Source organism: Nitratireductor pacificus pht-3B, assembly GCF_000300335.1.
Taxonomy (GTDB): domain Bacteria; phylum Pseudomonadota; class Alphaproteobacteria; order Rhizobiales; family Rhizobiaceae; genus Nitratireductor; species Nitratireductor pacificus.
On the sequence record NZ_AMRM01000016.1, the window covers coordinates 1 to 55,925 of the forward strand.

Annotated in this window: 54 protein-coding genes and 1 pseudogene (1 of these 55 running past the window's edge); 29 read left to right on the forward strand and 26 right to left on the reverse strand. The window is 66.5% G+C overall.

Annotation, left to right across the window (positions count from 1 at the left end):
* The 3 genes and pseudogenes from fliI to NA2_RS14255 form a co-directional block, all read right to left on the reverse strand.
* A pseudogene (gene fliI, locus NA2_RS14245) lies at positions 1-377 on the reverse strand (flagellum-specific ATP synthase FliI); the annotation flags it as partial.
* An 8-nt stretch (positions 378-385) separates the two neighbouring features.
* Positions 386-1,102, reverse strand: a complete 717-nt coding sequence (flgF, locus tag NA2_RS14250) for a flagellar basal-body rod protein FlgF (RefSeq protein ID WP_008597687.1) — start codon at positions 1,100-1,102, stop codon at positions 386-388.
* Positions 1,103-1,111: 9 nt separating this feature from the next.
* Positions 1,112-2,233 (reverse strand): DUF1217 domain-containing protein, encoded by a 1,122-nt coding sequence (locus tag NA2_RS14255; RefSeq protein WP_008597688.1) that lies wholly within the window; start codon positions 2,231-2,233, stop codon positions 1,112-1,114.
* 144 nt (positions 2,234-2,377) lie between these two features.
* On the opposite strand from NA2_RS14255, the gene motA reads away from it, so the two are divergent.
* The 6 genes from motA to NA2_RS14285 all read left to right on the forward strand — a co-directional run bounded on the left by motA (position 2,378) and on the right by NA2_RS14285 (position 7,336).
* Entirely contained in the window at positions 2,378-3,253 is an 876-nt protein-coding gene (gene motA / locus NA2_RS14260; RefSeq protein ID WP_008597689.1) for a flagellar motor stator protein MotA, read from the forward strand.
* Between the two features lie 31 nt (positions 3,254-3,284).
* The gene (locus NA2_RS14265) at positions 3,285-4,223 is read left to right on the forward strand and encodes a FliM/FliN family flagellar motor switch protein (RefSeq protein WP_008597690.1); all 939 of its coding nucleotides are present in this window, start codon (positions 3,285-3,287) and stop codon (positions 4,221-4,223) included.
* Positions 4,224-4,265: 42 nt separating this feature from the next.
* On the forward strand, positions 4,266-4,643 hold the full coding sequence (fliN, locus tag NA2_RS14270; RefSeq protein WP_008597691.1) for a flagellar motor switch protein FliN: 378 nt from the start codon (positions 4,266-4,268) through the stop codon (positions 4,641-4,643).
* Between the two features lie 40 nt (positions 4,644-4,683).
* Positions 4,684-5,691, forward strand: a complete 1,008-nt coding sequence (locus NA2_RS14275; RefSeq protein WP_008597692.1) for a FliG C-terminal domain-containing protein — start codon at positions 4,684-4,686, stop codon at positions 5,689-5,691.
* Positions 5,692-5,808: 117 nt separating this feature from the next.
* Positions 5,809-6,903: a flagellar biosynthesis protein FlhB gene (gene flhB, locus NA2_RS14280; protein ID WP_008597693.1), complete on the forward strand. Its 1,095-nt coding sequence runs from the start codon at positions 5,809-5,811 to the stop codon at positions 6,901-6,903.
* The gene (locus NA2_RS14285; RefSeq protein WP_040678016.1) at positions 6,896-7,336 is read left to right on the forward strand and encodes a hypothetical protein; all 441 of its coding nucleotides are present in this window, start codon (positions 6,896-6,898) and stop codon (positions 7,334-7,336) included. The genes flhB and NA2_RS14285 overlap by 8 nt, the downstream gene beginning before the upstream one ends.
* 33 nt (positions 7,337-7,369) lie before the next feature.
* On the opposite strand, the gene NA2_RS22310 is transcribed toward NA2_RS14285, so the two are convergent.
* From NA2_RS22310 to NA2_RS14320, 7 genes are all read right to left on the reverse strand, one after another.
* A complete protein-coding gene (locus tag NA2_RS22310; protein WP_008597695.1) occupies positions 7,370-8,074 on the reverse strand; it encodes a helix-turn-helix transcriptional regulator in 705 nt (234 codons plus the stop codon).
* Positions 8,075-8,767, reverse strand: a complete 693-nt coding sequence (locus tag NA2_RS14295; RefSeq protein WP_040678018.1) for a helix-turn-helix transcriptional regulator — start codon at positions 8,765-8,767, stop codon at positions 8,075-8,077.
* 277 nt (positions 8,768-9,044) lie between these two features.
* The gene (locus NA2_RS14300; RefSeq protein ID WP_008597697.1) at positions 9,045-10,133 is read right to left on the reverse strand and encodes an ABC transporter ATP-binding protein; all 1,089 of its coding nucleotides are present in this window, start codon (positions 10,131-10,133) and stop codon (positions 9,045-9,047) included.
* Between the two features lie 12 nt (positions 10,134-10,145).
* Entirely contained in the window at positions 10,146-11,828 is a 1,683-nt protein-coding gene (bglA, locus tag NA2_RS14305; RefSeq protein WP_008597698.1) for a beta-galactosidase BglA, read from the reverse strand.
* Between the two features lie 8 nt (positions 11,829-11,836).
* Complete coding sequence (locus NA2_RS14310; protein ID WP_008597699.1) at positions 11,837-12,973, reverse strand: carbohydrate ABC transporter permease; 1,137 nt, start codon at positions 12,971-12,973, stop codon at positions 11,837-11,839.
* Complete coding sequence (locus tag NA2_RS14315; protein WP_040678051.1) at positions 12,970-13,932, reverse strand: carbohydrate ABC transporter permease; 963 nt, start codon at positions 13,930-13,932, stop codon at positions 12,970-12,972. Before NA2_RS14315 ends, NA2_RS14310 begins: the two co-directional genes overlap by 4 nt.
* A gap of 298 nt (positions 13,933-14,230) precedes the next feature.
* Entirely contained in the window at positions 14,231-15,586 is a 1,356-nt protein-coding gene (locus NA2_RS14320; RefSeq protein WP_008597701.1) for an ABC transporter substrate-binding protein, read from the reverse strand.
* A 277-nt stretch (positions 15,587-15,863) separates the two neighbouring features.
* Between NA2_RS14320 and NA2_RS14325 the strand changes: the two genes are divergently transcribed.
* Both NA2_RS14325 and NA2_RS14330 read left to right on the forward strand, forming a co-directional pair.
* Entirely contained in the window at positions 15,864-16,919 is a 1,056-nt protein-coding gene (locus tag NA2_RS14325) for a LacI family DNA-binding transcriptional regulator (protein WP_008597702.1), read from the forward strand.
* Between the two features lie 26 nt (positions 16,920-16,945).
* Positions 16,946-18,307, forward strand: a complete 1,362-nt coding sequence (locus tag NA2_RS14330) for a GH1 family beta-glucosidase (RefSeq protein ID WP_008597703.1) — start codon at positions 16,946-16,948, stop codon at positions 18,305-18,307.
* On the opposite strand, the gene NA2_RS14335 is transcribed toward NA2_RS14330, so the two are convergent.
* The gene (locus NA2_RS14335; protein ID WP_008597704.1) at positions 18,304-19,086 is read right to left on the reverse strand and encodes an SDR family oxidoreductase; all 783 of its coding nucleotides are present in this window, start codon (positions 19,084-19,086) and stop codon (positions 18,304-18,306) included. The genes NA2_RS14330 and NA2_RS14335 overlap by 4 nt on opposite strands.
* Positions 19,087-19,330: 244 nt before the next feature.
* Here NA2_RS14335 and NA2_RS21985 point away from each other — a divergent pair, with 244 nt between their 5' ends.
* The 7 genes from NA2_RS21985 (at position 19,331) to NA2_RS14360 (ending at position 26,369) form a co-directional block, all read left to right on the forward strand.
* On the forward strand, positions 19,331-19,489 hold the full coding sequence (locus NA2_RS21985) for a hypothetical protein (protein WP_157188241.1): 159 nt from the start codon (positions 19,331-19,333) through the stop codon (positions 19,487-19,489).
* Between the two features lie 158 nt (positions 19,490-19,647).
* Positions 19,648-21,255 (forward strand): OpgD/OpgG family glucan biosynthesis protein, encoded by a 1,608-nt coding sequence (locus tag NA2_RS14340; RefSeq protein WP_040678020.1) that lies wholly within the window; start codon positions 19,648-19,650, stop codon positions 21,253-21,255.
* A complete protein-coding gene (locus NA2_RS21990) occupies positions 21,239-21,394 on the forward strand; it encodes a hypothetical protein (RefSeq protein WP_157188242.1) in 156 nt (51 codons plus the stop codon). The genes NA2_RS14340 and NA2_RS21990 overlap by 17 nt, the downstream gene beginning before the upstream one ends.
* Positions 21,395-21,470: 76 nt before the next feature.
* Positions 21,471-23,288 (forward strand): glucans biosynthesis glucosyltransferase MdoH, encoded by a 1,818-nt coding sequence (mdoH, locus tag NA2_RS14345; RefSeq protein WP_008597706.1) that lies wholly within the window; start codon positions 21,471-21,473, stop codon positions 23,286-23,288.
* A 7-nt stretch (positions 23,289-23,295) separates the two neighbouring features.
* Positions 23,296-24,480, forward strand: a complete 1,185-nt coding sequence (locus tag NA2_RS14350) for an OpgC family protein (RefSeq protein WP_040678057.1) — start codon at positions 23,296-23,298, stop codon at positions 24,478-24,480.
* A 118-nt stretch (positions 24,481-24,598) separates the two neighbouring features.
* On the forward strand, positions 24,599-25,054 hold the full coding sequence (locus NA2_RS14355; protein WP_008597708.1) for a TRAP transporter small permease: 456 nt from the start codon (positions 24,599-24,601) through the stop codon (positions 25,052-25,054).
* Between the two features lie 13 nt (positions 25,055-25,067).
* Positions 25,068-26,369 (forward strand): TRAP transporter large permease, encoded by a 1,302-nt coding sequence (locus tag NA2_RS14360; RefSeq protein ID WP_008597709.1) that lies wholly within the window; start codon positions 25,068-25,070, stop codon positions 26,367-26,369.
* Between the two features lie 32 nt (positions 26,370-26,401).
* Here the strand turns inward: NA2_RS14360 and NA2_RS14365 are convergent, their stop codons facing one another.
* Positions 26,402-27,913, reverse strand: a complete 1,512-nt coding sequence (locus NA2_RS14365) for a fumarate hydratase (protein WP_008597710.1) — start codon at positions 27,911-27,913, stop codon at positions 26,402-26,404.
* 6 nt (positions 27,914-27,919) lie between these two features.
* The gene (gene maiA, locus NA2_RS14370) at positions 27,920-28,567 is read right to left on the reverse strand and encodes a maleylacetoacetate isomerase (protein WP_040678060.1); all 648 of its coding nucleotides are present in this window, start codon (positions 28,565-28,567) and stop codon (positions 27,920-27,922) included.
* 131 nt (positions 28,568-28,698) lie between these two features.
* On the opposite strand from maiA, the gene NA2_RS14375 reads away from it, so the two are divergent.
* From NA2_RS14375 to NA2_RS14415, 9 genes are all read left to right on the forward strand, one after another.
* Positions 28,699-29,235, forward strand: coding sequence for a VOC family protein (locus NA2_RS14375; protein WP_040678021.1), 537 nt, complete (start codon positions 28,699-28,701; stop codon positions 29,233-29,235).
* A gap of 4 nt (positions 29,236-29,239) precedes the next feature.
* Positions 29,240-30,211, forward strand: a complete 972-nt coding sequence (locus NA2_RS14380; protein WP_008597713.1) for a ketopantoate reductase family protein — start codon at positions 29,240-29,242, stop codon at positions 30,209-30,211.
* On the forward strand, positions 30,208-30,996 hold the full coding sequence (locus NA2_RS14385) for a class II aldolase/adducin family protein (protein ID WP_008597714.1): 789 nt from the start codon (positions 30,208-30,210) through the stop codon (positions 30,994-30,996). The genes NA2_RS14380 and NA2_RS14385 overlap by 4 nt, the downstream gene beginning before the upstream one ends.
* Before the next feature lie 12 nt (positions 30,997-31,008).
* A complete protein-coding gene (locus tag NA2_RS14390; RefSeq protein ID WP_008597715.1) occupies positions 31,009-32,694 on the forward strand; it encodes an FAD-dependent oxidoreductase in 1,686 nt (561 codons plus the stop codon).
* Positions 32,691-32,894 carry a DUF2783 domain-containing protein gene (locus NA2_RS14395; protein ID WP_008597716.1) on the forward strand — a complete coding sequence of 68 codons (204 nt, stop codon included), beginning with the start codon at positions 32,691-32,693 and terminating at the stop codon, positions 32,892-32,894. The genes NA2_RS14390 and NA2_RS14395 overlap by 4 nt, the downstream gene beginning before the upstream one ends.
* Positions 32,891-33,841 (forward strand): MBL fold metallo-hydrolase, encoded by a 951-nt coding sequence (locus tag NA2_RS14400; protein WP_008597717.1) that lies wholly within the window; start codon positions 32,891-32,893, stop codon positions 33,839-33,841. Before NA2_RS14395 ends, NA2_RS14400 begins: the two co-directional genes overlap by 4 nt.
* A gap of 50 nt (positions 33,842-33,891) precedes the next feature.
* Entirely contained in the window at positions 33,892-34,920 is a 1,029-nt protein-coding gene (locus NA2_RS14405; protein WP_040678024.1) for a TRAP transporter substrate-binding protein, read from the forward strand.
* 84 nt (positions 34,921-35,004) lie between these two features.
* A complete protein-coding gene (locus tag NA2_RS14410; protein WP_008597719.1) occupies positions 35,005-35,979 on the forward strand; it encodes a fumarylacetoacetate hydrolase family protein in 975 nt (324 codons plus the stop codon).
* A gap of 98 nt (positions 35,980-36,077) precedes the next feature.
* The gene (locus NA2_RS14415) at positions 36,078-36,863 is read left to right on the forward strand and encodes a helix-turn-helix transcriptional regulator (RefSeq protein WP_157188243.1); all 786 of its coding nucleotides are present in this window, start codon (positions 36,078-36,080) and stop codon (positions 36,861-36,863) included.
* On the opposite strand, the gene NA2_RS14420 is transcribed toward NA2_RS14415, so the two are convergent.
* Complete coding sequence (locus NA2_RS14420) at positions 36,851-37,789, reverse strand: LysR family transcriptional regulator (RefSeq protein WP_008597721.1); 939 nt, start codon at positions 37,787-37,789, stop codon at positions 36,851-36,853. The genes NA2_RS14415 and NA2_RS14420 overlap by 13 nt on opposite strands.
* 114 nt (positions 37,790-37,903) lie before the next feature.
* Between NA2_RS14420 and NA2_RS14425 the strand changes: the two genes are divergently transcribed.
* From NA2_RS14425 to fdxA, 4 genes are read left to right on the forward strand one after another with little or no spacing between them, the layout of a single operon-like run.
* Positions 37,904-40,000 carry a 4Fe-4S dicluster domain-containing protein gene (locus NA2_RS14425; RefSeq protein WP_008597722.1) on the forward strand — a complete coding sequence of 699 codons (2,097 nt, stop codon included), beginning with the start codon at positions 37,904-37,906 and terminating at the stop codon, positions 39,998-40,000.
* A 25-nt stretch (positions 40,001-40,025) separates the two neighbouring features.
* A complete protein-coding gene (locus tag NA2_RS14430; RefSeq protein ID WP_008597723.1) occupies positions 40,026-41,057 on the forward strand; it encodes an NAD(P)/FAD-dependent oxidoreductase in 1,032 nt (343 codons plus the stop codon).
* Positions 41,054-41,365, forward strand: a complete 312-nt coding sequence (locus tag NA2_RS14435; RefSeq protein ID WP_008597724.1) for a 2Fe-2S iron-sulfur cluster-binding protein — start codon at positions 41,054-41,056, stop codon at positions 41,363-41,365. Before NA2_RS14430 ends, NA2_RS14435 begins: the two co-directional genes overlap by 4 nt.
* A 9-nt stretch (positions 41,366-41,374) precedes the next feature.
* The gene (gene fdxA / locus NA2_RS14440; RefSeq protein ID WP_008597725.1) at positions 41,375-41,698 is read left to right on the forward strand and encodes a ferredoxin FdxA; all 324 of its coding nucleotides are present in this window, start codon (positions 41,375-41,377) and stop codon (positions 41,696-41,698) included.
* Between the two features lie 266 nt (positions 41,699-41,964).
* On the opposite strand, the gene NA2_RS14445 is transcribed toward fdxA, so the two are convergent.
* The 4 genes from NA2_RS14445 to NA2_RS14460 form a co-directional block, all read right to left on the reverse strand.
* Complete coding sequence (locus tag NA2_RS14445) at positions 41,965-43,953, reverse strand: copper amine oxidase (protein ID WP_008597726.1); 1,989 nt, start codon at positions 43,951-43,953, stop codon at positions 41,965-41,967.
* A gap of 28 nt (positions 43,954-43,981) precedes the next feature.
* Positions 43,982-45,400, reverse strand: coding sequence for an aldehyde dehydrogenase family protein (locus NA2_RS14450; protein ID WP_008597727.1), 1,419 nt, complete (start codon positions 45,398-45,400; stop codon positions 43,982-43,984).
* A gap of 81 nt (positions 45,401-45,481) precedes the next feature.
* Positions 45,482-46,447, reverse strand: coding sequence for a helix-turn-helix domain-containing protein (locus NA2_RS14455; RefSeq protein WP_008597728.1), 966 nt, complete (start codon positions 46,445-46,447; stop codon positions 45,482-45,484).
* Positions 46,448-46,574: 127 nt separating this feature from the next.
* Entirely contained in the window at positions 46,575-47,483 is a 909-nt protein-coding gene (locus NA2_RS14460) for a LysR family transcriptional regulator (RefSeq protein ID WP_244423653.1), read from the reverse strand.
* A gap of 91 nt (positions 47,484-47,574) precedes the next feature.
* Here NA2_RS14460 and NA2_RS14465 point away from each other — a divergent pair, with 91 nt between their 5' ends.
* Entirely contained in the window at positions 47,575-48,003 is a 429-nt protein-coding gene (locus NA2_RS14465) for a VOC family protein (RefSeq protein ID WP_008597730.1), read from the forward strand.
* A 7-nt stretch (positions 48,004-48,010) separates the two neighbouring features.
* Here NA2_RS14465 and NA2_RS14470 read toward each other — a convergent pair whose 3' ends face one another.
* The 8 genes in view from NA2_RS14470 to NA2_RS14505 are tightly spaced (at most 37 nt apart) and all read right to left on the reverse strand, a layout consistent with a single transcriptional unit that may run on beyond the window.
* Entirely contained in the window at positions 48,011-48,739 is a 729-nt protein-coding gene (locus NA2_RS14470) for an SDR family NAD(P)-dependent oxidoreductase (protein WP_008597731.1), read from the reverse strand.
* The gene (locus NA2_RS14475; RefSeq protein WP_008597732.1) at positions 48,739-49,563 is read right to left on the reverse strand and encodes a cyclase family protein; all 825 of its coding nucleotides are present in this window, start codon (positions 49,561-49,563) and stop codon (positions 48,739-48,741) included. The genes NA2_RS14470 and NA2_RS14475 overlap by 1 nt, the downstream gene beginning before the upstream one ends.
* Entirely contained in the window at positions 49,560-50,819 is a 1,260-nt protein-coding gene (locus NA2_RS14480; RefSeq protein WP_008597733.1) for an SDR family NAD(P)-dependent oxidoreductase, read from the reverse strand. Before NA2_RS14480 ends, NA2_RS14475 begins: the two co-directional genes overlap by 4 nt.
* The gene (locus NA2_RS14485; protein WP_008597734.1) at positions 50,816-52,000 is read right to left on the reverse strand and encodes a thiolase family protein; all 1,185 of its coding nucleotides are present in this window, start codon (positions 51,998-52,000) and stop codon (positions 50,816-50,818) included. Before NA2_RS14485 ends, NA2_RS14480 begins: the two co-directional genes overlap by 4 nt.
* Entirely contained in the window at positions 52,000-53,637 is a 1,638-nt protein-coding gene (locus NA2_RS14490) for an AMP-binding protein (RefSeq protein WP_008597735.1), read from the reverse strand. Before NA2_RS14490 ends, NA2_RS14485 begins: the two co-directional genes overlap by 1 nt.
* A gap of 13 nt (positions 53,638-53,650) precedes the next feature.
* On the reverse strand, positions 53,651-54,133 hold the full coding sequence (locus NA2_RS14495; protein ID WP_008597736.1) for an aromatic-ring-hydroxylating dioxygenase subunit beta: 483 nt from the start codon (positions 54,131-54,133) through the stop codon (positions 53,651-53,653).
* Positions 54,130-55,464, reverse strand: coding sequence for an aromatic ring-hydroxylating dioxygenase subunit alpha (locus tag NA2_RS14500; protein ID WP_008597737.1), 1,335 nt, complete (start codon positions 55,462-55,464; stop codon positions 54,130-54,132). Before NA2_RS14500 ends, NA2_RS14495 begins: the two co-directional genes overlap by 4 nt.
* Before the next feature lie 37 nt (positions 55,465-55,501).
* On the reverse strand, positions 55,502-55,925 hold the 3' portion of the coding sequence (locus NA2_RS14505) for a PDR/VanB family oxidoreductase (protein ID WP_008597738.1). The gene runs 542 nt beyond the window's last position; only the last 424 of its 966 coding nucleotides appear in the window; its start codon lies beyond the right edge, outside the window; its stop codon occupies positions 55,502-55,504.

The following is a 55,925-nucleotide window of genomic DNA, read 5'->3' on the forward strand; positions in this document are numbered from 1 at the left end:
GGGCGGCCGAGCGCATCGATCACGCGGCCGCGCCAGGCCGGCCCTGGCGCAAGGCCAAGCGGTCCGCGGTTGAAGACCGGTTCCCCCATGCCCACTGCGCCCGATTTCTCGAACGGCGCGACCAGCACGCCATCGGCGCTGATGCGCACCACTTCGCCCGCGCCGGCGCCGCGCCGTCCGCGGCGCGAGACCAGATCGCCGAGGCGCGCGGTCTGCGAAAGGCCGCTGACGCTGTAGTGGGTCGGCGTAACCTCGGTTACCCGTCCGCCATGGCTGACCATGAAGCGGTCGTTGTCGGCGATCCCGCGAAACGCGTGTTCCAGAGCGGCGAGCATAGTTTCGCCATGCTGTGCCTGTGGGGAGGTGGATTGTGTCATGTCGGGGTTCATGCGCCGAGCAGCTTGATGGCGTCCTGCAGGGCGGAGTCGCTGTCACCCATAAGCTTGCTGACCTGCTCGAAGGTCCGCTGCACCTCGATCAGGTGCATCATCTCGCGCATGGCGTTGACGTTGGATTCCTCGATGAAGCCCTGCGCCACGCCGACATCGGGATTGTCGACCACGGGCTGGGCGTCGCCGGCCAGGAAGCCGGAGTTTCCGTAGCGCGCGTAGTTCTGCGCGGGTGCGAACGCGAAAAGGCCGATGGCTCCAACGAGGCGCCCGTCCTGGCGCAGCATGCCGTCGGCGCTGACTTCGGGCGGGCCGCCGAGGGGATCGAGCAGCAGCGGCGCGCCGCCCGCGTCGAGAACGGGGTGACCCTCGATGCTGACCAGTTCGCCCGTCTCGCGCATGCTGAAGCGCCCGTCGCGGGTGACGACCGTGCCGGCCGGCGTCTCGACGGCGAACCAGGCATCGCCCTGGACCGCGAAGTCGAACGGGTTCCGGGTTTCCCGAAGGCCGCCCGGATTGACGTCGATGGAGGGATTGCCGGGGGCCGTGAAGGCGACGGAATCCGGGCCCAGCCCGTTGACCATGTCCTGAAAGTTGACGGATGTGGCGCGGAAGCCGACCGTGCCGGCATTGGCGACGTTGTCGGCAAGGGTTCCCAGCCGCCGCTCGAGCGCGACCTGGGAGGACAGGGCCACATAAAGTCCGGTCTGCATGGGTCGTCGTTACCTCTTCAACTGGGCGATGGTGAAAAGCACATCCGTGGAGATGCCGAATTCAGCCGGCTGGCTGTAGAGCGCGGCGATCGAGGAAAGCTGGTTGCCGGAGGGGTTGGCCAGCTCCCACATGTTGGTGAAGCGCGTCAGGAACTCGTCGAGCTTCTCGGGATCCTTGAAATCCTCGAGATCGATGCGGTCCTTGATCAGGTCGACCTGCTTGTCGATATTGGCCTGCGCCAGGGCCTCGGGAAAGCCGAGCGCGGTGCGCACCACCTTGGCAAGAGCCGGCTCCGCCAGGAACTCATAGTAGGAACGGATGCTCGATGCCTTGCGCTGGAAGTAGAGCGCCAGGCGGACGCCTTCGTTCTGCTTTCCGGCATCCTCCTCCAGCGTCTGGCGCAGATATTTGTCGATCGCCGGAGCCTGCGTCGCGTTGTGGGTGGTGGTGTCCTCGCCGTAACGCTCGAAGTTGAAGGTCGTCGCCAGTGCGAGAAAGCGCTTGTCCGACTGCTGATTGGCCGGGCTCTTGGGATCGTCCACGCCTCCCTCGAGCAGAGCCTTCAGGGCGCGCTTGTCGATCACCTCGTCGGTGAACCCGTGCGCCACCATCGCAAAGGTCAGCAGCTTGTCATCTGCAAGCAGGTGGTCGGCGGATTTCACCTGGCTGATGTTCTGCAGATAGTAGTTGATGTCCTTCAGCAGCGCCTCGCTGCCGGGGTCGACGCCGTTCCTGATGGCCAGCGAGACATACTTGTCCACCGTGCCCTTCTGGGTCGGGTTGTAGGTGGTGGTGTTGGCGCCGCCGGCGGCGAAATTGTAGGTGCGGGCGAAGTCGGCGTAGCGCTTGTCGGTCAGCTTGTTGGCGAAGCTTTCGGGATCGCTGATGCCTTCCTCCAGGACCTTGACCATGAAGGCCTTGGCATAGGCCATGTCCTCCAGTCCGTGCGCTTTCATGGCGTAGCGGAAGAGACGATCGTCGTTGACGAACTCGTCGATCGAGGTCACCCGGCCGATATTGGCCTGATAGTACGCGGTCTCGCGCTGCACGGCGGGCTGCGACTGGACGCGCTCCATGGACCGCGCGATGTCGCGGTTGATCAGATGAAAGCTCGTGAACGTGTTGATCAAGGCGCACCCTCCGCCATCATTCGTGGCCGGAAGGTAGAGCCTGTTTCTTGCGCGAGGCTTTCCGTCCCGCCGACCGCCGTTCAAGCCTCACGCAAGCCACGGGCGATAGGAAAGGCAAAACGCCAATGGGAAGTGACGGTGTAAATGGGCATTCTTGTCGGACTGGTGGTAACGCTCGGCTGCGTGATCGGCGGCTTCATGGCGATGGGCGGGCACATCGACGTGCTGATTCAGCCGTGGGAAGTCGTCATCATCTGCGGCGCGGCATTCGGCACATTCCTGGTCGCCAACCCCATGGCGACGGTCAAGGACACGGGCAAGGCATGCCTCGAAGCGTTCAAGGGCTCGGTTCCCAAGGAAACCGAGTATCTGGAAACGCTCGGCGTCCTGCACAGCCTGATGCGCGAGCTGCGTACCAAGTCGCGCAGCGAGGTCGAGGCGCATATCGATAATCCGGAAGAGTCGGCCATCTTCCAGACCTATCCGAGCGTCCTCAAGAACCACGACCTGACGCATTTCATCTGCGACTATTGCCGCATCATCATCATCGGCAACGCCCGGCCTTTCGAGATCGAGGCGCTGATGGACGAGGAAATCCAGACCATCCGGCGCGACAAGCTGAAATCCTATCACGCGCTGGTCGCGGTCTCCGAAGGCCTGCCGGCGCTGGGCATCGTGGCCGCCGTGCTCGGCGTGATCAAGGCGATGGGCGCGCTCGACCAGTCGCCGGAAATCCTCGGCGCGCTGGTGGGCGCGGCGCTGGTCGGCACCTTCCTCGGCATCTTCATGTCCTATGCGGTGGTCGGCCCGATCGCCACCAAGATCAAGATCGTCCGCGAGAAGAAGAACCGGCTCTACGTGATCGTCAAGCAGACGCTCCTTGCCTACATGAACGGGTCGCTGCCGCAGGTGGCGCTCGAGTTCGGACGCAAGACGATCTCGGCCTATGACCGGCCTTCGATCGACGCGGTCGAGCAGAGCACCATGAACCCCGGCGCCGCGGAGAAGCAGGCAGCATGACGAACCGACCTCACGGAAAAGGCGGCGAACCATGGCGCTGACGGACAATCCCGAGCTGATGCGCAGCCTCGTCGTCGAGCGGCTGGTCGGCGCGACCGGCGATCCCCGGCGGGTGACCGAGGCCGCGCGCGCCTGCGCCCTGCGCGCCCTGCCGAATGTGGTCAGCGCCTTCCAGGAGAAGTTTCCGACGGCGGTCGCGCTCGATCTGCTCGACATCGAGATCGTCCGGCTGGCGGAGCTGAAGCCGCGGGAGGATTCCTGCGACGCGCTGGTGGTCGTTCCTTCCGAAGCATCGGGCGACGCGCTGACGATGCGGCTCGACCCGCAGGGCATTTCGCTCCTGGTGAGCGCGCTGTTCGGCGGCGATCCCGACCTGCCGGTGCCGCCGATCGACCGGCCGCCATCGGCCATCGAGCGGGATGTCGCCGCACTCGCCTTCGAGGCCTTCGCCAAGGCTCTGAACGGCACCGGTGCGCGGGCGCTGGGGCTTCGGCTGCCGCTGCAGCCGCTCCTCTCCGGCGGCGACTTCCGCCGCCTGGTGGTGCGCGACGGCCCGGGCGTGCGCATCCGCTTCTCGCTTGGCGGCGAGGAAGGCGGCGGCGTGCTGACCGCATGGATGCCGCAGCGGCTCATTCTGGAAATGCGCGATACGAGCAAGCCGGACCAGCGCGTCGAGCGCGCGCAGGCGGCGGACTGGCGGCACCGGTTCTCCGACGAGGTGCTGCGCTCGACGGTCAGGATCAAGGCGACCATTCCGCTGACCAGCATGCCGCTCGGCGATCTGGCGAAGCTCAGTGCCGGGCAGGTGATCGAATTCGGCGAGGGCACCCAGTCCGAGGCGCGCCTGTCGGTGCGCGACAAGACGGTTTTCGTGTGTGATTTCGGCAAGTCGGGAAATCACTACACGGTGAGGATCAAACAGCCATTCGACGCCCGCCAGGATGCGGTCGACGGGCTTCTCTCGCGCTAGGGCCAGCCCCGGACGCGATCAATGCGGTGAAGGAGAATGACAATGAGCAAGGCCGTGCCCGAGCCGCAGCCAGACGGCGAGGAAGAGCTGAACAAGGCCATCGAGGAGCTGAAGGGCGTGCTGCACGAGGATGCGCCAGGCGAGGCGGCGGCCGGCATCTCCGGCGACAATCGCGACTTCGTCATGAGCATTCCCGTCGAGGTGCAGATCGTCCTCGGTACGGCGGAGATGCCCGTCTCGCAGCTCATGGCGCTGAAAAAGGGATCGACCGTCTCGCTGAACCGGCGCATCGGCGAACCGGTGGAGATCGTCGTCAACGGTCGGCGCATCGCGCGGGGCGAGATCACGCTGGTCGATGACGATCCGTCCCGCTTCGGCGTCAAGCTGACGGAAGTCGCCGGCAGCGCCGGCGGCGCCTGAGTTCGGTCTTACAGGTTCGCGACAGGGAGAATTAGTGGCGATGACGGAAATGGTGGCACTGACACAGGCCCAGAAGGCGGCGGCCATTCTCGTGGCGATGGGCAAGCCCTCGGCCGGGCGCCTGCTAAAATTCTTCAAGCAGGAAGAGCTGAAGGCGCTGATCGACGGCGCGCGCCTGCTGCGCACCATTCCGCAGGCCCAGCTCGAGCAGGTCGTGGCCGAGTTCGAGAGCGAGTTCACCGAGGGCGCGGGCCTGCTCGATTCCGCCGACAGCATGGACACGATCCTGACCGAGACCCTGTCCGAGGAAGAGATCAACCTTTTGATGGGGCGCGGCACCACCGCCTCGCCGGAGGCCGAGGAGGTGTGGACGGAGCTGGAGAAGCTGGAGCCGCCGCGGCTCCTGGAAATCCTGTCCGGTGAACATCCCCAGGTCATCGCCGTCATTCTTGCGGGCATTACCCCGGGCGCCGCGGCAAAGGTGCTCGTGACGCTCGACAAATCGCTGCGCGGCGCGGTCCTCAGCCGCATCGCGACGACCGGCAGCATGCCGGCCCCGGCCAAGAAGCTGATCGAGAAGCGGCTCGGCGAACTGCTCGGCTCGATGCGCAGCGGCAAGGATGCCGCCGCCGGCCTGTCGCGCGTCGCCAACATGCTGAACGAGCTCGACAAGGCGCAGGCCGACGAGGTCATCCACGAGCTGGAAATGTCCGGCTCGAGCGACGTCGATGCGATCCGCTCGCAGCTCTTCAGCTTCGAGGAGATCGTGCTCCTGTCGCAGAAGGCGCGCGTCGCGCTGTTCGACGGCCTGTCCAGCGACCTCGTGACGCTCGCGCTCCGCAACGCGCCGTCCGATACGGTTGAAGCCGTCCTGTCGGCGCTTGGCCAGCGCACGCGGCGCATGATCGAGGCGGAACTGGCGGGCGGTGGCGAGGACGTGCCGGCCGAGGAGATCCAGCAGGCGCGCAAGCGCATTTCGGCAACGGCGGTCCAGCTGTCCCAGAAAGGCGGCTTCGAGCTGCCGGGCATGCAAAAAGCCGCGGCCTGATGATGCCTCCGGCATTGTGCAGCCGGCCGCCGCTGCCCGGCATCCGCGGGATGCGGAAAGGCAGCGGGATGAAGCCGTTCCCGCGGCGCGGGGACGCCGTATCGAGGTTCAGCGCCGATGTCTGAGGGTGCCGACAAGGAAAGCAAAACCGAGGAAGCGACGGAGAAGAAGATCCGCGATTCCATCGACAAGGGACAATTGCCCTTCTCGAAGGAACTCCCGGTCTTCGCGTCCTTCCTGGCGATCCTGGCCTTCACGATTTTCTTCGCGCAGGACAGCGCCATCCGGCTCGGCAACTTCCTGTCGATCTTCCTCGAGCGCGCCGACGGATGGAAGCTCGAGACGCAGGCGGACGCCATCGCCATCTACGAGCTGGTGTTCATCGAGATCGGCAGGGCGGTCGGCGTCGTCATGCTGCTGCTCGTCGTTGCCGGCATCGCGGCGTCGGTGCTGCAGAACGTGCCGCGCTTCGTGCTGGACCGCGTTCAGCCGAAGCTGTCGCGCATATCGCTGAAACAGGGCTGGAGCCGGATTTTCGGCGCCAAGGGCATGGTCGAGTTCGCCAAGTCCCTCGGCAAGCTGCTGGTGGCCGGCGGTTTTCTCGTCCTGGCCATGCGCGAGGCCGAGACGCGGCTTCTGGCGGGCATGATCACCAACCCGGTGGAGTTCACCAGCATCATCCGCGACATCGCTGTGGAGAGCCTGGTGGTGGTGACCCTGGTGGTCGCGGTGATCGCCGTGGCCGACCTGTTCTGGTCGCGCCACCAGTGGCGGCAGGACCTGCGCATGACGCGGCAGGAGGTGAAGGACGAGTTCAAGCAGAGCGAGGGCGACCCCATCGTCAAGGCGCGCCTGCGCTCGCTCGCGCGGGACCGCGCGCGGCAGCGGATGATCAGCGCCGTCCCGCAAGCAACGCTTGTGATCGCCAACCCGACCCATTTCGCCATCGCCATGCGCTACCGGCGCGATGAGGATGCGGCCCCCGTCGTCGTGGCCAAGGGCCAGGACCTTATCGCCCTTAAAATCAAAGAGATAGCGATCGAGCACAACATCCCGGTCTTCGAAGAACCGGCGCTCGCCCGCTCCATGTACAAACAAGTTTCGGTTGATAACCTCATTCCATCCCAGTTCTACAAGGCTGTGGCGGAGCTGATCCGTCGCATCTATCGGACCGGGGAGCGACCGCATTCAGCAGGGATACATCATGAATAGGCAGCCACATTCTCCAGGGCGCGAAGTCATCGTTGGCAATGCCATCCGGTCGGTGGCCAACGAGCTCAGGCTCGTCGATGTGGCGGACTATGTGGCTTTCATCCGGCTGGAGAGCATGGCGAGCATCGCCGACATCGTGGAGTCGGCAGCGGAGCTGTATTTCATGCCGGGAACGCTGCGGCTCGGGCATGGCTGCGAGGCGCATGTGGCCTGGACGGAAAGCCCGCGCATCGTGCTCGATCTGGAACTGCGTCCGCGCGGCGCGACGGTCTATTTCACGCTGGAGCTCAGTGCGCTGAATGCGGCCGTCGAAGTCAATTACGTGGCTTTCGAGGACCCTGCCGAGGACCCCGAGGAGAACTCGCGCTATCTGGAGCAGGCGCTGAGCGCGGCCCGGATCGTCCGCTCCGAGCGCCCGCTGATCAACGGCTGAGGCACCCCGCCGTTTCTTCCATACGAGGCGATCTCAGTCGATCAGGCCGATCCGCAGGGCCTTGGCCACGGCATGAACGCGGTTGACCGCGTTCAGCTTCTGCGTGGTGCTGGCGAGATACTGGTTCGCTGTGTGCACCGAAAGGCCGAGGCGCTTGGCGATATCCTCGCTGGTCAGGCCGTTGGCCGTTAGCTTCAGGCATTGCAGTTCGCGCTTGGAGATGGCCGGCATGGGCGTTTCGTCGGCGCTCGGAAAGAGCTCCGCGAGCGCTGCGAAGGACGCGTGGCATTCATTGTGGATGTCGAACAGCGCCTGCGGCGTGAGGCGCATCGCCGATCCCAGGAAGAAGACAACGCCCAGCCGGCGATGCTCCGTGCAGAGCGGCAGGACGAGACCGGCGCCGTCCTCGATGGCCGGCACACGCTCGCTGAAGAAATCGGAGAAATCGCCGGGCGCTTCCTCGCCCCACCAGAGGGGGTGCGAGGCTTCGGCGACGATATCGGCGAAGCGCCAGGGTAATCGGCCGGGCAGGCGTTCAGTCTCCGGATGCGTGCCGGGAAAGGCGCTGTCAAGGCAGGGGACAAGACGGCGCGCGGACACCCCGTCGAGGAGGTACAGATGAAAGCTGTCCGCGCCGATGCCGGCCGAGAGCGTGCGCAGGCTTTCCGTGATCTCGGCGGGGGAATCCGGCGCGTCGTCTGTGTCCGTCTGGCGCGGCTGTTTTCCCGTCGCGGCCACTCAGATGATTCCGCGTCTGATCGCCGTGGCGATCGCCATGGCGCGGTTTTTCGCCGACAGCTTGTGGATCGCGTGCGCGACGTAGCTGTTCACGGTGTTGGAGGAGACGTTGAGGATCAGCGAGACCTCGTCCGCCGTCTTGCCTTCAGATACCCATAACAGGCATTCGCGCTCGCGCTCGGAGAGCAGTTCGCCCGACGCCGCCTTTTCGTTCTCCAGTCCGGACAGCATGTGGCAGAGCGCCATCTGTGCGCGCGCCAGCTGCTGGGTGTCGACACGGCCCGTCGTCGTCGCCGAGACGAGCGCGACGAAGCGGCCCTTGCCGGCGGGAAGCTTGAGCAGAAACATCTCCTGATGGTCGTGACGGCACAGCCGCGCGACATCGTCGGAGGCGAGCATCGCCGCGAGGGTAAGCGGGTGCCAGGCGCTCGGGGCGGTGCCGGGGAAGGTCGAGACGGGGCTTTCCAGCAGGCGGCCGATGGCGCCCGCGCCGACATCCTCGATCGTGTCGAAGCTCCAGTTGGAAACCAGGATGCGCAGGGCGCCGGAGGCGCTGCCGGGCGCGGTATCGGCGATCAGGTAGAAGGCGGCGCCTGCCGCGCGGCAGCTCCGGCGCGCGAGGCCTGAGAGATCACGCCGTGTCGCCGCCTTGCGGCGCGGTGTGGCAGTTCTCTCGCGAATCTCGGCTGTCATTGCATCCCACTGCAGCTGGCGCACCGCGCGGGTGCATTTTCAGTCGCGGAAAACGCAATACGAAGATCATCATCCTCCCGCCCTGCAAGAATGACGACTGCCGGCCGGACCGGCGCAATCGATAAAACAGGCGCCAGCCAGTGCGGCGCGTTCATGGATGCGGGTGCTGACCCGCATCGGAAAACTGATCGTGAGAACCGGCCCCCGGTCCGCATGGCTCATGGTTAGGTAAGCTTTCGATTCGGGTCAAGAAAAGAGGCGTGCTTTGATTGTTTAGTCAAAGATAAAGCAGCGACCGGCCTTCCTCGGTAAACAGATGCATCTTTTCAGGGGCTGCAGTGATGCGCACCTGGTCTCCCTTCGCGTGGCGCTGCACGCCGGCGACCTTCACGACGACGGCCTCTTCGACGCCGACGACCTTCAGGTAGATGTTGGTGACTTCGCCGAGGCGCTCGACGAAATGCACCTCGCCCTCGAACAGATGATCCCCGCCATCGGCGAGCCGCAAGTCTTCCGGGCGGACACCGAATTTTGCGGGCTTGCCGGCGAGGGTCTCGGGGGAGGTGATCGGCACTTCTGCGGTGCCGCCCGACAGCCTGACCGTCGTCGTCCTGCCGGTCTTCTCGATGGTGGCCGGCTGGATGTTCATGGCGGGCGAGCCGATGAACTGGGCGACAAACAGGTTGGCCGGGCGCTCGTAGAGCTCGATCGGGGCGCCGACCTGTTCGATATGGCCGGCGGACAGCACGACGATGCGGTCGGCGAGCGTCATCGCCTCCACCTGGTCGTGCGTCACGTAGATCATCGTCGTGTCGGGCATCGAGCCTTTCAGCTTGGCGATCTCGATGCGGGTTGCGACGCGCAGCGCCGCGTCGAGGTTCGACAGGGGCTCGTCGAACAGGAACACCTTCGGGTTGCGCACGATGGCGCGGCCGATTGCGACGCGCTGGCGCTGGCCGCCCGACAGGGCCTTGGGCAGTCGCTCGAGATAGGGCGTGAGCTGCAGGATGTCGGCCGCCGCCCTGACGCGTTTCTCGATCTCCTCCTTCGGCGCCCTGGCGATCTTCATGCCGAAGGCCATGTTGTCGTAGACGGTCATGTGCGGGTAGAGCGCATAGGACTGGAAGACCATGGCGATGCCGCGCTGCGAGGGCGGAATGTCGTTGACCCGCTCGCCGCCGATATGCATGTCGCCGCCGGTGATGCTCTCCAGCCCGGCGATCATGCGCAGCAGGGTGGACTTGCCGCAGCCGGACGGGCCGACGAAGACGATGAATTCGCCCTCGTCGATCTTCAGGTCGATGCCGTGGATGACCTTGGTGGCGCCGTAGCTCTTCTGGATGTCCTTCAGATCAAGAGCGGTCATTTCCTCCCCCTTTCATCGTCCCCTGCGGGCGAACCAGCTTGCATAGGGCGGCAGTTTCAGGACGCCGTCCTCGATCCGTCCGGCGGCGCTGGAATCGGTCATTTCCGCGTAGCCCCGGGCGTCCAGCGCCACCTCCGCCGGGCGGCCGGTCATGTTGATGGCCACCAGAACCGAGGCGCCGGCCATGGAGCGCTCGAACATGAGCACGTCGTCGCCGGCGTCGCGGAAGCCGATGTCTCCCTTGGCGAATTCGATATGGCGGCTGCGGAAGGCGAGCATGTCGCGGTAATGCGCCAGAAGCGCGTCGTCGCCGGTCTGGGCGGAGACCGCCAGATGCAGGTGCTCCGGCGGCACCGGCAGCCATGGCCTGCCGGCGGTGAAACCGCCATTGACCTGGCTTTCCGACCAGACCATGGGCGTGCGGCAGCCGTCGCGCCCCTTGAAGGTCGGCCAGAACTGGATGCCGTAGGGGTCCTGCAGATCCTTCAGGTCGAGCACGGCCTCGGTCAGCCCCAGCTCCTCGCCCTGATAGAGGCAGACCGAACCGCGCAGGGAGAGGATCAGCGTCGTCGTCATCTTCAGGAAGGCGTCGCGGTCGTGCACCTGGTCGGCCCAGCGCGAGGCATGGCGCACCACGTCGTGGTTGGAAAAGCTCCAGCACGACCAGCCGTCGGGCGCCTTCTGCTCAAAGCTCTCCAGAACCCGGCGCACGCGGGTGGGCGTCAGCGGTTCCTGCGACAGGAAGTCGAAGGAGTAGCACATGTGCACCTTGTCGTTGCCGCTCGTATAGGCGGCAACCAGGTCGAGCCCGCGCTGGGCGTCGCCCACCTCGCCGACGGCGGTGGTGCCGGGATATTCGTCGAGCAGCGTCCGGAAACGCTTCAGGAATTCTAGGTTCTCCGGCTGGTTCTTGTCGTAGAGATGTTCCTGGTAGTTGTAGGGGTTCACCGCCGGCGCGATGGAGGCGTTGCGCTGGTCCTGGCCAAGCGGCGGGTTGTCCTCCAGCCCTGCCGAGTGGAAGTAGAAATTGATCGTGTCGAGCCGGAAGCCGTCGACGCCGCGGTCGAGCCAGAAGCGCACCGTGTCGAGCAGCGCGTCCTGGACGGCCGGATTGTGGAAGTTGAGGTCGGGCTGGCTCGCCAGGAAATTGTGCAGGTAATACTGGCAGCGGCCGGTGTCCCATTGCCAGGCCGAGCCGCCGAAGATCGACAGCCAGTTGTTGGGCGGGCTGCCGTCCGGCTTCGGATCGGCCCAGACATACCAGTCGGCGCGCGGGTTGGTGCGGCTCTCGCGGCTCTCGACGAACCAGGGATGGCGGTCGGAGGAATGCGAGATCACCTGGTCGATCATCACCTTGAGGCCGAGGCGGTGCGCCTCGGTGATCATGGCGTCGAAATCGGCGAGCGAGCCGAACATCGGGTCGACCTGCTTGTAGTCCGAAACGTCATAGCCGAAATCGAGCATGGGCGATTTGAAGAAGGGCGATATCCAGATCGCGTCGACGCCCAGCCCCGCGATGTAGGGCAGGCGCTGGGTGATGCCCTTCAGGTCGCCGATGCCGTCGCCGTTCGAATCCTGGAAGGAGCGCGGATAGATCTGGTAGATCACCGCGCCGCGCCACCAGTCGGGGTCTTCGGCATGCCGGCTCATCGCCCCGGGGGCATAGTCGAACGGGACATCGTGCAGGACATTCATGGGAGCGGTCAGCCTCCTTTGACGGACCCGGCCAGGAGACCGCGGACCAGATAACGTTGCATGGCGAAGAAGACGAGGATCGGCACGATGATGGCGACGAAGGCCGAGGCCGTCAGGATTTCCCAGTTGCCGCCGCGCGAGCCGAGCAGTTCGCGCAGCCGCCCGGTCAGCACGAGCTGTTCCTCGTTGTTGCCGAGGAAGACGGTGGCGACCAGCAGGTCGTTCCAGGTCCACAGGAACTGGAAGATGGCGAAGGAGGCAAGCGCCGGGAAGGAGAGCGGCAGGATGATCTTGCGAAAGATCTCGAAGTCCGACGCGCCGTCCACCTTGGCGCTCTCGATGATCTCGCGCGGCAGGCCGGCCATGTAGTTGCGCAGGAGGTAGATGGCGAGCGGCAGGCCGAAGCCCGTATGCGCCAGCCAGATGCCGATGAAGGATTTTCCGATGCCGACCTCATTGTAGAGCCTGAGGAGCGGGATCAGCGACATCTGCAACGGCACCACCAGCAGGCCGACGATGGTCGCCAGCAGCAGCGCGCGGCCGGGAAATTCCATCCAGGCGAGCGCATAGGCCGCATAGGCGGCGATCAGGATCGGGATCACCGTTGCCGGGATCGTCACCGTCATCGTGTTGATGAAGCTCTTGCCCAGCCCTTCGGAGAACAGCACGTTCTCGTAGTTCTCCGTGGTGAATCTCGGCGGCTCGACGGAGCTGACGAAGATGCGCTGGCCGCGATTGCCCTCCGGCTTCTGCGGATAGGCGACGACGTAGTCGCCATTGGCCGCGACGGTGACGGTCGCGCCGTCGCGCAGCTCGGCGGTTTCGTCCACGGCAAAGGCCGACGGCTCTCGCGAGGAGACGCCGAAAGCCGCCGCCTTGCCGCCGCTCCCCTCGAAGACATTGCCCTTCAGCACCCAGCGCCCGTCCTCTTCTTCCGCCTCGTCGGGCGGCGCGGCGCGGGCGACGATGTTGCGCTCGGAGGCGGTCAGCGCCGTCCACCAGCCGCTGACGGCGAGCTGGTCCTTGTCGCGCAGGGACGAGACGAGAATGCCCAGCGTCGGCAGGGTCCACAGGGCCACGAGGAACAGGACGGCCAGATGCACGGCCCAGGTCAGGGCCGGCCGGTTTCCGACGACCGTGCTCATTTCATGTCCTTTCGCGCTTCGCGGATGTTCCAGATCATGATCGGCGTCACCATGGCCATGATGACCAGGGCGATGGTCGAGGCGCGGCCGAAATCGAGGCCGCGGAACATCCAGTCGAACATGTAGTTGGCCAGCACCTGGCTGCCCCACTGGCCGTTGGTCATGGCCAGCACGATGTCGAACACTTTTAGAACGAGGATGGTGATGGTGGTCCACACCACGGCGATCGTGGCCCAGATCTGCGGCACCTTGATCTTGTAGAAGATCTGGAAAGGCGAGGCGCCGTCGATGATCGCCGCCTCGATGGTCTCCTCGGGAATGCCGCGCAGGGCGGCCGACAGGATGACCATCGCGAAGCCGGTCTGGATCCAGATCAGGATCACCATCAGGAAGAAGCTGTTCCACAGGGGGAGGGTGATCCAGGCCTGCGGCTCGCCGCCGAAGAAGGTGACGATGGCGTTGAGCAGGCCGATCTGCTCCGTGCCCTCGGCGCGGTAGTCGTAGATGAACTTCCAGATCACGCTTGCGCCGACGAAGGAGATCGCCATCGGCATGAAGATCAGGCTTTTCGCCAGATTGCCCCAGCCGATGCGGTCGGTCAGCGCGGCGGCGATCAGGCCGAAGAAGGTCGCGGCCGCCGGCACGACGAGCAGCCATAAGATGTTGTTGAACATGCTTTCGCGGAAGGCGGCGTCGGTGGCGAGCCAGGCGTAGTTGGCGCCGCCCACCCATTGCCGTCCGTCGGGACCGTGGAAGCTCAGGAAGATCGAGTTGACGACCGGGTAGACGAGATAGATGCCGAGGATCACGACCGCCGGGCCGAGAAACAGCCAGGGCCGGATGCCGTTGGCCTTGTTGATGTTGTCTGCGATGTGGACGCCGCGCGCCGGGTAGATCGTGTCGAGGATGCGGTTCGATCCCCAGAAATAGCCGAAGCAGGCGGCGACGCCGAGCAGCATGACGAGCACGGCCTGCACCAGCTTGATGTCCGGCAGCACCGCGTTCAGCGCGGCGAAGACGGCGACGGCGCAGACCACGCTGACGACGATGCCTGCCAGCATGATGATGAGCGCGATGGCAAGGGTGACGAGGAACCCCCCGGGACCCGGCGACCCGGTGGTCGGGGTGGGGATGGTCGAGGACATGGCCATTTTCAGCCTCCTGGGTCAGCCTCCGGAAGCGGCGCTTCCGGCTCCCGCCTGGCGTCCACCGCCCCGCCGGCGCGGCCGGCGGGACAGCGTGGCGCGCGGGCCGATCCTACTTGATGGCGTCCCATTCCTTCTGGACGTCGGCGCCGACTTCCTTGGCGGACTTGCCGCCGACATAGTCGATCATGCCGGTCCAGAAGGCGCCGGCGCCGATCTTGCCGGGCATCAGGTCGGAGCCGTCGAAGCGGAAGGTGGTGGCGCTGGTCAGGATCTCGCCCTGCTTCCTCAGGGCGTCGTTTGCGTAGGTCTCCGGATTGGCGTCCTTGAAGGGCGTCAGGAAGCCGGCCTGCGCCATCCAGATCTCGTGGGCGATGGGCGTCTTCAGGAAGTCGATGAAGGCGCGCGCCACGTCGGAATCCTTGGTGATGGCGAAGATCGTGCCGGCGCCGAGCACCGGCGTGCCGAGGTCCTTCTCCGCATAGGCCGGGAAGTAGAAGAAGTCCGCATCGCGGCCGAGTTCCGTACCCTCCGGGAAAAAGGAGGGAATGAACGAGGCCTGGCGGTGCATGTAGCATTTCGGCGGCGAGGCGAAGAGGCCCTTCGGGCTGTCGCGGAAATCCGTCGAAGCGACGGCGCTCGTGCCGCCGTCGACATAGTCGTCGTTCCTGGCGAAGGCGCCGAACGCGTCGATGGCCTCCGCCACGCGGTCGTCGTCGAAGGGGATCTCGTTGCGGACCCACTGGTCGTAGACCTCGGGTGCCTGGGTGCGCAGCATCAGGTCCTCGACCCAGTCGGTGGCGGGCCAGCCCGTGGCGCCGCCCGATCCGAGGCCGATGCACCATGGCGTCGCGCCGTCGGCGACGATCTGGTCCGACAGCGCCTTCAGTTCCTCCATCGTCTGCGGCACCTCATATCCCGCATCCTCGAAATTCTCCGGAACGTACCAGACGAGCGACTTCAGGTCGGCCTTGTAGGAGAAGCCGTAGAAATTCTCCGCGCCGTCCTGGCCCTTGTAGGTACCGAGATCGACCCAGGACTGGCCGGCTGCATAGTGCTCCTTCATCCAGTCGGCCGTCTCGCTGCCGAGCGGCACCAGCAGGCCCTTGGAGGCGAGGTCCGCCGCGAGGCCCGGCTGCGGGAAGACGGCGACATTCGGCGCGCTGCCGGCCTGCGTGTCGATGACGATTTGCTGCTCGAAGGAATCGGAGCCGGAATAGTTCACCTTGGCGCCGGTCGCCTCCTCGAAATAGGCGGTGACGGACTCGATCAGGTCCTTGTCGGCGCTGAGCCACGGACCGAACAGGCTCATCTCCTGGCCGGAGAGGTCGTGCGCCGCCTTGAAGTCCTCGAAACTCTTCCAGTTGAACCGCGCATCCTCGCCGGGCGCGAATTTCAGGTCGGCGGCATACGCCGCGCTACAGGAAAGCGCCAGCGCGACCGCGCCGACGAGCATGGACGTCTTCATGAATTCCTCCACAGGCGACCGTCCGGCCGCTCCTCCTCACTCATTCTCCGCTCCAGCGCTCGAAACGTTTTCACAGTCTTTTCCAAAGCGCTTTGGATTTTGATACCATCATGCCGCGCCGCGTTTGAGTCAAGAGCGTGTGGTCGGTTTTCGCTGATTTTTGCGATTGTATGCCCGATTATGCCGATGAAGACCGTTATCCGGGAGAGCGCTCTTGATCCGATGGCGATGATGTGACACCAGTTTTTTGAAAGCGCTTTGAGGGAGGAGACGCCTGGTGACCCGGAAGGCCGTCAATCTGAAGATGTTATCGGAGGCCCTGGGTCTCTCCCAGACGACGGTGTCGCGCGCGCTGAACGGTTTTCCCGAAGTGTCCGAGAAGACCCGGGCCCGGGTCGTCGAGGCGGCGGAGCGGCTCAACTACCGGCCGAGCCCCAGCGCGGCCAGCCTCGCCACCGGCAAGTCACGCCTGATTGGCCATGTCGTCAGCCTTTCCGCGCATATCATGATCAACCCGCATTTCGCGGACTTCATCGCCGGTGCCGGGGAGGTCTATTCGGAGTCCGGCTATGACATCCTTCTCCGGCTGGCGCCGCTCGAGGAGCAGGAGCGCATCTACCACAATCTCGCCCAGGACCAGCGGGTCGACGGCGTGGTGGTGCACGGCCCGCTCACCAACGACCGGCGCATCGGCATTCTGAACGCGCTAGGCCTGCCCTTCGTCGTTCATGGCCGCAGCGACGAGGAGGGCAGGGATTATGCCTGGATGGACGTCAACAACAGGCGCGCCTTTCACCGGGCGACCGAGTTTCTCGTCGATCTCGGCCACCGGCGCATTGCGCTGGTCAACGGGATTGAAGCGATGAATTTCGCGGCGCGGCGGCGTCAGGGCTACGAGACGGCGCTGGCGGAGCGCGGCATCGCGCTCGACGAGACGCTGATGTTCAGCGGCGACATGACCGAGCCGCAGGGCTACCGGGCGACGCGCGAGCTTCTGGCCCTCGGCGAGCCGCCGACGGCGATCCTCGTCGCCAGCGTGCTGCCGGCGATGGGCATCGCCCGCGCGCTGGGCGAGGCGGGGCTGCGGCCCGGGCCGGACATGTCCGTCGTCGCCTTCGACGACTGCCTGTCGTTCCTCGAACCGATCGACACGGACGCGCCGCGCGACATTCCCTATTTCACGGCCATGCGCTCGTCGATCCGCGAGGCGGGAAAGCGCGTCGCGCGCATGCTGCTCGACCGTATCGACGATCCGCAGAGGCCGCTCGAAAGCGAACTCTGGGAGGCCGACTTCGTCGTCGGACAGACCACGGCGCCGCCCAGCCGGCGCTGATCAGCGAACAGCCGAGGAGAACCGACATGTCCGAGGGCGCGCCGGAGACGATGCAACTGGCCTTTTCGCGCGCCGATTTTCCGCCGGGTTTCGTGTTCGGCACGGCGACGTCGGCCTACCAGATCGAGGGCAGCCGCTTCGGAGGCTGCGGCACCTCGCACTGGGACACCTTCGCCGCCACGCCCGGCAACACGATGCGCGGCGAGAACGGGGCGACGGCCTGTGACCACTATCACCGCTGGGAGAGCGATCTCGACCTGGTGCGCGATGCCGGATTCGACTGCTACCGTTTCTCCACCTCCTGGGCGCGCGTCCTGCCGGAGGGGCAGGGCAGGCCGAACGAGGCGGGCCTGGATTTCTACGACCGGCTGGTCGACGGCATGCGGGCGCGGGGGCTAAAACCTTTCGCCACGCTCTATCATTGGGACCTGCCGGCGCCGCTTGCCGATATCGGCGGCTGGACCAACCGGGACATCGCCGCGCGTTTCGCCGACTATGCCGAGATCGTCATGAAGCGGATCGGCGACCGGGTGGAAACCGCCGCGACGATCAACGAACCGTGGTGCGTCGCCTGGCTCAGCCATTTCATGGGTCTTCACGCGCCGGGCCTGCGCGACATCCGTGCCGCCGCGCGCGCCATGCACCACGTGCTCCTGGCGCATGGCCGCGCGACGCAGGCGATGCGGGCGCTCGGCATGGACAATCTCGGCCTCGTCACCAATTTCGAATATGCCGCACCTGCTGACGACAGCCCGGAGGCCGCCCGTGCGGCCCGGCTCTATGACGGGATCTACAATCGCTGGTTTCTCGGCGGCGTGTTCAACGGAGCCTATCCGGAGGATGTGCTCGAGGGGTTGGGCCCGCACATGCCGAAGGGCTTCGAGCAGGATTTCGCGACCATCGGCGCGCCGGTCGACTGGCTCGGCATCAACTACTACACCCGCAAGCTCATCGCCGGCGACGGATCGAACCGGTTTCCCGCCCTGAAGGAGGTCGAGGGGCCGCTGCCCAAGACGCTGATGGACTGGGAGATCTTCCCCGAGGGCCTGCACCATTTCATCACCTGGGCGGACCGCAACTACACGAAGGGCCTGCCGATCTACGTCACGGAGAACGGCATGGCCTCGGCCGACCGCATCGCCGGCGGGCGGGTGGACGATCCGGCGCGGATCGACTTCCTGAACCGTCATCTGGGCGAGGTGCGGCGCGCCATCGGCGAGGGCGCGCCGGTGAAGGGCTATATCGCCTGGTCGCTGCTCGACAATTACGAATGGTCGCTCGGCTACGACAAGCGCTTCGGGCTGGTGCATGTCGATTTCGACACGCTCCAGCGCACGCCCAAGGCCTCGTGGCACGCGCTCGGGCGGGCGCTGGTGGGGCAGGGTTAGACGGAGCGCGTCGCACCGCCGTCGATGCGGATCTTCGCGCCGGTGACGTAGGACGCACGTTCGGAAGCGAGGAACACCGCCACGTTGGCGAATTCCTCCGGATCGCCGTAGCGACCCATGGGAATGGCCTCCGCCGCCGCCGCCGAGACGTCCTCGACGGGCTTTCCGGCGCGTTGAGCCGCCGCCGTGTCCAGTTCCACGACGCGCTGCGTGTGGATGCGGCCCGGCATCAGGATGTTCACCGTCACGCCATCCCTTGCGACTTCGCTCGACAGGGTCTTCGACCAGCCGACGATGGCCGAGCGGATGCCGTTCGACAGGGCAAGGACCGGGATCGGCTGCTCGACGCCCGACGAGGTGACGGTGAGCACGCGGCCCCATTTGCGCTCGCGCATCGCCGGCAGAAGGCGCTGGGTCAGGTGGAAGATGTTGGCGGCCATGGTCTCGAAATTGCCGAGCCAGTCGCCGCGCTTCGCGTCGACGGCCGTCGACGGGGGCGGACCGCCGGTGTTGTTGACAAGGATGTCGACGCCGCCCTCGGCCAGCAGCCTGTCGGCCAGCGCGTCGATGGCGGCCAGATCGGACAGGTCGAGCGGTTCGACGGTCACCGTTCCGGCGCCCTCCGGCAATTTGCCCGCCCAGGCGGCGATCGCATCCCTGTTGCGCGCGGCCGCGGTGACGTTCACGCCTTCGCGGGCGAGCCCCTCGGCGATCGCCGCGCCGAGGCCGCGGCTCGCGCCCAGGACGAGGGCGCGCTTGTTCTTCAGTCCAAGATCCATCGGTCAATCCTTGAGAATGTGTGCCTTGAGAATGTGCGCCATGAGCCGGCGTGGAAGCCTGCACATCGCGCAACCGCGCCAGCGGCTCTCCCGCCCCGTGGCGGCCGATGCGTGAGCAGCGCCGGCCGCCGGGGAATTGGGCACGATTCAAAGTCTGAATGCAAGCATCTGGCTGCGACATTTTGGCCGTTGCCGCGCGCCACGAGGCCGGGCGTGGGAAGCCGCCGGGGGCGCGATGCCAGCCGTGTCCGACGCCGCCGCCGCGACCGACGTGCCGCAAAGGCATCCTCTTGAACTGCATTTGCCGCCGATTTCCGGCGGCTGCGGCGGGTCCTCGGCACAAGCGGTTGAATTTAAGCCGTTATCCTGGATGAAGCCCATTGCAAACCGCGTCGAGAAGTGACAGAGATTTCGCCGCGACCGGCTTCATTTTTGATAACAACCGGTCTCCGAAAGTTATGTGTTGTGCCTCAACCTTACCGTAATTGATGCGTTTTGAGTTCGCAGTGTTTCAGCTGCGATACCCTTCCCGCAACGCATTACGCATACGAGTCCCAGTATATGGATCGACGCTCCTTTCTTAGTTCCTGCCTGACGGTGTCGCTGTTGGGCACTTCCAGCCTGATGGCCCTCTCCTCCTCGGCATTGTCTCAGGAGGCTGCCCCGGTGGCCCCCGATGCCCATGCCACCGGCGAACCGGTGCCGTTCTCTTTCGATCGGCTGACCGAGGCGATGAAGGCAAAGGCCGCCGAAAGCTACAGTGTCCCGAAATTCGACGTGCCGCAGCAGATCGCCGAACTGACCTACGATCAGCACCGCGCCATCCGCTTCCGCCCCGACAATGCCCTTTGGCAGGGCGAAGCCCCGTTCGAGCTGCAGGCCTTTCACATGGGCTGGCTGTTCAAGGAGCCGGTGATGCTCCATTCCGTCGATGCGGGCATGGCGCGCCAGGTCGTCTTCACCGGCCGCGACTTCGAGTACCGGGCGCCGCTCGACCCGGCGCGTTTCCAGGATCTGGTGATGACGGGCGAGGCCGGCTTCCGGCTGCACTATCCGCTGAACGCGCCGGACGTCATGGACGAGCTGGTCTCGTTCCTCGGCGCCAGCTATTTCCGGGCGCTCGGCCGCGACACGCTGTACGGGCTTTCGGCGCGCGGGCTTGCGATCAATACCGCGACGGCGAATGGCGAGGAGTTTCCGCGCTTCACCGATTTCTACATCGAGCGCCCGAGCCGGCGGAGCAAGGAAATCACCGTCCACGCGGCGCTCGACAGCGAGAGCGTGACGGGGGCGTTTCGCTTCGTGATCGCGCCGGGGCGCGACACGGTGATGACCGTCACGGCGCGCATCTTCGCCCGCAAGGACATCGAGCGGATCGGCATTGCGCCGATGACGTCGATGTTCCTGTTTGCCGAGAACAACGACAGCGCCTTCGACGATTATCGCGGACAGGTGCATGACAGCGACGGGCTGAAGATCGTCCGCCAGAACGGCGACGAGCTGTGGCGCAACCTCAACAACCCATCCGATCTGGCGACCTCATTCTTCGTCGAGGAAAATCCGAAGGCCTTCGGCCTGTTCCAGCGCGACCGCGACTTCGTGCACTTCCAGGATGCGGGTGCGGGGTATGAGCGGCGGCCGTCGCTTCTTGCCGAGCCGCTGGACGACTGGGGCAAGGGCGCGATCAACCTCGTCGAGATCCCGACCGACCTCGAGGTCAACGACAACATCGTCGCCTTCTGGGTGCCGGAAAAGCAGGTCAAGGCCGGCGAGGCGCTCGAATTCCGCTACCGGCTGAGCTGGGGCGCCATCGAGGAGACGACCACGCATTTCGCGCGCGTCATGGCGCTGCGCAGCGGCGCCGGCGGCGTTTCGGGCGTCGAGAACACCGAGGGATTGCGCAAGTTCGTGGTCGATTTCGACGGCGAGATTCTGCGGAACCTTTCGGCCGACTCGAACATTGAGGCGGTTGTGAATGTCAGCCGCGGCGACATCGTCCACTCGACGGTGTCGCGCATCGACAGCAATGGGATGTGGCGTCTCGTGATCGACCTGAAGCCGAACGGCGCCGGGCCGGTCGAGTTGAACGCCTATCTGAACCTCGACGACAAGCGGCTCTCGGAAATCTGGAGCTATCAATGGAGAAAGACCGATGACGCGCGTTCTTGATGCGGGCAACCAGAAGCTGGGGCTCGAAGGCTGCGCGCTGCCGGCTGCTCCGATGGCCATGCCGGAGCAGGTGCTGGAGCGGCCGCGTGCGCGCGGCGCGCTGTTTGCCTCGCTGCTCAAGCGGCTTGCCTGGAAATAGGTTTGCTCCGGGATAGTTGGCCGCAGGGCCGGCGCAGTTTCAGGGATGGCGGCCTGGTGCCGCCCGGTATCGCATTATGGTCAGCGTAAGACGTGTCCTCTCGATCCTGTTCTGCCTGTCGATGGCCGGCCTCGTGTCCGCACTGGCAATCGGCTATTTTTCCAGCGACGGGATCCAGTGGATCGACGCGGTGCGCGTCGCGTTGCTCGCGGCCAGCACGGCATGGCTTGCATGGGGCGCGGCCTATGCCTTCAACGGCCTCCTGAGTTTTCCGCTCGCCGCGGAGCCTCCGGCCCTGGCGCCGGTGCCGAGCACGGCGCGCACCGCCGTTCTGGTGCCGGTCTACAACGAGGATCCGGTCAAGACCTTCTCGCATGTCGCCGCCATGATCGGCAGTCTCGACGCGCTGGGGATCGGCGGGCGGTTCGACTTCGCCATCCTGTCCGACACGCGCGACGAGCGCGTCGCGCAGGAGGAGGCGCTCTGGTTCGAGCGCCTGCGCAGGGAGTGCGGCAGGGATGCCGGGCTCTATTACCGCCGGCGCGAGATGAATACGGGCAAGAAAGCGGGCAATGTCGCCGACTTCATCCGCACCTCGGGCGCGCTCTACGACTATCTGATCGTGCTGGACGCAGATAGTCTGATGGAGGGGACGACCATGGCCGAGATGGTGCGGCGCATGGATGCCGACCCCAAGCTCGGTCTGCTGCAGACCCTGCCGAAAATCGTCCATGCGCGGTCCTATTTCGGCCGCGCCATGCAGTTCTCGACCGCCTACTACTCGCCCGTCTACACGCGCGGGCTGGCCGAACTGCAGGGCAATGCCGGTCCCTTCTGGGGCCATAACGCCATCGTGCGCACGCGCGCCTTCGCGCAGAGCTGCGGCCTGCCGGAACTGACCGGCACGCCACCCTTCGGCGGCCACATCCTCAGCCATGACTATGTCGAGGCGGCGCTTTTGACCCGCAACGGCTGGACGGTGCGCGTCGACCCGGACCTGACCGGCTCGTTCGAGGAAGGCCCGGACAATGTCATCGACTTCGCCAAGCGCGACCGGCGCTGGTGCCAGGGCAATCTGCAGCATGGCCGCGTCATGACCGCGCCGGGGCTGAAGCCGTGGAGCCGCTTCGTCTTCCTGCAGAACATCATGGCGTATGTGACGTCTCCGCTGTGGGGGCTGTTCATCCTTGCCAGCATTGCCGCGCCGACGCTCAAGGGCGTGCCGGACTATTTTCCCGAGCCCGGGTTGTCCGCCGTCTTCCCGCGCGTCGAGCAGGGGCTGGCGCTGACCCTTCTGGTCGGCGTGTTCGGTCTTCTGATCGGCCCTAAGCTGCTGATCGTCCTGCGCGGCGCGCTGAGCGGCGCCAACGCAGCCTTCGGCGGCACGGCGCGGGCGCTGCGCAACACGCTGGCCGAGATCGCCTCGACCAGCCTGCTCGCGCCGATCATGCTGATGTACCAGTGCCGCGCCGTGCTGGAGGTGTTTTCCGGCATGGACGGCGGCTGGCCGGCGACCAACCGTGAGGCGGGGTCCGTCAGCCTGTCGGAAGCCTGGGCCGCGAGCTGGTGGATCAGCGCGACGGGCCTCGTGACGCTCGGCTTTGCCTTTCAGTTCGCGCCCGAATATGTGTCGTGGCTGCTGCTGGTCGCCGCGCCGCAGGTCTTCGCGCCGCTGCTGATCCATGTCAGTTCCTGGACGGCGTCCGCCGGATCGCGGCAGGCCGGCCTGTTCCAGACCGGCGCCGACAGCCAACCGGCCCCGGTGGTGGTGCGGCAGGAGGCGGTCCTGGCGCGCTGGCGCGGCGGCATGGTGCATGCCGGCGATGTCCGGACGCCGGGCGACGAACCGGTCGGGCTGGGCGTTCTGGCGTCCGGCGTGGACGCAGAGCGGTGAGGGCGGCATGAACGCTCCCTTCGTTCCCGCAAGCCCCGGCCGCGACCATCGCCTCGACGTGTTCCGCGGCCTGGCCTTGATGACCATCTTCATCAATCACGTGCCCGGCAATGCCTTCGAGCGCCTGACATCGCGCAATTTCGGCTTCTCCGACGCGGCCGAGGCCTTCGTCCTGATGTCGGGCATCGCCGTCGGGCTAGCCTATTCGCGCAGCTTCCGCAGCGGTCCCTTCCTTCCCGCCTGCCTGCGGGTCTGGCAGCGGGCCTGGACGCTCTATGTCACGCACATCGTCTCGTCGGTGATCGTCATCGGCCTGGTGGCCGCGGGCGCGCTCTATCTCGGCGCGGTCGAGATGCTTGGCAAAATCAATTTCTCCCGTCTTCTCGACCAGCCCCTGCAGACGATGGTCGGCATACCGCTGCTCGGACACCAGCTCGGCTATTTCAACATCCTGCCGCTCTACGCCACGCTGCTGGTCGTCTCGCCGGTCTACATCCTGATCGGCCTGCGCAGCCGGCTGGCGCTGGTCGGCGTGGCGGTCGCCGTGTGGATGGCCGCCGGGTTCTTCCGCCTCAACATGCCGAACTACCCCAATCCGGGCGGCTGGTTCTTCAACCCGTTCGCCTGGCAGCTCATCTATGCGGTCGGCATCGCCGGCGGGCTGGCCGTGCTCGACGGGCGCAAGCTCGTGCCGTTCAGGCCGTTTCTGTTCTGGCTGAGCAGCGCCTATCTGGCGTTCTCCTGCATCTGGGTGGTGTTCGGCCTCGGCAATCTGCCGGGCGGCAATCTCCTGCCCTTCTTCATGGGCGGTTTCGACAAGACCTTCCTGCCGCTGCCGCGCCTGCTGCATGCTCTCGCGCTCGCCTATGTGCTGACCAACGCCGCCTGGGTGTTCAGCCTGTTCAGGCTCCCCGTGTTCCGTCCCATCGAGCTGATGGGGCGCAACGGCCTGGCGGTGTTCGCCACCGGTTCCGTGCTCGCCATCGTCCTCCAGATCTTGCGCATCCGTTTCGAGACGACCCTGGCGGGCGACGCGGCGCTGCTCGCCGCCGGCATCGCCATCCAGTACGGCGTCGCGCGGTTCTTCTCCGCCCGGAAAGCGAGTGCGAAGGCGGCCGGGACCAGAAAGGTGTCCGCCGACAAGCCGTTTCTCCCGAGCGGCGAGAAGCGCCGCGTGAACGAGGCCGCCTGAGCGCCTGAAGCGCGGCTTCCCACCGCCGGGCATCCGCGGCCGTTCCTCATCGATGAGGATTGAACGCCTTCACCCCCACGGGCACGCTCGGGCCATGTGGAGGAGTGGTATCGCTGACATGACAGGTCCTTGCCGCGTCGCGGATGTCGTCGCGACGGTTTCGCTCGCCCTGATGATGGGCGTCGTGGTGCTCGACGTGGTGCTGCGCTACGCCTTCAACATGCCGATCGCGGCGAGCATCGAGCTTGTCGAGGCGGGCATCGTCGGGACGGTCTTCATGGCCTTGCCCAGCGCATCGGCGCGGGGCGCGCATATCAGCATCGACTATGTCGACGCGCTTCTGTCGGAACGCGCGCGGGCGTTGCTCGACCGCGTGTCGCATCTGCTGATCGCGCTGCTCCTGGCGGGCCTTTCGGTGCTGCTCGCCAGGCGCGGCATGGTCCTGCTGGAGCGCGGGGATGTCAGCATCGCCCTGCATTACCCCACCGGCTATCTCGCCCTCTTCATGGCGCTCGCCATCGCGGTGACCGCGCTGGTCCATCTCGCCCGCTTCGTCCGCCCGACATCCCTGTGAGGATCCCCGCCTCGTGATCGACGCACTCCTGGCCTTCGCCGTCCTGTTCGCCCTTGCCTTCCTGCGCATCCCGCTCGCCTTCGCCATGGGCATCGTCGGCTTCGGCGCGCTGGCGATGACGCTTTCCTTCGACGCGGCTGCGGCCAGCATCGCCCAGACCGTCTACGAGACGGGCGCGCTCTACACGTTGTCGGTCATCCCGCTGTTCACGCTGATGGGCGGGCTGGTCACGCGCTCGGGCCTGTCGCGGGAACTCTACGCGGCCGCCTACGCCTTTCTCGGGCATCGCCGCGGCGGGCTTGCGACCTCGACCATCATAGCCAGCGCCGGTTTCGGCGCGATCTGCGGGTCGAGCCTTGCGACCGCGGCCACCATGGCCAAGGTGGCGTTGCCCGAGATGGAGCAGCGCGGCTACCGGCCGGGCCTGGCGACCGCCTCCATCGCCGCCGGCGGCACGCTCGGCATTCTCATCCCGCCCTCCGTCATCATGATCCTGTACGGCATCATGACCGACACCAGCATCGCGGCCCTGTTCGCGGCCGGCATCGTTCCGGGCATCGTCGCCACCCTGTTCTACATGGCGGCCGTGCGCTGGACGGTCTGGCGCGATCCGGAAGCCGCGCCGCCCGGCGAACGGATCGGCTGGGGCGCACGCCTGTCGGCGCTGCGCGAGATCTGGCGGGTGCTGCTTCTCTTCGTCGTCGTCCTCGGCGGCATCTATGGCGGCGTCTTCACGCCGACCGAGGCGGCGGGCATCGGCGCCTTCGGGGCCTTCGTCATCACGCTCGTGCGCGGCCAGACGAGCCTTGCCGAATTCGGCCGGATTTTCGTCGACGCGGCGCGTACCAGCGCCATGATCTTCGCGGTGCTGACAGGCGCGCTGATCTTCGCCAACTACATCAACTTCACCAGCATGTCGTCGGACCTGGCGGCGCTGATCGAGGCCTATTCGGTCTCGCCCTTCATCGTCATCATCCTGCTGGTGCTGGTCTACATCGTTCTCGGCTGCCTGTTCGAGAGCATTTCGATGATCGTCCTGACCGTCCCGGTCTTCTACCCGATCGTCCAGGCGCTCGGCTTCGACCTCGTCTGGTTCGGCATTCTTGTCGTGGTGGTGACGGAGATCAGCCTGATCACGCCGCCGGTGGGCATGAACGTCTTCGTGCTGCGTTCGCTGACGCCGCATATCCCGACCGGAACGATCTTTCGTGGGCTGGCGCCCTTCATCGCCGTTGATTTCGTGCGCATCGCCGTGCTCATCCTCGTGCCGGCACTGACGCTGGCGCTGCCGCAGGCGCTCGGCCTGCTGCGCTGATTTTCTGAAAGCAGGAACCTGCCGAGGCCCGCTCAGTCCGCCGCGGCGGCGATGCGGCGGCGCCATTCGGCGGGACCGAGGCGGTGGACCGACTGGCCGGCCGCATCGACGGCGACCGTCACCGGCATGTCCTCGACCGTGAACTCGTAGATCGCTTCCATCCCGAGATCCTCGAAGGCGACGCGCCGGGCCTGGCGGATCGCCTGCGAGACGAGTACCGCCGAGCCGCCCACCGCGATCAGATAGGCCGCGCGGTGGCGGGCGATGGCGTCGATCGCCTCCTGGCCGCGCTCGGCCTTGCCGATCATCGCGATCAGCCCGGTTTCGGCCAGCATCATCTCGGTGAACTTGTCCATGCGCGTGGCCGTGGTCGGTCCGGCGGGACCCACCGCCTCGTCGCCGACGGCATCGACAGGACCGACATAGTAGATCACGCGCCCGGTGAAATCGACGGGCAGGGGCTCGCCCCGCGCCTTCATGTCGGCGATCCGCTTGTGCGCGGCATCGCGTCCGGTCAGGAGCCTGCCGCTGAGGAGCAGTTTCTCGCCGGGCCGCCAGCGGGCGATCTCCGCGCGCGTCAGTGTGTCGAGATCGACGCGCCGCGCCGTGTCCGCCGTGCGGTCGAGCGCGATCTGAGGCCAGTCGGCGAGCGCGGGCGGCGTAAACGTCGCCGGACCGTCGCCATCAAGGGTGAAGGTGATGTGGCGGTTCGCGGCGCATTGCGGAATGAGGCCGACCGGCATGGATGCCGCATGGGTCGGATGTGTCCTCAGCTTGACGTCGACGACCGTCGTCAGCCCGCCCAGCCCCTGCGCGCCGATGCCGAGCGCATTGATCCGCCGGTAGAGCTCGATGCGCAGCTCCTCTTCCTTCGAGGCGGGGCCGCGCTGCAACAGATCCTGCATGTCGATCGGCTCGAACAGGGCCTGCTTGGCCATCAGCATGGCCATGTCGGCGCTGCCGCCGACACCGAGACCGATCATGCCGGGCGGGCACCAGCCGGCGCCGAGCGCCTCGACGGTCCGCACCACCCAGTCGGCGACGCTGTCGGAGGGGTTGAGCATGGCGAAGCGCGCCTTGTTCTCCGAACCGCCGCCCTTGGCCATCAGCGTGATCGTCACGCGATCGCCCGGCACCACCGATGTGTGGACCACCGCCGGCGTGTTGTCGCGCGTGTTGCCGCGCGAGAACAGGGGGTCGGCGACGATCGAGGCGCGCAGCGGGTTGCCGGCGTCGAGATAGGCGCGGCGCGCGCCCTCGTTGACCAGGTCCTCGATGCACGCCTTCGTCTCGACGCGCGCTTCGAGCCCGACCGCGACGAAGGCGTTGACGACGCCGGTGTCCTGGCACATCGGCCGGTGACCGATGGCGGCCATGCGCGAATTGACGAGGATCTGCGCTATCGCCTCCTTCGCTGCCGTGCTTTCCTCGCGTTCGTAGGCGGCCGTCAGGTGCCGGATGTAGTCGGCTGGATGGTAGTAGGAGATGAATTGCAGGGCGTCGGCGACGCTCGCAACGAAATCATCTTCACGTATGACGGCCATGTTCCCTCATCCCTGTGCGTCTCCCTGCGCTTCCGGGCGGGCGGCGGCGAAGGCCGGCAGCGCGTCGCAGGCATCGGCGATCCGCGCGATGGTCGGAAAATCGTCGAGGGGACAGTCGAAGCGGCGTGCATTGTAGACCTGCGGCACGATGAAGGCGTCGGCCAGCGTCGGCGTGTCGCCGAGAACGCAATCGCCGGCTCGTCCCGACGCGGCAAGCAGCGCCTCCAGGCCGGCGAAGCCGGAGGCGATCCAGTGCCGGTACCACGCGAGCTTGCCGTCCTCGTCGAGACCCAGCGTGCCGGTGATGTGCTTCAGGACGCGCAGATTGTTGAGCGGATGGATCTCGCAGGCCACCGCGCTCATCACCGCCCGCACATAGGCGCGCTCCTCGAGGGTCTTCGGCAACAGCGCCGGCTCCGGGAAACGCTCTTCCAGATATTCGCAGATGGCGGTCGACTGGCTCAGCACCTGTCCGTCGATCTCCAGCGCCGGGACCAGTCCCTGCGGGTTGACGGCCTTGTAGGCCGGCTGGTGCTGTTCGCCGCCGCCGCGCAGCATGTGGACGTAGGCCGGTTCCCATTCGAGACCCTTCAGTGCCAGCACGATGCGCACGCGATACGCGGCCGACGAGCGAAAATAGGTGTAGAGCTTCACGATCAATATCCTTGTAACGGTTCCATTTCACGCATCCATCAGACCCGCGCCAATCCTCATCGATGAGGAATGACCCCCGGCGATCGAGCACCGATAGTCGGCCAGCTGAGCAATCGCTGGAGGAAACCCTGATGTCCACTATGGTTCCGATCAACGGGCTGCATCACTTCGCTTACCGCTGTCGCGACGCGGAGGAAACCCGTCATTTCTACGAGGACATCCTCAACCTGCCGCTGGTCCATATCGTGCGCGCCGAGACGGTGCCGAGCACCGGCGAGTTCTGTCCCTTCGTCCATCTGTTCTTCCAGATGCGTGACGGGTCGCACATCGCCTTTTTCGACCTCGGCGACAACGTCAAGGCGGAGCCTTCGGCCAACACGCCCGCATGGGTCAATCATCTCGCTCTGGCGGTCGGCTCGCTGGACGAGCTGCACGACGCGAAGGCGCGTCTTGAAGCCGCCGGCATCCCGATCCTCGGCGTCACCGACCACCACTTCATCCACTCGATCTATTTCTTCGATCCGAACGGCATCCGCCTGGAGCTGACCACGGATATCGGCCTCACCGAGTACAAGTCCGAAAAGCTGCGCTCGGCGCATGACGAACTGGCCGCGTGGACGCAGGAGAAGCAGGAACGCCTGCGCCAGGCCGCCGCTTCCGGCGCGTGAAACGATGTTGAGGGTCGCGGTTCTCGGGGCAGGCGCCATCGGCGGTGTCATTGCGGCGCGCATGGCGCTCGCGGGGCACGCGACCACGGTCGTCGCGCGCGGTGCGCATCTGCAGGCCATCGAGGCGACCGGCCTCCGGTTCCGCGAGGGGGATCGCGACATCCTTCTGGAGGTCGCCACGGCGCGCGACGCCGCCGCCATCGGCGATGCGGACCTCCTGTTCATCTGCGTCAAGGCACATGACTTCGAGGCGGCGACCCGCGCGCTCGACCCGGCCCTGCTCGGCAGCGCCATCGTCGTCCCCGTGCTCAACGGCCTTCCGTGGTGGTATCGGCCGCCCGGGCAGGCGGCCCCGCTCCGGGCGACGGATCCGGATGCCGTGCTCGCCGCCCGGTTTTCGGAAGCGACCATGGTGGCTGCGGTGGCCCATTTCGCCGCCGATGTGCCTGAGCCCGGCACCGTGCGGCAGACCGCCGCCGGCCGGCTGGTGCTCGGTGCGCTCGACGGCTGCGGGGAGGCCATCGCCGCGGTGCGTGACGCGTTCCGGGGGGAGGGGCTGGAGATCGTCGTGGCGACCGACATCGCGCGCGAAATCTGGATCAAGCTTGCCGGCAACGTCGCCTTCAACCCGGTCTCCGCGCTGACCGGGGCCACGATGGCGGAGATCTGCGCCAACGCGGACCTTCTCGCCATCGTCCGCCGGGCGATGAGCGAATGCATGGAGACCGGAACACGGTGCGGGATCACCTTTCCGCTCAGCCCCAACGAACGGATCGAGATGGCGCGGGCCATCGGCGGATCGAAGCTCTCCATGCTTCAGGACATCGAACGCGGCCGGCCCATCGAAGCCGACGCGATCATCGGCGCCGTCGCCGAGATCGGCCGGCTGAAAAGGGTGCCGACGCCCACAATCGACATGCTGCAGGCGCTCGTCGGAGAACGTGCGCTGCGCGCTCACTCAGGGAGACAAACATGAACCTGGCGCAACAGGCGGCCGCCGTGCCGCCCCAATGGTGCACGGCCGAGGAGTGGGAGCTGCGTTGCCAGCTCGCGGCGACCTACCACGTGTTCGACCATTTCGGCTGGATCGAATCGATCTTCAACCACATCACCGTTCGCGTGCCCGGCCCGGAAAAACACTATCTGATCAACCCGTTCGGCCTGAACTACAACGAGGTCACGGCGTCGAACCTGATCAAGGTGGACCTCGACGGCAGGGCGCAATCGCCGACCGATCACCCGGTCAACCGGGCGGGGTTCATCATCCATTCGGCTGTCCATGCGGCGCGCGGCGACGCCCATTGCATCATCCACACCCACACGGATGCCGGGATCGCGGTCTCCTGCCTTGAGGACGGCATCTCGCATGACAATTTCTACGGCGCGCAGCTGCACGGGCGCGTCGCCTATCATGATTTCGAGGGCATCACCGTCCATGCGGGGGAACAGCCGCGCCTCGTGGAGAGCCTGGGCGACAAGGCGGTCATGGTGCTGCGCAATCACGGCCTGCTGATCGTCGAGGAGAACCTGCCGAAGGCATTCTGGCTTGCCTGGACGCTGCAGCGCGCCTGCGAGATCCAGTGCGCCAGCCAGTCGCTGTCCGGCGCTTCGCTGCCGCTTTCGGAAGCCGTCCGCGCCGCTTCGGCGCATGACGGCGAGCATTTCGATCCCGACGGAAGGCTTGGCCAGAAGATGCTCGACGCCGCCGTCCGGCGGATGGAGATGGCGCGCGCCGGTCTCAGCATCGATTTCAGGGCATAGGAGCGGGATCGGATGGCGATGCATGCCTCTACCCTTCGCTGGACGCCGAGCGGCTACGAACTGCCGAGCTTCGCGGCGGTGACGCCGCCCCATGTGGCGGACGGAAGCGTCGAGAAGGCGCGGCTCGTGATCGTCGGCGGTGGCCTGACGGGCCTGACGCTGGCGGCGGACCTGGCGGGCCGCGGCATTAAGGCCGTGCTGCTCGACGACGACAACACGGTCGGCGTGCGCGGCGCGTCCTCGCGCGGCATGGTCTGGGCGCAGAAATCGCTGGAGATCATGGACCGGATCGGCGTCGTCGACCGGATGGTCGAGAAGGGCGTGACCTGGTCGGTCGGGCGCACCATGTCGGGCGAGGAGGCCGTCTACAGCTTCAACCGGGCCGACGGCAATGCGTCGCGACAGCCGCCTTTCGTCAACCTTCAGCAATTCTATCTCGAATGGTTCCTCGTGGAGCGCCTCGAGGCGCTGGGCAAGGTGGATCTGCGCTGGAACAATGCCGTCACCGGCATTCGCGCCGGCGAGAACAGCGTCTTCCTGACGGTCGGGACCGAGGCCGGCGCCTACGAGATCGAGGCGGAGTGGGTGGTCGACGCGACCGGCGCCAACAGCCGGCTGCGCGAGGCGCTGGGGGTTGCCGCCGACGTTTCGCGCCATGTGGACCGCTGGTGCATCTGCGATGCGCGCTGCACGGATCTCGACCGCCCCGAGCGCTGGACCTGGGTCGATGCGCCGTTCAACGGCGGCCGTGCCGTCTGGCAGCACATGATGGCCGACAATGTCTGGCGCCTCGACTACCAGCTCGACCCGGACGGCGATCCCGACGAGGTGGCGCGCCCCGAGATCGCCGCCGAGCGGGTGCGGGCGCATCTCGGTCCCGATGTGGATTTCGAGCTGGTCTGGGTCGGGCCATGGGCCTACCGCATGCAGCTTCTCGACCGTTTTCGGGCGGGGCGGGTGCTGTTTGCCGGCGATGCGGCGCATGTGATGAGCCCGTTCGGCGCAAGGGGCGGCAATTCCGGCATCCAGGATGCCGAGAATCTCGGCTGGAAGCTGGCGCTTGTGCTGCAGGGTCTCGCGCCGCACGCGCTGCTCGACACCTATGATGCGGAGCGCCGCGCCGCCGCCGCGGAGAACATCCGCGTCACCTCGCGGACGGCGCGGTTCCTGGCGCCGCAGAGCGATTTCGAGCGACGGCTGCGCAAGGCGCTGCTCGAACTGGCGCATGAACACGCCTTCGCGCGGGGCATCGTCAACACCGGCCGCCTGTCGGTCGCCAGCGACTATGCGCCGTCGGCGATCATCGACGAGGGCGGCGGCTTCTGCCTTGGCAATCTCCCTCTGCGGGGCGATGGCGGGACGGAAACATCGCTGAACGGGATCATGGCCGCGCTCGGCACGGCGGCGCTCGGCCTCTATGTGCCGAAACCCGGTCTCGACCCCATGCGGGCCGTCATCAGCGGCATCGGCGGCGAGGGCCTGCCCTATGTCGCGCGCACGCTCGATATCGGGCAGGGGGCGGAGCGCTGCGGCTTCACGGACGCGGGCGGGCACCTGCAGGCCGCCACCGGCGCCGCGCCGGGCGACTTCATCGTCGTGCGGCCGGACCTCTACTGCACCGCGATCATCCACGACGCGACCGCCGCCGCCGCCGAGGCCGCCCTGGCGCGCAGCGTCGGCTTCGGGAGCCTGGCATGAAACTCGATCCTTCCATCGACGACCCGGACGCCTTCTACGCCGCGCTTGTGGCGGCCAATGAAGGCCTCGCGGACGATCAATCCAACCATCTGATCCTGCGCCTCGTCTTCCTCCTCGCCAACCAGGTGGGAGACACCGCCGTGATCAATGCCTGCGTCGCGGAAGCGGCGAAACCCTTTGAAATGGAGAATGCGCGATGAGCGAAGCCTTTGCTTCCGTGACCGACATGGCCGAACAGAAACCCCAGGCCGTGGAGCTTGGGCCGAACGTCTACGGCTATTGCAGCGCGCATGATCCCAATTGCGGCTTCATCGTCGGCGACGAGGCGGTCATCGCCATCGACGCGCGCGCCACGCCGGCGCTCGCCCGCGAGATGATCGCGGACATCCGCACGGTGACCGACCGGCCGATCAAGTATCTCTTCATGACCCATTATCACGCCGTGCGGGCGCTCGGCGCCTCGGCCTTCGAGGCGGACCTGATCTTCTCGTCGCTCGGCACGCTGCAATTGTTGCGCGAGCGGGGGCAGGCGGACATGGATTCCGAGATCGGCCGCTTCCCGCGCCTGTTCAAGGGCCGCGAGGAAATCCCCGGCCTGACCATGCCGCATGCGAGCTTCGAGCGGGAGTTCACCTTCTGGCTCGGCGGTCGCGAGATCCGCTTCCAGCATCTCGGGCGGGCGCACACGCGCGGCGACACGATCTGCCATGTGCCGGATGCCGGCGTCGTCTTCGCCGGCGACATCGTCGAGAACCATTGCGGCGTCTATATGGGCGATGGCTATCTCGGCGACTGGCTGGAGACGCTGGAGCGGCTGAGGGCTGTGGATGCGGTGGCGGCGGTTCCCGGCCGCGGCGCGCCGATGCAGTCGCGCCAGGCCATCACCGAGGCGATCGATTCCACCAAGGACTTCATCGCCACCATCCTCAATGCGGTGCGCCACGGTCTCAGCCGGGGCCATGGCCTGAAGGGCTGCTACGAGATCGCCAAGGAGCATTGCGATCCGCGCTTCGGCGACTGGCCGATCTACCAACACGTGCTGGCCTTCGACACGGCGCGCGCCTTCGACGAATTGCGCGGCATGGAGCATCCGCAGATCTGGACCGACGAGCGCGACCAGGCGCTCTGGAAGACCATACACGCCTAACGACATCGCGGCCCGGCAGGCGGACCGCGCAACAAGCCTGGGAGGAAAGCATGAACAGACGTGAACTCTTGAAGCTCGCCGCGGCGGTGCCCGCAGCCGCCGCGCTGCCCTATGCCGCCAGCGCCGAGACGATGCTGCGCATGTCGAGCTGGCTGCCGCCGCAGCACGTGCTGCACAAGGATGTGATGCAGGTCTGGGCCAAGGAGGTCGCCGAGGCGAGCGGCGGAAGACTGCGCATCAACACGCTGCCGAAACCGGTCGCCGCACCGCCCGGAACCTTCGATGCGGTCGCCGACGGCATCGTCGAGGTCGCCTTCAACGTGCATGGCTACACGCCGGGCCGGTTCCTGCTCACCAATGTCGCGGAGTTCCCCGGCGTCGGCGACAGCGCCGAAGCCGCCTCGGTGGCCTATCAGCGGGTCTTCGACAAACACATGGCGCAGCATGGCGAACATGGCGACCTGAAGGTTCTGGCGGTGTTCGCCAACGGCCCGGGACACATCTTCAACAGCAAGCGCCCGATCGCGAAGGTCGAGGAGCTGCAGGACCTGCGCATTCGCGTCGGCGGCGGCATGGTCAACGAGATCGCCAACCAGCTCGGCGTCTCGGCGGTCCTGAAGCCGGCCAGCGAATCCTACGAGCTGATGAGTGCCGGCATCGTCGACGGGTTGTTCTTCCCGGTGGAGCCGATCATCACGTTCAAGCTCGACAAGCTGGTGCGCTACGGCACGATCGTTCCCGGCGGTCTGTACAATACGAGCTGGGCCGTGGTGATGAACAAGGCGGCCTTCGACAAGCTCGCCCCCGAGGACCAGGAGGCGATCGAGAAGGTGTCCGGCGAACACCTGGCCCGCATGGCCGGCAAGGCGCAGGACAAGAACGACAAGCATGCGCTCGAGCTGGTTCATGCAGCGGGCATCGAGATGATCACTGCCGACGAAGCCTTCATGGCGCAGATCGCCGAGCGCAACATGCCGCTCCAGGAAGCCTGGCTGAAGAAGGTCGCGGAGCGCGGCGTCGATGGCGCGCAGCTCCTGAAAGCCTGGGGCGAGGAACTCGCTGCCGCCAGCAACGGCTAGAGCATCGGACCGAAAGGCGGGCGGCGTCGGAGACGGCGCCGCCCGACTGCAGATTTCTCGCATTCACCAAGGAGCATCCCGTTCATGAAACTTGCCACCCTGCGCAATGGCCGTCCCGATGGCGCGCTGGTCGTCGTTAGCCGCGATCTGCAACACTATCTGCCGGCTGACGGGATCGCTCCGACCATGCAGGCCGCGCTCGACGACTGGGACACCGTCGAACCCAGGCTGCGTGACCTCTCCGAGAAGGTCGAGACGGACCCGTCGCGGCTCCCCTTCGACCCAGTGGAGGCAATGGCGCCGCTGCCGCGCGCCTATCAGTGGGCCGATGGCAGCGCCTATGTGAACCACGTCGAACTGGTCCGCAAGGCGCGGGGCGCAGGCATGCCCGAGACGTTCTGGACCGACCCGCTGATCTATCAGGGCGCGGCCGACTGCAATCTGGGACCGCGCGAGCCGATCCGCATCGCCGACGAGAAGCTGGGCTGCGATTTCGAGGGCGAGATCGCCGTCGTCGTCGGCCCGGTGCCGGCGGGCGCCGACGAGGCGGCGGCGCGCGACAGCATCCGGCTGATCATGCTGGTCAACGATGTGACGCTGCGCAACCTCGTCCCCGGTGAACTCGCCAAGGGGTTCGGCTTCTTCCAGTCGAAACCGCAGACCGCCTTCTCGCCGGTCGCCGTGACGCCGGACGAACTGGGCGAGGCCTGGGACGGCGAGCGCGTTCACCTGCCGCTGCTGATCGCCCGTGGAGACGAGGCCTTCGGCCGTCCGGAAGCCGGCAGCGACATGGTGTTCTCCTTCGCGCGCCTCATCGCCCATGTGGCGCAGACCCGTCCCATCGGAGCCGGCGGTGTCATCGGGTCGGGGACGATTTCCAACGCCGATCCCGCCGTCGGCTCCGCCTGCATCGCCGAGCGGCGCGCCCGCGAGATGATCGCCGACGGGGAGCCGAAGACGCCGTTCCTCGCCGATGGCGAGCGCGTGCGCATCGAGATGCTGTCCGCCGACGGCGCCTCCATCTTCGGCGCGATCGAGCAGCAAGTGCGGCTGGGCTAGGGACCGGGTGTGCCGAAGCTGCGGGCTTTCTGGGCAGGGGTTTTCATGTGTATACTGCCTCCGGGCGTCCTCCGGGACGCCTTCTGGGAGGAATGACGATGCAGCTCATCAGGAGCGACGCCATGGATCATGGCGCGCCGGCTCACAGCGATGCGGTTTGCGCCCTGATCGGAGCCATCGGCCGCGATGGCTTCATCGGGCAGCTTCTGGCCTCCAGCCAGACCGTGGCGCCCATCGACTTCGTATCGATGTTCCTCTACCCGTCGAAGGAACGGCCGGTCTTTCTCGGCACGGCCAGCGGGCTCGGCCAGCGCTTCGCCAACACTGCCGCCGACCACTATCAGAGTCACTATTATCGCGAGGACCCCAATATCGGGGTCATGTTCGACGGCGGTGGATGCGACGGGACGGTGTTCACCTATCTCACGCGTGACGACATCCCGACCGCCAGCTACCGGACCTGGTGCTATGACCGCGCGCAGATCGCCGACCGCCTGTCGCTGGTCAGCCGCACCGAGCAGGGGATGCCGTTCTCCGTCAGCTTCTACTCGGGAAGGCCGCGCGGCGTCCTGCCGGAGACCAACCGGCGCGCCCTGATGGGATTCCTGCCCTATGTGCGCGCCCTCTCGCTGCGCCATCTGGACCTGTGGTCCGGCACGATGGATCTCGCCACGGCGCGAACCCGCATCGCACAGCGCTTCCCGGCGCTTTCGCCGCGCGAGACGGATGTGGCGGCGGGCGTGGTCGCGGGCCTCACGGCGCAGGAAACGGCCGAATGGCTGGGCATCGCCGCAACCAGCGTCATCACCCACCGCAAGCGCGCCTATGAGCGGCTGGGCATCGCCAACCAGCGCGAGCTGATCCAGGTCTTCTACGCCTCCTGAGCGGCTGTCGGGCGCGGTTTGCGCCGCCCGAGAATCTCGAACAGCACCGGCCGCATCCAGCGAACGGCGGGGTCGCGGTGAAAGCGCTCGTGCCAGGCGAGCGCCACGTCGAAGCGCGGCGTGGCGAGCGGCACGGTGACCTTCGCCAGGTTGAACTCCTCGGCGAGATAATCGGCCAGATTGGCAGGGATGGTGGCCACCGTGTCGGTGCGCTTGACGGCCATCGCTGCCGCGACGAAACCCGAGACGCGCAGGGCGATGCGGTCGGCGGGCAGGGCCGTCTCGAGCAGTTTCTCCACCTCGCCGTGCACATGCCCCGTGTCGCGCGCCATAACCAGCACATGCCGGGCCGCGCGGTAGGCCGCCTGGTCCGGAGCTTTCCGCGTGAACGGATGGCTGCGCCGCACCAGACCGCGATATCCCTCGACGAAGAGCTTGCGCCGCCGGATGCCGCTGACCAGCTCCGGAAACGCGCCGATGGCCATGTCCACGTCGCCGCTTTCGAGCCGCGGCAGGAGCTGGCGGCGGTCGAGCGAGACCATGCGGATGCCCACATGCGGGGCTTCATGTTGAAGCCGCTCCATCAGGGGCGGCGCGAGCCGCAGGGCGCCGACATCGCTGATGAAGAAGCTGAAGACGCGCCGGCTGGTCATCGGATCGAACGGCGCGGAGCGGCGGTCCAGGCTGGCGGAGGCGAGCAGGATGCGGCGGATCGGTTCGGCCAGCTCCAGCGCGCGCGCCGTCGGCTCCATCGTCTGTCCGACGCGGACGAAAAGCGGGTCGTCGAAATCCACCCGAAGGCGCGCCAGGATCTTGCTCAGGACGGGCTGCGAGGTGTCGAGCACGTTGGCGGCCGCGGTCAGCGACCGTTCCGTGAACAGGACGTCCAGCACCCGCAGGTGCCGCAGGCTGATATCCTTCTCCATGCCGTATGGATATAGCCTGAATGTCCCATATGGCATAGTCTGTTTTGAACACGTGACCTAGTCTCTCCCCAGGCATTGCGGGCGTTTTCGCCACGGCAGTGAAGGGAGAGGACCATGCGGCTATATTCCAATCGCGACCGGCCGAACCATCTGGGTCCGCTGGCGCTGGAGCGTCTGGCACGGGTGGACGATGTCGTCGCGCAGCCGGCCCGCCAGCCGGAGGACGGGTTTGCGGCGTCGGAAGATTCCCTTCTCGGCGATGTCGAGGAATATGCGCGGCTTTTCACGCGTTTTCTGGACGGACCCGTTGCGCCGCTCGGCGACGCCATCCCCGACGATCCGGCGCGGCGTGCGGAGAACCTGAAGGCTTCGGCCTATTTCCTCGACGCTTCGATGGTCGGCATCTGCCGGCTCGATCCGGACGACCGGGCCGGGGACTGCGACCCGTCGCACACCCACGCGCTGGTCTTTGCCGTCCAGTTCGGCCGCGAGCCCGAGGCGGGGGAGGCCGGCGCCGAATGGATCCGGGGGACCAATGCGGCGCGGACGGACATGCGCTGCGCCGAGATCGCGGCAATCCTGTCGGGCTATGTGCGCTGGATGGGGTTTCCGGCGCGCGGGCATTTTTCCGGCGATGCGCAGGTCGATCTTGCCCGTCTGGCGGTGCGGGCGGGGCTTGCGCGCGTGGTGGACGGTGTGCTTGTCGCCCCGTTCCTCAGGCGCGGCTTCCGCCTTGGCGTCGTGACCACCGGCTACGCGCTCGCCGCCGACCGGCCGCTGGCCCCGGAGGGCGATCTCGGCGAGACCGCGCCGGAGGTGATGCTCGGCATCGACGGGACGCGCCCCGGCTGGGAGGACGCGGAAGAGGAGAAGCGGCCGCTGCATATGGGGCGCTATCCCATGGAGACGATCCGCCGGGTCGATGAACCGACGACGCTGGTGGTGCGGCAGGAAATCCAGCGGGTCGCCAAGCGCGGCGATTTCTTCAAGCGCGCCGAAGCCGGCGATCTCGGAGAAAAGGCGAAGCAGGAGAAGAAGCGTTTCCCCATGAAGCACCCTCTGGCGCTCGGCATGCAGCCGCTGATCCAGAACATGGTGCCGCTTCAGGGGACGCGTGAAAAACTCGCGCCGACCGGCAAGGGCGGCGATCTTTCCGATCCGGGGCGCAATGCCGAGGCGATCAAGGCGCTCGGCTACTATCTCGGGGCGGATTTCGTCGGCATCTGCCGCGCCGAGCCGTGGATGTACTACGCCAGCGATGAGGTCGAGGGCAAACCCATCGAGGCCTATCACGATTATGCCGTCGTCATGCTCATCGACCAGGGCTACGAGACGATGGAGGGCGCGTCCGGCGACGACTGGATCTCCGCCTCGCAGTCGATGCGCGCCTATATGCGGGGCGCCGAGATCGCCGGGGTGATGGCCGCCCATTGCCGCAGGATGGGCTATTCGGCCCGCTCCCATTCCAACGCCCATTCCGAGGTGATCCACAATCCGGCGATCCTGATGGCCGGCCTCGGCGAGGTGTCGCGCATCGGCGACACGCTGCTGAACCCGTTCATCGGGCCGCGCTCGAAGTCCATCGTCTTCACCACCGACCTGCCGATGAGCGTCGACCGGCCGATCGATTTCGGCTTGCAGGATTTCTGCAACCAGTGCCGGAAATGCGCCCGCGAATGCCCGTGCAACGCCATCTCTTTCGGCGACAAGGTGATGTTCAACGGCTACGAGATCTGGAAGGCCGACGTCGAGAAATGCACGAAGTACCGCGTCACCCAGATGAAGGGATCGGCCTGCGGGCGCTGCATGAAAATGTGCCCGTGGAACCGCGAGGACACGGTCGAGGGGCGACGACTTGCCGAACTGTCGATCAAGGTGCCGGAGGCCCGCGCGGCGATCATCGCCATGGACGATGCGCTGCAGAACGGCAAGCGCAACCTGATCAAGCGCTGGTGGTTCGATCTGGAGGTCATCGACGGGGTCGCCGGCGCGCCGCGCATGGGCACCAATGAACGCGACCTCAGTCCCGACCGCGGCGACAAGATCGGGGCCAACCAGAAGCTCGCCATGTATCCGCCGCGCCTCCAGCCGCCGCCGGGCACGACCCTCGACGCGGTGCTGCCGGTCGATCGCAGCGGCGGGTTGGCCGAATACGCCGCCGCTGAAACGCCGGCCGCCGCCCGGGCGCGGCTCAAGTCCAGCGCAGGCTGAGCGGACACCGAAGGGGAGTTTTCGCATGAATGACGACATCATCGAGACGGATGCGCTTATCATCGGCGCCGGGCCTGTCGGCCTCTTCGCCGTGTTCGAGCTTGGCCTGCTCGATCTGAAATGCCATCTGGTCGATGTGCTCGACAAGGCTGGCGGACAGTGCATCGAGTTCTATCCGGAGAAGCCGATCTACGACATACCGGGCCTGCCCGAATGCACCGGCCAGAGCCTGATCGACAATCTGCAGCGGCAGATCCTGCCGTTCGAGCCGGTGTTTCACCTCGGCCAGCTCGTCTCGGCGCTGGCGCGCAGGCCCGACGGGCGCTGGGACGTGACGACCGATGCCGGCACGCGCTTCAACGCCGGGGTGGTGGTCATCGCCGCCGGCTCCGGATGCTTCACGCCGCGCCGCCCGCCCATCGCGGACATCGAGGCGTTCGAGGGCCGCAGCGTGTTCTATGCCGTGCGCAGCATCGAGGCGATGCGCGGCCGCAGGCTGGTGATCTCGGGCGGCGGGGATTCGGCGCTCGACTGGACGCTGAACCTCGCCGGCGTCGCCGAGCGGGTGACGCTCGTCCACCGGCGCGACCAGTTCCGCGCAGCACCCGATTCCGTGCGCAGGATGCAGGAACTGGCGGCGGCGGGAGAGATCGACTTCGTGCTTGGCGAATGCCGGGGGCTGGAGGGCGCGGACGGAAACCTGTCCCGCGTGCGGATCGCGGCGAATGACGGCGGCGAGATCGCCGTTCCCGCAGACCGCTTCCTGCCGTTCTTCGGGCTGACGATGAAGCTCGGGCCGATCGCCGACTGGGGTCTCAATCTCGACGAGAACCGCATCGCCGTCGACACCGAGGCCTTCGAGACCAGCGTGCCGGGCATCTTCTCCATCGGCGACATCAACACCTATCCCGGCAAGCTGAAGCTCATCCTTTCGGGTTTCCACGAGGCGGCCCTGATGGCGCAAAAGGCGTTTCGCATCCTGCGACCCGAGAAGCGGCTCCTGTTCCAGTACACCACCACCTCAACCCAACTGCAGAAGAAGCTGAAAACGGCATGAAGATCCTGGTGACCGACTTCGACAATGTGGTTCACGAAGTGCCCGCCGAGGCCGACTGGCCGATCATGGAGGCGATCCGCGGCGCCGGCCTGCCGATCAAGGCGGAGTGCGGCGGCTGCTGCCTCTGCGCAACCTGCCACGTTTATGTGGACGAAAGCTGGGCCGGCAGGGTGCAGGCCATGGAGGACGAGGAGGAAATGATGCTCGGGGAGGCGCCGGAGGTCAGGCCCGGTTCAAGGCTTTCCTGCCAGATCCGCATGACCCCGGAGCTGGACGGCCTGATGCTGTCACTCGCCCCGGTCTACTGAGGCGCTGCCATGACCCACGTCGTTACAGAAGCCTGCATCGGCTGCCGCTTCACCGATTGCGTCTCGGTCTGCCCGGTCGACTGTTTCCATGCGGGCGACAATTTCCTCGTCATCAACCCGAATGGCTGCATCGATTGCGGCGTGTGCATTCCCGAGTGCCCGGAAGAGGCGATCCATCCCGATACGATGCTGCCGGAAGGGCAGGAGCATTTCCTCGACCTCAACCGCGTGCTGGCGGAGAAATGGCCCGTGATCCTGGAAGCGGAACCGCATCCCGCCGACGCCGCCGAGCACAGGGGCAAGGCCGGCAAGCTCGAAATGCTGCGCATGTGAGAGCGCCGGCCGGGTGTCTCGCGGTGCGGTCGCCGACTGCCGTTTGGCAATCGGGCTTGCTATTTATAGTGACGTCTCTTCACCCCCCTCTGGCCTGCCGGCCATCTCCCCCTCAAGGGGGGGGAGATCAGCTCTCATCAATGTTGAAGATTGGCGAAATCCTCCGTGACATCCAATCTCCCCCCTTGAGGGGGAGATGGCCGGTAGGCCAGAGGGGGGGCGACGGAGCGGCAATGCAGAGAATTCCGCCCCTTATCTGCTCCAACTCACTCTTTCGGCAGCCGAACCGTTAGCGCCGGGTTGTGCGGGAAGAAGTTGTAGGGTTTCAGCGTGATGCCCTTCCACATGGTCGACATCACCGGCCAGTCCTCCATCTGCGGCACATGGTGGAAGCCCATCGTGTACCAGGTCACGATGTCCGTGTTGCCGATGTTGCGGTCCTGCTTCACCCATTCGGCCAGCGTGTCGGAGCCGTCGCTCTGGAAGGCGTATTCGCCGCCCGCATAGCGCTCGGCCGCCCGATAGGGGGTGTTCCAGAACGTGTAGTCGATATAGGCGTTGCGCTTGGCGGGCGGGTCGTTCTCCGTGTCCAGCGGGCTGTAGGCGACGCTGTTCTGCGGCATGATCATGTAGCCCGGCGCGTGGCCGACACCGACTTTACGGTTCATGTTCATCACATGGTACATGGCGGGTGTCGCCGGGTTGACGCGGTAGCGCGCGGCCAACTCCGTCATCGGCATTTCGGATTTCGTCACCCACAGCGAGCGGCGCGGTAGGTCGTCGGCCACCTCGCCCTTCACAAGCCCGGTGCGCATGAAGACATTGTCCTGGCCGTCGATGTCGAAATCGAGCCGGAAGTTGAAGAAATGGTCGTGGTTCGGCGCGACGAGATTGGGCATGATCAGCGTGCCGTAGCGCGTTTCCTGTTCCGCCGTCGCGTCGGCCATCGAGGTGGAGGCCGCGCCCTTCACCGCGTCGAGGCCGGTGGCGCCGACCATCACGCGGATGCGGCCGTTCTGTTCGAACACATAGTCGATCAGATAGTCGTAATTGCCGACCTGCGAGGCGGAGCGGACAACCAGTTCGTTGGCGGGGCGTCCCTCGGCCGGCACCGACTGCTCCTCGCTCTGGGCGAAGATCTCGTAGTGCCGCCAGACCGGATCGCCGATGTTGCGCTCGAAGACGCACAGCGCGTTCGGGATCTCGACGGGATTGCCCAGATCGTCATGCACGGTCGCCGGCAGGAAGCGGGCATAGGCGGGGCAGTCGACGCCGGCGCGCAGCGGGCTCAGGAAGATGCCGAAGCCGTATTCGCCGCTGTCCATATAGGTGCGCCAGTACCAGCCCTGGTCGGGATCCATATAGGGCACGAACACTTCCGACAGATGCGCCTGGTAGAGAACCGAGCGCCAGTCGCTGCCGTCATTCGCGTCGATGTTCGACAGGACGACGCCGGGCCGCTTGTCGACGCGCCAGCGGAAACGCCACATATCCCATTCGATGACGCTGCCGTCGATGCTGAAGTTGGCGTCGCCCTCCTGCGCGAGCAGCGCCGGATTGCTCTCAGGGCGCAATGCGCCGGTGCGCGCCTCGATCTCCTCTTCCATATAGCCCCAGGCGTCCTGCGGCACAGGCAGCACGCCGGTGTCGATCACCTCGACCACCGTCTTGCCGGCGAGGTCGACCACCGCGTAAAGGCCCTCGATGGGCTTGGCGTAGAAATTGGAGCCGGTCGGATTGACGTAGCAGGGCACCTTCATCAGCCGCTGGCCGGCCTCGGCTTCCGCGTTGAATGAGCCTGCGGTAAGCGGGAGACAGAAGACGTCGGTGGGGCCGAGGTCGCGCTTCTTCAGGGCGGCGACGAAGTCGGCGTCGGACAGGGCAAGGTCCATCGCGCCGATGAATTCCTCCAGCAGCACCATGGACTGGCCGCCGATGTCGCCGATCGTGCCGATCGCGCCGGTCGCCAGATCCACTCCGGCCTTGTAGGCCTTGTCGCCGGAAATGACATGGACGGTGGCGACGCGCGGACCCGTGTCGCCCTCCTTCCAGGCAAGGACATCTGCCTTCTCGGGTTCCTTCAGCTCGATCAGCGGAAAGCGCGCCTCGTCGGCGATCCGCTCGTCCGCCTTCATGATGGACACGACCTGGCCGATCTCGTCCTTCGTCAGGCCGTCCAGCGGGTGGGCGTTCGCGCCGTAGCATAAGGCCAGCACGGCCACGCCGGCGCAGGCGGCGGTTAAGTGTCGTTTCATCGTCTCTCCTCCTCCTCGATCCTGTTCATCACATGATGATGGTCTGTCCGACCGTGTTTTCCATCAGCCCCGCCTCGGCGAACTGCACCCCGACGCCCGACTGCTTGATGCCGCCGAAGGGTGCGTTGGGCTGGATCATGCCGTGCTTGTTGATCCAGGCCGTGCCGCATTCGAGCCTGAGCGCCAGCTCCCTGGCGCGCGCCGTGTCGCGCGACCAGATCGAACCGCCGAGGCCGTTCGGGTTGTCGTTGGCGCGGGCGATCACGGCATCAATGTCGGTGTAGCGGATCACCGGCAGGGCCGGGCCGAACTGCTCCTCGTCCACCAGCCGCATGCCGTGCTCGGCGTCGGCGACGATGGTCGCCGGGTAGAAATAACCCGCGCCTCCGGCGGGCGCGCCGCCGGTGAGGGCGCGCGCGCCCTTCGCCTTCGCCTCCTCGACCAGCGTCTTCACGCGCTCGAACTGCATTTCGTTCTGCATCGGGCCAAGTGCGACGCCCTCCTGCCGGCCATCGCCCATCGGCATGGCGGCGGCAAGTGCTGCAAGCGCCTCGCAGACGGCGTCGTATATGCTGTCATGCACATAGAGCCGCTTGATGCAGGCGCAGGTCTGGCCATTGTTGATGAAGGCGCCCCAGAACAGGCCCTCGGCGATGGCCTGTGGATCAACATCCGGCAGGACGATCGCCGCGTCGTTGCCGCCCAGCTCCAGCGTCAGGCGCTTCACCGTTTCGGCGGCCGAGGCCATGATCTTGCGGCCGGTGCCGGTCGAGCCGGTGAACACCATCTTGTCGATGCCCGGATGCGCCGACATGGCTGCGCCGATCCCGTTGTCGCCGCAGACGATGTTGACCACGCCGGCGGGCAGCACCTCGTTGATCAGCTCGACGAAGCGGATGGTGCTGAGCGGCGTGTTCGGTGACGGCTTGATGACCACGCAATTGCCGGTGCGGACGGCGGGGATGATATGCCAGGCGGCGATCAGGACCGGGAAGTTCCACGGCGTGATCGAGCCGACGACGCCGATCGGCTTGCGGTGCACCTCGACGCGACCCTCATTGTCGTCCTGCAGCACCGCCATCGGCAGGTCGATGGAGGCGGTGTGGCGGGTCCAGGCGGCGGCGCCGCCGATCTCCCATTGCGAGCCGAGGCCGCCGAGCGGCTTGCCCTGCTCGGCGGTGAGCAGCGGCGCGAGCCCGGCGATGTTCGCCTCGAGCACGTCGGCGATCCTGTTGCAGGCGGCCTTGCGCTCGGCGTCGGGGGTGGCCGCCCAGCCGGGAAAGGCTGCGCGCGCGGCGGCGACCGCCGCGTCGAGGTCCTCCGCGGTGCCGAGCGGCATCTGGCCGACCAGCGCGCCGCTTGCCGGGTCATGCACCGGCAGGCTCTGTGCGGCGGCCACGCTGCGGCCGTCGATGATGTTGCGGAATGGCTTCGCGTCCTGCGTCATCGTGTTCCTCCTCCCGATGCGGCTGCCTGCCGGCAGCATCGATCGGCGATAGTGGAGGGGCCGGCGATGCTCCGTCTTGGACTATTGCGTCAGGCTCTTGGGCGAAGGCGACACCATATGGAGCCTGTACTCGCCGGGAGAAGCGTTGAAGCGGGCGCGGAACTGCCGGTTGAAGTAGGACAGGTCGTTGAAGCCCGCGTCGAAGGCGATGGTCGAGATGCGCTCGCCCACGGTCGCTTCCTGACCGTGGAGCCGTTGGCGCACATAGTCGAGCCGCGCACCGATCAGGCATTCCGAAAGCGAGGACCCTTCCGCCTGGAAACGGCGCTGGAGCGCCCGCAGGCCGACCCCCATCGCCTCGGCCACGGCGGCCGGCGTGCAGTCTGGATCGCGGAAACGCTGGCCGATATAGGCGCGGGTCCTGGCCACCAGAAGGTCGCTGCTGGTCGCCGCGGAGGGCAGTTCGCCGTCCTCGAGGCTGCACAGATAGGCGCCCATGAGGTTGAAGAAGGCTTCGCTGACGAAATGCTGCTGCGGAACGGCGCCTTCGGCCTCCAGAACGCGGTCGATGGTGGCGCGCATCGCCAGGCCGATGGCCGAGGCGCCGGGGATCGAACAGCCTCCCAGCGCGCAGGTGCCGAACCGGTGGGCGAAATCGGCGCGGTTCAAATGCACCGAATACTGCACGCTGCCGCTGGCGCCATAGACGAAATGCGACGGATAGGCGGAATCGATCATCATGAAATCGCCGGGCGCCAGGCGGATCTCCGCGTCGCCCTGGCGCATCACCGAATGGCCAGCCTTCTGCAGGACGAGGAACAGGTGCTCCGCCGAATCCTGCCGGATGCAGCGCCAGTCGCGATCGATCTCTGCGGCGCTGTTCTCCACGACCGCGACCGACAGCGCCTGCCGCCGGTTGAGCGTGATGATGCCGCGCATGTCCCGGCCGCCCCGTGGCGGCAGAACCTGAAAGTTCCCGCAAACGTCGCGCACGCCGGCCTGAAACGCCTCCAGCGACACAAGACTGCTCGTCTCGTGAAACGGCATCGGCTTCCTCCCCTGCCGTGTCGCCCCTTGGGACACCTCCTCAACGGGCAGATAAAGCAGCGTATTCAGCTTTTGGCGTGGCGGCAAGTTGCGGCGGGAGACGCGGTCGGCGCCTGCCGGTTCTGTCTCATCCCGGAGGAGAGCTGCCCTTTCGCCCGGCCGGGTGCCCGCCCGCTTCCACGCAGTTCTCAATGAACAGTGCCGCCGCACGGTCCTGCCCGGCGCGCTGCGAGACGATGCCGATTTCGCGGACGATCTCCTGCCCGGCGAGCGGCAGGCAGCGCACCTGTCCCATCTCGTTTCGATAGGCCTCGGCGTCCGGCACGATGGCGACGCCCATGCCCTCGACCACCATGCGCAGAAGCGTAGGGATGTCGTCGACCTCCACCCAGTCGCGGACGGCGGTTCCGCTGCGCTCGAGCAGCCGGTCCACGAGACGCCCGCCGAAGGAGACGCGATTGTAGCGAAGGAACGGATTGCCGGCCGCGATCGCGCGCCAGTCGTCGCCCTGCATCTGCGGCGGCATCGCCAGCACGAAGGGTTCGCGCACCAGGGGCGTCCATTTCAGGTGGCGCGGCAGCCCGAAATCGGGATGGATGATGATCGCCAGATCCAGTTCGCCCGTGTCCACGCGGTCGAGAAGCTCGAGCGACGTGCCCGGAGCGAGCTGCACCCGGTAACCGGGCCGCGCCTCATGAAACGGCACCAGCGCGCGCAGGGCGATGGTCGGCTGCGCGGATGCGATGGAACCGGCCCGCAGGATGCCGCCCGGTTCCGCGTCGTCCGTCGGCGCGCCCAGCGCATCGACCATCGCGAGGATGTCGTGGGCGCGGCCGAGAATGCGCTGCCCCGCCTCGTTGAGCTCGGCGGACCGGCCGGTGCGGACGAACAGCGGGAACCCCAGTTTCCGCTCCAGACGGCGCATGTGGCCGCTCACCGCCGACTGCGTCAGGCCGATGCGGTCGGCCGCTGCAGCGAAGGTTCCGTAGCGCGCGATCGCCGCAAGGGTCTTCAGCTCGGGGATCATGCGATTCATCATTTTCTGCGTTGCTAAGAACGATAACATATCGTTTTTCGTGCATCTTGAAAGCCGCTATACCAGCGTCAGTTCTGTTTCGGAGACACCCATGACTGACAAAGCCATCCGCCCGTTTCACCTGGCCTTTCCCGTCGACGACCTGGAAGCCGCCCGTTCCTTCTACAAGGGGCTGCTCGGGTGCGGCGAGGGGCGCAGTTCGCCCGACTGGGTCGATTTCGATTTCCACGGCCACCAGATCGTCGCGCATCTGGCGCCCGACGCGTGCGGCAAGGCAGCGACCAACGCGGTCGACGGCCACGGCGTGCCGGTCCGTCATTTCGGTCTGGTGATGGAGATGGACGAGTGGAAGGAAACCGCCGAACGCCTGAAGGCGGCGGGCGTCCAGTTCGTCATCGAACCCTATATCCGCTTCGAGGGCCGGCCGGGCGAGCAGGCGACCATGTTCTTCAGCGATCCGGCCGGCAACGCCGTCGAATTGAAGGCGTTCAAAAATCTCGACCAGCTGTTCGCCAAGTAGGCGCAGATCAAAGCATCAGGCTGCCGACGCTGGCGCCGCCGCAGACGAACAGCGTCTGGCCGGTGACGAAGCTTGATTTCGGGTCGGCGAAGAACATGAAGGCGTTGGTCACATCCTCGACCACGCCCAGCCTGCCGACGGGGATGCGGGTCGCAAGATCCGCTTCCTGCTCGCTGCCCTTCGGAATGATGCCCCAGAAATTGTCGGTCAGGATCGGCCCGGGCGCGACCACGTTGACGGTGATCTGGTGCGGGGCGAGTTCCAGCGCCCAGGTGCGCGCCATACCCATCATGCCGGCTTTCGAGGCGCCGTAGGCCGTCCGCGTCTTGGCGCCGAGTGCGGCGCGCGAGCCGTTGAACAGCACACGGCCGAAATGGCGCTCCTTCATGGCGGGCAGGAACGCCTGCAAGAGGGACAGCGCCGAGCCGAGATGAAGCTGCGCCAGCCCGGTGATGTCCTCCGGTTTCGCCTCCTCGATCAGGTTGGGCCAGATCAGCCCGGCATTCTGCACGAAATGCGTCACCTGGTGCTCCGCGGCGATCTCCGCCGCCGCCTGCCTCACCGCGTCCGCGTCGAGCAGGTCGGCCTCGACTGAGCTCAGCCGGTCATGGGTGAACTCCGGCGCGCGCCGGGCGACCGAGACGACGCGATAGCCTTCCGCCAGCATGCGCTGTGCCAGGTCCGCGCCGATCCCCTTGTTGCCGCCGGTGATGACGGCCGTCAATTCCATGTCCATCATTGCGCATCCTTGTTCGGCAAGCCTTGGTTGGGAACCAGGGCGATCACGCGCAGCGGACTGCCCGTCCCGTTCCTGATCTTCAGCGGCGTGGCGATCAGCATCGCGCCCGTCGCCGGCAGGCGGTCCAGGTTGTTGAGGCATTGCAGGCCATAGCGTCCCGCGCCGTGCAGGAAGAAATGCGCCGGGTAGGGCGGCGTGTAATGCGCGCCCTGGCCGGCGTCGGTGCCGACCGTCTCCGTGCCGAAGCCGCGAATGCCGCGTTCATCGACCAGCAGGCGCATCGCCTCCGGCGTCGGGCCGGGCGAATGCGCGCCGTCGTCGCGCATGTTGAGATAGGCTGCACCCCGCCGCTTCGACCAGTCGGTGCGCATCAGCACCCAGCTTCCCTCCGGGATGCGGCCGTTCTCCGCCTCCCATGCGGCGATCACCTCCGGCGTCAGCTCGAAATCCTCGTTTGCCTTGGCGCCTTGCGAACAGTCGATCACGCAGACGGGGCCGATGAAGCGTTCGGCCGGGATTTCATCGACGCTGCCGTTCGGCACGTCGCGGCCGGAGACCCAGTGCGAGGGTGCGTCGAAATGGGTTCCCGTGTGCTCGCCGCAGGTGAAGTTGTGCCATTTCCATGCCGGACCGCGATGATCGTAGGCGGAAATCTCCTCCATGCGGAAGCGGGCGCACTGGCCGAATTCCGGCGGCAGGACGATGACGGGGAAATCCGGGTCGAGCGTGTGCGTCAGGTCGACTACCTCGACCGCGCCGGAGACGAGCGCCAGCGCGAGGTCGCCCAGAAGGGCGGCGGGATTGGATGCCTGGACGCTCATGCGGCGCCTCCGTCGGTTTCGCTCATTTCGCGTTCGAGGATCTTCGGGCCGGCGCGCCAGCGGTCGATCAGATCCTGCGCCACGTCGCCGACGAAGACGTCTTCCAGCCCGTCCTTCAGCCCGGCGACCACCGCCTTCGCCAGCGCCTGCGGCGCCACCTTGGGCGGGGGCAGGGGCTGGTGCCAGTCGTCGTCGGTCGGGCCGGCATAGACGTTCATCACCCGCACCCCGCCCGGCCGCATCTCGGCGCGCAGGCATTGCGTGAGCGAATAGGCGGCGGCGCTCGATGCCGAGAACGCGCCCAGCGCCGGCAGGTTGGAGTAGGCATAGACCGACAGGATGTTGACCCAGGCGGCGGCGCTGTTCTGACCGTCGGCGCCGCGTCCGAGCATGGCCGGGCCGAAGGCCTGCGCCAGCCGCATCAGGCCGAGATAGTTCACCTCCATCTCGTCGCGGGCGAACACCGTGTCGCCGCGCGCCAGGATGCCGCCGGGGCGCATGAAGCGGGCGTTGTTGACGAGAATGTCCGTCTTGCCGCCGATTTCGGCTGCAAGCTCGGCGACGGAGGACGTGTCCGTCACGTCGAGCGGCAGGAGCTGGACGCCGGGGATTGCCGCGAGTTCGTCCCGGTGCGGGTAGGGCCGCCAGCCCTCCGCCTCGCCGACGAAGATGATCGAGGCTTCGGCCTTGGCGAAGGCCTGCGCCAGCGCCAGAGCGTTGCCGCTGCGCGCGTCGGTGATCAGCACGCGGCGGAATTTCGGATTGGCGGTCATCTCGCGCAGTTGCGGATCGTCTTCCATGTTCTGCGTCCTCTCGGCGGGGAGCGCGAACAGCACGCCCTGTCCCGATTTGTCGAGCCTGTTGCTGATGCGCACCGCGCCGCCCCGCGCCACGTCGCCATGCACATGGCAGATGATCGACGGGCCGGCCTCGAGCCGGACCGTGCCGACGCGCCAGGGCGTGCGCTCGCGGAAATAGGTGCTGGTGCTGGTGCGCACGGTCGTCTCGGCGATCAGCCTGCCCTCCGGCGCGATGTCCTTCCACGGCAGATCGACCGAAAGGCATGTGCCGCAGGCGTCGCGCGGCGGGTACTGCACCGTGCCGCATTTGGCGCAGACCTGCAGCATGAAGCGGCCTTCGGCGGCGGCGGCCGTCAGGCCGAGCGCGGCGCGGCTGCGCGCGCCCGATGGCAGGGTCTGGACGCGGGTGCGTTGTTGCGGGTCCTTCTTCGGCGGCGGCGCGATGGGCGTTGTCATGCGGCCGCTCCCGAGATGATGGCCGCGTTGGAGCAGACGCCGCGGTCGAAATTGATGACGCCGAAGCCGGAGACCAGCGCCGTGCGGGCATTCTTTACCTGGGTCGGGCCGGCGCCGCCGGTCACCTGGCGGATCGCCTCGACCAGCCCGATATACCCGCCGGCAGCACCCGCCTGGCCGGCCGAAAGCTGGCCGCCAGAGGTGTTGTGCGGAAAGTCTCCGGCGATCGTCAGGTCGTGCGCGCGGACGAAGGCCGGGCCTTCGCCCTTGCCGCAGAAGCCCAGATCCTCCATCTGCATCATCGAGATGACGGGATAATCGTCATAGGTCTGCAAGAGGTTGATGTCGTCGGGCTTTGCGTCGGCCATGGCGTAGAGCTCGTCCACGTCCATCGCCCAGCCGCCGCGCATCTGGATCGGGTCCTCCGGAAAGGCGTTGTGGCGCTCGATGGTCGAGCGGATATACGCGCAAGGCAGGCCGGCGGCGCGGGCGTCTTCCTCGCGCATCACGAGAAAGGCCTCCGCCCCGCCCACCGGCATGACGCAGTCGAACAGCGCGATCGGATCGGAGATCATGCGCGCGCCGAGATAGTGTTCCATCGTCAGCGGCGTCTTCATCACCGCATGCGGGTTCTTCAGCGCGTTGTCGCGCTGGGCGACGCAGATGCGGCCGAAATCCTCGCGCGTCGCGCCATAGGCCGTCATGTAGTGATCGGTCAAAAGCGCGAAGCAGGCATTGGGCCCGCCGGCGCCATAGGGATAGGACGCATCCTGCGCGAAGCGGCTGAAGCTCGACAGCATGCGGCGGAAACTGTCCACCTGGTTGGTGTCGCCGGCGACGCAGGCCACGATGTCCGCATCGCCCGCCTGCACGGCGCGGGCCGCACGCCGCAGCGCCGCCACGCCGCTTGCCCCGCCCATCGGGATATGGTCGAGCCAGCGCGGCGTCAGCCCCAGATGCTGGGTCAGGCCGACCGCCGTGTCGGGAAACAGCGAGAAGCTGGCGACGGAAAAGCCGTCGACATCGCGCGGGGAGAGGCCCGCCGCCTGGAGCGACTGCCGCAGCGCGCGGGCGATCCACCAATGGGCGGTCTCCTTCGAGAAGCGCTGATAGGGAACGGTCGCCGGCGCCGCCAGCACGACGCCGTCATAGCTCTTGCGGGCAATGGAGCGTCCCGCCACTAGGCCGCCCGCCTTTTCTTCATCGCGCGCGTGTCGGTGGTCGCCGGATCGTCGAGCAGCCGCGTCACCAGCGCCTTCAGTTCGCTGCGCTGGATCTTTTGCGTCGAGGTCAGCGGGAGCGCATCGACGAAGGCGATGTAGCCCGGCACCTTGTAGTAGGCGACGCGCTCCAGGCACCATTCGGCGATGGCGCGGGCGCGTGCCTCGTTGCGCTCGCCGTCCACGACCAGGCAGGCGAACACCTCGTCGCCGCGCAGCTCGTCGGGGGCAGCCGCCACGGCCGCAGCCCTGATCTCGGGATGCTGCATGAGGAAGGATTCAACCTCGACGGCGGCAATGTTCTCGCCCGAGCGGCGGATGACGTTCTTCTTGCGGTCGACGAAAAAGAAATCGCCGTCGGCATCGCGCATGACGATGTCGCCGGTGTGGAACCAGCCGCCTTCCCAGGCCTCGGCGGTCGCCTCCGGGTTGGCGTAATATTCGGAGAAGAAGCCGAAGCGGGGATCCTCGCCCGCATGCCGCACCAGAAGCTCGCCGGGTTCTCCGGCCGCCGCCTCGCTTCCGTCGTCGGCGACGACCCGCGCCTCGATGTCCGGTCCCGGCTGGCCGAGGCAGTTGGTGCCGCGCTTGCGCGGCTCGTGGTTGGCGACGATCACCGCGCCGGCGCCGGTCTCGGTCATCGCCCAGCCCTCGACCAGCGGAATGCCGAAGCGTTCCTCGAAGGGGCCGTGCAGCTTCGCGTCGATGCCCGCGCCGAAGCCGAAGCGCACCGCATGGGCGCGGTCGTCGGGGGAGGATGCGGCTTTCATGAGCATGGACGGCATGACGCCGAGATAATGCAGGCAGGTGGCGCGGCTGTCACGCACGCTCTGCCACCAGCTGCGCGGGTGGAAGCGGTCGAGCGCGGTCAGGCAGCCGCCGACCGTCACCATGGCCATCAGCGAATAGGCCATGGCGTTCATGTGGAAGATCGGCAGCGGCGTGATCATGCGCTCGCCGTCCTCGTTCATCGCGCAGATGCCGCCGGAGCGGGCATACCAGCCGCCCGAATGCAGAAAATAGAGGTTCGAGAGCACGCAGCCCTTGGGCTTGCCCGTGGTGCCGGAGGTGTAGAGCATCGCCGCCTCGCGGGCGAGCGCGTCGCCGCCGGGCCGCTCGAGGCCGGCAAGGCGCGGGACCACGGCCGGGGGAGCCGCCTCGGGCGTCATCACCGGGAAGCCGGCGCCGGAGGCTTCCGCCGCCTTCTCCAGATCGGCAACGCGCGAGGCGATGGCGACCGCCAGGACCGGACGCGAATGGCCGGCCATGTATTCGAGCTCGGCCGACTGCAGGTCGGGATTGACCGGCACGACCGACAGGCCGAGCGCGTTCAGCGCGAACCAGTGCAGGAAGAAGGCGGGTCGGTTCTCCATCAGCAGCATGACGCGCATGCCCGTCCGGTAGCCCGCCTGCCGGTAGGCGTCGCGCAGGCGCTCGATCTCTTCGAGCGCCGCGCCATAGAGGATCTCGCCGGCGGGAATGCCGTAGATGTCGGCGGTTTCCTGCATCACGTTGAGGAACGGGCGCTGCGGCCAGCGGCGGGCGGAGGCGTCGAAGGCGGCGAAGACCGTGTCGTGGGGCGGAATTTCGGATGTCATGCCGGCCGCCGTCTCAGAGGAACATCTGGATGTTGCCGAAGGCGGCGTCGGAATTCAAAAGATCGACGCGCTTGTGGGTGATCTTCAGCCGGCCGTCGATCAGCTTCAGCTCATGCCGCGCGGTGGCGGCGAGCAGGATCTGGTCGTCGAGGCGCGTCTCCGCATAATGGAAGGCCGTGTGCGTGACATACTCGCCCTTCGCCTCGTCCATCTGGTCGACGAAGGGGCGGTTCAGCACGTGGTGGCAGCGCGTCTTCGGCTTCTGCGAGAAGGTGCGCTCGCCCTTGAAGCGCTCGATGCGCAGCTTGCGCATGAAGGCGTCCTCGTGCAGCAGCGAGGTGACGTGCTTGTCGTCCTGTTGGTTGTAGTCGAGCGGCATCCAGTAGTAGCTGTCGTGCGTCCACAGGTCGAGCCACTCGTCGAAGCGGCCGTCGTCCAGCATGCGCGCTTCCTCGTAGACGAAGTCGATCAGGTCGTCGCGGGTCGGGAAGGTCATCGCGCGTCTCCTTCCATCGTCATCGTCATGTATTTGCTCCAGGCGTGGAACTGGTTGCGCATCTGCCGCTCGGTGGTGCCGTTCTCGACAGCGATCTCGTCGAAATCCTCGCCCGGCGTGTAGAGCCGCTGTACGTTGACCCATTCGAGGCCGTCGGAATGCAGCCCCTCCTGCGCGCGCTCGTACATCTCCAGATCGTCATGGCCGACCATGGAGGTGGGCGCGTTGATCAGGCGGTTGTACATGGCGGTGCGCTCAAGCAGCATGTCGGGCGCGCCGACCAGCCGGTAGATGTAGCTCTCGACCAGCGTCCGGTTGGCGGCGACCGGCTTGAACAGGCGCAGCTGCTGGATCGGCCCCTTGATCATGATGTTCGGGAAATAGACCGTGTTGTGCCGGTTTTCCCCGAGGATCGCCTGCGCGCGCTCCTCGCCATAGGCCTCGACCATCTGCTCGTAGTAGCCGGGAATGGCGGAATAGTCGGAATGGATCGAGTGATGCACGCCGGTGTGGCCGTGGCCGTTCGGCCAGGTGCGGATGCCCATGTTCTCGAAGAACTCATAGGGGCTCATGAAGGGCGCGATGACCTCCATCGCCATCGGCTTCTTGGTGCCCTCGGGCTTGTCCATCGCCTCCCAGAGCTGGATCGCCGTGCCGGCGGAGCTTTCATGCGCCACCATCGGGTGGCATGTGTCCGTCTGGTTCTCGACGAGCATCTTCCAGTTGCAGCGGTGCATGTAGCGCAGCGGCGGCCCGGCCACCTCCAGCCGGCCCTCCGGCGAGCGGTCCACCATGTTGTCGATAGAACTCAGCGAATCCCCGAAGAAGGTCTCGAAATCCGGGCCATCCGCGTTGAGGCGGGCGAAGACGAAGCCGCGATAGTTCTTCACCGCGCCGACCGGCGCCATGCCCCTGACGGATTCGCTCTCCTCGAGCCCCGTGTCCTTGTAGCCCTTGCGCAGCGGGATCGCGAGCAGGCAGCCATCGGTCTTGAACGACCAGGCATGGTAGGGGCAGCGGAAGAACTTTCCTGTGTTGCCTGAGCGGTCGATGGCGATCTTCGTGCCCTTGTGCGGGCAGCGATTGTGCAGGACGTAGATCTCGTTGTCGGAATGGCGAACCATGATGACCGGCTGCGTGCCGATCTCGGTGGTGAAATAGTCGCCCTTGTTTGGTGTCTGGCTGTCATGGCCGACGAAGACCCAGGTGTTGGCGAAGAGATGCTTCATCTCCAGTTCGAACACATCCTGGTCGATATAGATGTCGCGATGCACTTCGGTCGGGCGCACCAGGGCTTCGATGGCTTTGCGGTCGCTGGCATATCGGCTCATGGCTGGCGTGCTCCCTTTCTGATGCTGCGTCCCGGCTCTAGAGATCGAGGACGAGGCGGCTGGATTTGGCGCGTGAGACGCAGATCTGCATGACGTCGTTGGCGGCGCGCTCGTCATCGGTGAGGATGACGTCTCGGTGGTCCGGGATGCCTTCGATCACCGCCGTCTGGCAGATGCCGCAGTCGCCGCGCTGGCAATCGTAGATCAGGTCGACGCCCTCGGCCTCCAGCACCTCGATGATGGACTTGCCGGGCGGGACGGTGAAGACCTGGCCCGTCGAGCTGATCTCCACCTCGAAGGGCTGGTCGCCGGTCTCCGCCTTGGGCGCGTCGAACAGTTCGAAATGCACGTGGTCCTTGGCGATGCCGCGCGCATGGGCGATCTCGCGCACCGCCTCGATCATGCCGCGCGGGCCGCAGACATAGATATGGCCCTCCGCCGGCGCCCTGCCGATCAGCGCT

What these genes read in the sequence shown, in the direction of transcription:
- NA2_RS14275 (WP_008597692.1), top strand. Translation starts at nt 4,684, where the DNA reads ATGACGGAAATGGTGGCACTGACACAGGCCCAGAAGGCGGCGGCCATT.
- NA2_RS14420 (WP_008597721.1), bottom strand. Translation starts at nt 37,789, where the DNA reads ATGGAGAAGGATATCAGCCTGCGGCACCTGCGGGTGCTGGACGTCCTG.
- motA (WP_008597689.1), top strand. Translation starts at nt 2,378, where the DNA reads ATGGGCATTCTTGTCGGACTGGTGGTAACGCTCGGCTGCGTGATCGGC.
- NA2_RS14330 (WP_008597703.1), top strand. Translation starts at nt 16,946, where the DNA reads ATGTCCGAGGGCGCGCCGGAGACGATGCAACTGGCCTTTTCGCGCGCC.
- NA2_RS14405 (WP_040678024.1), top strand. Translation starts at nt 33,892, where the DNA reads ATGAACAGACGTGAACTCTTGAAGCTCGCCGCGGCGGTGCCCGCAGCC.
- flhB (WP_008597693.1), top strand. Translation starts at nt 5,809, where the DNA reads ATGTCTGAGGGTGCCGACAAGGAAAGCAAAACCGAGGAAGCGACGGAG.
- NA2_RS21990 (WP_157188242.1), top strand. Translation starts at nt 21,239, where the DNA reads ATGACGCGCGTTCTTGATGCGGGCAACCAGAAGCTGGGGCTCGAAGGC.
- NA2_RS14350 (WP_040678057.1), top strand. Translation starts at nt 23,296, where the DNA reads ATGAACGCTCCCTTCGTTCCCGCAAGCCCCGGCCGCGACCATCGCCTC.
- NA2_RS14390 (WP_008597715.1), top strand. Translation starts at nt 31,009, where the DNA reads ATGGCGATGCATGCCTCTACCCTTCGCTGGACGCCGAGCGGCTACGAA.
- NA2_RS14455 (WP_008597728.1), bottom strand. Translation starts at nt 46,447, where the DNA reads ATGCCGTTTCACGAGACGAGCAGTCTTGTGTCGCTGGAGGCGTTTCAG.
- NA2_RS14315 (WP_040678051.1), bottom strand. Translation starts at nt 13,932, where the DNA reads ATGCTGCTCGGCGTCGCCGCCTGCTTCGGCTATTTCTGGGGATCGAAC.
- bglA (WP_008597698.1), bottom strand. Translation starts at nt 11,828, where the DNA reads ATGAATGTCCTGCACGATGTCCCGTTCGACTATGCCCCCGGGGCGATG.
- NA2_RS14480 (WP_008597733.1), bottom strand. Translation starts at nt 50,819, where the DNA reads ATGACAACGCCCATCGCGCCGCCGCCGAAGAAGGACCCGCAACAACGC.
- NA2_RS14460 (WP_244423653.1), bottom strand. Translation starts at nt 47,483, where the DNA reads ATGAATCGCATGATCCCCGAGCTGAAGACCCTTGCGGCGATCGCGCGC.
- NA2_RS14475 (WP_008597732.1), bottom strand. Translation starts at nt 49,563, where the DNA reads ATGAGCGTCCAGGCATCCAATCCCGCCGCCCTTCTGGGCGACCTCGCG.
- NA2_RS14400 (WP_008597717.1), top strand. Translation starts at nt 32,891, where the DNA reads ATGAGCGAAGCCTTTGCTTCCGTGACCGACATGGCCGAACAGAAACCC.
- NA2_RS14470 (WP_008597731.1), bottom strand. Translation starts at nt 48,739, where the DNA reads ATGGACATGGAATTGACGGCCGTCATCACCGGCGGCAACAAGGGGATC.
- NA2_RS14500 (WP_008597737.1), bottom strand. Translation starts at nt 55,464, where the DNA reads ATGAGCCGATATGCCAGCGACCGCAAAGCCATCGAAGCCCTGGTGCGC.
- NA2_RS14265 (WP_008597690.1), top strand. Translation starts at nt 3,285, where the DNA reads ATGGCGCTGACGGACAATCCCGAGCTGATGCGCAGCCTCGTCGTCGAG.
- flgF (WP_008597687.1), bottom strand. Translation starts at nt 1,102, where the DNA reads ATGCAGACCGGACTTTATGTGGCCCTGTCCTCCCAGGTCGCGCTCGAG.
- NA2_RS14430 (WP_008597723.1), top strand. Translation starts at nt 40,026, where the DNA reads ATGAATGACGACATCATCGAGACGGATGCGCTTATCATCGGCGCCGGG.
- NA2_RS14355 (WP_008597708.1), top strand. Translation starts at nt 24,599, where the DNA reads ATGACAGGTCCTTGCCGCGTCGCGGATGTCGTCGCGACGGTTTCGCTC.
- fliN (WP_008597691.1), top strand. Translation starts at nt 4,266, where the DNA reads ATGAGCAAGGCCGTGCCCGAGCCGCAGCCAGACGGCGAGGAAGAGCTG.
- NA2_RS14285 (WP_040678016.1), top strand. Translation starts at nt 6,896, where the DNA reads ATGAATAGGCAGCCACATTCTCCAGGGCGCGAAGTCATCGTTGGCAAT.
- NA2_RS14490 (WP_008597735.1), bottom strand. Translation starts at nt 53,637, where the DNA reads ATGACATCCGAAATTCCGCCCCACGACACGGTCTTCGCCGCCTTCGAC.
- NA2_RS14395 (WP_008597716.1), top strand. Translation starts at nt 32,691, where the DNA reads ATGAAACTCGATCCTTCCATCGACGACCCGGACGCCTTCTACGCCGCG.
- NA2_RS14335 (WP_008597704.1), bottom strand. Translation starts at nt 19,086, where the DNA reads ATGGATCTTGGACTGAAGAACAAGCGCGCCCTCGTCCTGGGCGCGAGC.
- NA2_RS14380 (WP_008597713.1), top strand. Translation starts at nt 29,240, where the DNA reads ATGTTGAGGGTCGCGGTTCTCGGGGCAGGCGCCATCGGCGGTGTCATT.
- NA2_RS14465 (WP_008597730.1), top strand. Translation starts at nt 47,575, where the DNA reads ATGACTGACAAAGCCATCCGCCCGTTTCACCTGGCCTTTCCCGTCGAC.
- NA2_RS14435 (WP_008597724.1), top strand. Translation starts at nt 41,054, where the DNA reads ATGAAGATCCTGGTGACCGACTTCGACAATGTGGTTCACGAAGTGCCC.
- NA2_RS14415 (WP_157188243.1), top strand. Translation starts at nt 36,078, where the DNA reads ATGCAGCTCATCAGGAGCGACGCCATGGATCATGGCGCGCCGGCTCAC.
- NA2_RS14375 (WP_040678021.1), top strand. Translation starts at nt 28,699, where the DNA reads ATGTCCACTATGGTTCCGATCAACGGGCTGCATCACTTCGCTTACCGC.
- NA2_RS14295 (WP_040678018.1), bottom strand. Translation starts at nt 8,767, where the DNA reads ATGACAGCCGAGATTCGCGAGAGAACTGCCACACCGCGCCGCAAGGCG.
- NA2_RS14450 (WP_008597727.1), bottom strand. Translation starts at nt 45,400, where the DNA reads ATGACGCAGGACGCGAAGCCATTCCGCAACATCATCGACGGCCGCAGC.
- NA2_RS14385 (WP_008597714.1), top strand. Translation starts at nt 30,208, where the DNA reads ATGAACCTGGCGCAACAGGCGGCCGCCGTGCCGCCCCAATGGTGCACG.
- NA2_RS14310 (WP_008597699.1), bottom strand. Translation starts at nt 12,973, where the DNA reads ATGAGCACGGTCGTCGGAAACCGGCCGGCCCTGACCTGGGCCGTGCAT.
- NA2_RS14300 (WP_008597697.1), bottom strand. Translation starts at nt 10,133, where the DNA reads ATGACCGCTCTTGATCTGAAGGACATCCAGAAGAGCTACGGCGCCACC.
- NA2_RS14495 (WP_008597736.1), bottom strand. Translation starts at nt 54,133, where the DNA reads ATGACCTTCCCGACCCGCGACGACCTGATCGACTTCGTCTACGAGGAA.
- NA2_RS14320 (WP_008597701.1), bottom strand. Translation starts at nt 15,586, where the DNA reads ATGAAGACGTCCATGCTCGTCGGCGCGGTCGCGCTGGCGCTTTCCTGT.
- fdxA (WP_008597725.1), top strand. Translation starts at nt 41,375, where the DNA reads ATGACCCACGTCGTTACAGAAGCCTGCATCGGCTGCCGCTTCACCGAT.
- NA2_RS14365 (WP_008597710.1), bottom strand. Translation starts at nt 27,913, where the DNA reads ATGGCCGTCATACGTGAAGATGATTTCGTTGCGAGCGTCGCCGACGCC.
- mdoH (WP_008597706.1), top strand. Translation starts at nt 21,471, where the DNA reads ATGGTCAGCGTAAGACGTGTCCTCTCGATCCTGTTCTGCCTGTCGATG.
- NA2_RS14425 (WP_008597722.1), top strand. Translation starts at nt 37,904, where the DNA reads ATGCGGCTATATTCCAATCGCGACCGGCCGAACCATCTGGGTCCGCTG.
- NA2_RS14410 (WP_008597719.1), top strand. Translation starts at nt 35,005, where the DNA reads ATGAAACTTGCCACCCTGCGCAATGGCCGTCCCGATGGCGCGCTGGTC.
- NA2_RS14445 (WP_008597726.1), bottom strand. Translation starts at nt 43,953, where the DNA reads ATGAAACGACACTTAACCGCCGCCTGCGCCGGCGTGGCCGTGCTGGCC.
- NA2_RS14340 (WP_040678020.1), top strand. Translation starts at nt 19,648, where the DNA reads ATGGATCGACGCTCCTTTCTTAGTTCCTGCCTGACGGTGTCGCTGTTG.